General features: G+C 66.6%; 56 protein-coding genes (2 of these 56 running past the window's edge). 23 read left to right on the top strand and 33 right to left on the bottom strand.

Features of this window, described 5'->3' with window-relative positions; translation table 11 throughout:
- Positions 1-569: the 5' end (the start) of a YhgE/Pip domain-containing protein gene (locus AC59JP_RS21620; RefSeq protein WP_497327887.1), read on the bottom strand. It extends 730 nt beyond the left edge of the window; only the first 569 of its 1,299 coding nucleotides appear in the window; the start codon lies at positions 567-569; the stop codon falls past the left edge of the window.
- Between the two features lie 18 nt (positions 570-587).
- Entirely contained in the window at positions 588-2,174 is a 1,587-nt protein-coding gene (locus AC59JP_RS21615; RefSeq protein ID WP_497327886.1) for an MFS transporter, read from the bottom strand.
- Between the two features lie 68 nt (positions 2,175-2,242).
- On the opposite strand from AC59JP_RS21615, the gene AC59JP_RS21610 reads away from it, so the two are divergent.
- Both AC59JP_RS21610 and AC59JP_RS21605 read left to right on the top strand, forming a co-directional pair.
- The gene (locus AC59JP_RS21610) at positions 2,243-2,794 is read left to right on the top strand and encodes a TetR/AcrR family transcriptional regulator (protein WP_497327885.1); all 552 of its coding nucleotides are present in this window, start codon (positions 2,243-2,245) and stop codon (positions 2,792-2,794) included.
- On the top strand, positions 2,791-3,168 hold the full coding sequence (locus AC59JP_RS21605) for a YchJ family protein (RefSeq protein WP_497327884.1): 378 nt from the start codon (positions 2,791-2,793) through the stop codon (positions 3,166-3,168). The genes AC59JP_RS21610 and AC59JP_RS21605 overlap by 4 nt, the downstream gene beginning before the upstream one ends.
- On the opposite strand, the gene AC59JP_RS21600 is transcribed toward AC59JP_RS21605, so the two are convergent.
- From AC59JP_RS21600 to AC59JP_RS21590, 3 genes are read right to left on the bottom strand one after another with little or no spacing between them, the layout of a single operon-like run.
- Positions 3,156-4,049 carry an alpha/beta fold hydrolase gene (locus AC59JP_RS21600; RefSeq protein ID WP_497327883.1) on the bottom strand — a complete coding sequence of 298 codons (894 nt, stop codon included), beginning with the start codon at positions 4,047-4,049 and terminating at the stop codon, positions 3,156-3,158. The two genes, AC59JP_RS21605 and AC59JP_RS21600, sit on opposite strands and share 13 nt — an antisense overlap.
- 29 nt (positions 4,050-4,078) lie before the next feature.
- Complete coding sequence (locus AC59JP_RS21595; protein ID WP_497327882.1) at positions 4,079-5,146, bottom strand: PDR/VanB family oxidoreductase; 1,068 nt, start codon at positions 5,144-5,146, stop codon at positions 4,079-4,081.
- Positions 5,143-6,027, bottom strand: coding sequence for a metal-dependent hydrolase (locus tag AC59JP_RS21590; protein ID WP_497327881.1), 885 nt, complete (start codon positions 6,025-6,027; stop codon positions 5,143-5,145). Before AC59JP_RS21590 ends, AC59JP_RS21595 begins: the two co-directional genes overlap by 4 nt.
- A gap of 201 nt (positions 6,028-6,228) precedes the next feature.
- Between AC59JP_RS21590 and AC59JP_RS21585 the strand changes: the two genes are divergently transcribed.
- Positions 6,229-6,804, top strand: coding sequence for an Rv1733c family protein (locus AC59JP_RS21585; protein ID WP_497327880.1), 576 nt, complete (start codon positions 6,229-6,231; stop codon positions 6,802-6,804).
- Between the two features lie 28 nt (positions 6,805-6,832).
- On the opposite strand, the gene AC59JP_RS21580 is transcribed toward AC59JP_RS21585, so the two are convergent.
- A complete protein-coding gene (locus AC59JP_RS21580) occupies positions 6,833-7,276 on the bottom strand; it encodes a 2-isopropylmalate synthase (protein ID WP_497327879.1) in 444 nt (147 codons plus the stop codon).
- A gap of 286 nt (positions 7,277-7,562) precedes the next feature.
- Between AC59JP_RS21580 and AC59JP_RS21575 the strand changes: the two genes are divergently transcribed.
- Positions 7,563-8,750, top strand: coding sequence for a DUF8462 domain-containing protein (locus tag AC59JP_RS21575; RefSeq protein WP_497327878.1), 1,188 nt, complete (start codon positions 7,563-7,565; stop codon positions 8,748-8,750).
- Between the two features lie 12 nt (positions 8,751-8,762).
- Here AC59JP_RS21575 and AC59JP_RS21570 read toward each other — a convergent pair whose 3' ends face one another.
- The 6 genes from AC59JP_RS21570 to AC59JP_RS21545 form a co-directional block, all read right to left on the bottom strand.
- Positions 8,763-9,485, bottom strand: coding sequence for an SIMPL domain-containing protein (locus AC59JP_RS21570; protein WP_497327877.1), 723 nt, complete (start codon positions 9,483-9,485; stop codon positions 8,763-8,765).
- Positions 9,486-9,531: 46 nt separating this feature from the next.
- The gene (locus AC59JP_RS21565) at positions 9,532-10,428 is read right to left on the bottom strand and encodes a ferredoxin family protein (protein ID WP_497327876.1); all 897 of its coding nucleotides are present in this window, start codon (positions 10,426-10,428) and stop codon (positions 9,532-9,534) included.
- A complete protein-coding gene (locus AC59JP_RS21560) occupies positions 10,425-11,648 on the bottom strand; it encodes a cupin domain-containing protein (RefSeq protein WP_497327933.1) in 1,224 nt (407 codons plus the stop codon). The genes AC59JP_RS21565 and AC59JP_RS21560 overlap by 4 nt, the downstream gene beginning before the upstream one ends.
- 32 nt (positions 11,649-11,680) lie before the next feature.
- On the bottom strand, positions 11,681-11,932 hold the full coding sequence (locus AC59JP_RS21555; protein WP_188542923.1) for a BatC protein: 252 nt from the start codon (positions 11,930-11,932) through the stop codon (positions 11,681-11,683).
- Between the two features lie 168 nt (positions 11,933-12,100).
- Positions 12,101-13,285 carry an acetyl-CoA C-acetyltransferase gene (locus AC59JP_RS21550; protein ID WP_497327875.1) on the bottom strand — a complete coding sequence of 395 codons (1,185 nt, stop codon included), beginning with the start codon at positions 13,283-13,285 and terminating at the stop codon, positions 12,101-12,103.
- Positions 13,282-13,947, bottom strand: coding sequence for an SACE_7040 family transcriptional regulator (locus AC59JP_RS21545; protein ID WP_497327874.1), 666 nt, complete (start codon positions 13,945-13,947; stop codon positions 13,282-13,284). The genes AC59JP_RS21550 and AC59JP_RS21545 overlap by 4 nt, the downstream gene beginning before the upstream one ends.
- A 273-nt stretch (positions 13,948-14,220) precedes the next feature.
- On the opposite strand from AC59JP_RS21545, the gene AC59JP_RS21540 reads away from it, so the two are divergent.
- The 4 genes from AC59JP_RS21540 to AC59JP_RS21525 all read left to right on the top strand — a co-directional run bounded on the left by AC59JP_RS21540 (position 14,221) and on the right by AC59JP_RS21525 (position 18,740).
- A complete protein-coding gene (locus tag AC59JP_RS21540) occupies positions 14,221-16,458 on the top strand; it encodes a putative bifunctional diguanylate cyclase/phosphodiesterase (protein ID WP_497327873.1) in 2,238 nt (745 codons plus the stop codon).
- A 134-nt stretch (positions 16,459-16,592) separates the two neighbouring features.
- On the top strand, positions 16,593-17,561 hold the full coding sequence (locus AC59JP_RS21535; protein ID WP_497327872.1) for an NADPH:quinone oxidoreductase family protein: 969 nt from the start codon (positions 16,593-16,595) through the stop codon (positions 17,559-17,561).
- On the top strand, positions 17,558-17,941 hold the full coding sequence (locus AC59JP_RS21530) for a carboxymuconolactone decarboxylase family protein (RefSeq protein WP_497327871.1): 384 nt from the start codon (positions 17,558-17,560) through the stop codon (positions 17,939-17,941). Before AC59JP_RS21535 ends, AC59JP_RS21530 begins: the two co-directional genes overlap by 4 nt.
- 34 nt (positions 17,942-17,975) lie before the next feature.
- The gene (locus AC59JP_RS21525; protein WP_497327870.1) at positions 17,976-18,740 is read left to right on the top strand and encodes a deoxyribonuclease IV; all 765 of its coding nucleotides are present in this window, start codon (positions 17,976-17,978) and stop codon (positions 18,738-18,740) included.
- A 78-nt stretch (positions 18,741-18,818) separates the two neighbouring features.
- Here the strand turns inward: AC59JP_RS21525 and msrB are convergent, their stop codons facing one another.
- From msrB to AC59JP_RS21495, 6 genes are all read right to left on the bottom strand, one after another.
- Complete coding sequence (gene msrB / locus AC59JP_RS21520) at positions 18,819-19,268, bottom strand: peptide-methionine (R)-S-oxide reductase MsrB (RefSeq protein ID WP_497327869.1); 450 nt, start codon at positions 19,266-19,268, stop codon at positions 18,819-18,821.
- On the bottom strand, positions 19,240-20,508 hold the full coding sequence (locus tag AC59JP_RS21515; RefSeq protein WP_497327868.1) for a multidrug effflux MFS transporter: 1,269 nt from the start codon (positions 20,506-20,508) through the stop codon (positions 19,240-19,242). The genes msrB and AC59JP_RS21515 overlap by 29 nt, the downstream gene beginning before the upstream one ends.
- A 115-nt stretch (positions 20,509-20,623) precedes the next feature.
- Positions 20,624-21,088 carry a DUF309 domain-containing protein gene (locus AC59JP_RS21510; RefSeq protein WP_497327932.1) on the bottom strand — a complete coding sequence of 155 codons (465 nt, stop codon included), beginning with the start codon at positions 21,086-21,088 and terminating at the stop codon, positions 20,624-20,626.
- A gap of 2 nt (positions 21,089-21,090) precedes the next feature.
- A complete protein-coding gene (locus AC59JP_RS21505; RefSeq protein ID WP_497327867.1) occupies positions 21,091-22,038 on the bottom strand; it encodes an aldo/keto reductase in 948 nt (315 codons plus the stop codon).
- Between the two features lie 69 nt (positions 22,039-22,107).
- Positions 22,108-23,010, bottom strand: coding sequence for a DNA-3-methyladenine glycosylase family protein (locus tag AC59JP_RS21500; RefSeq protein WP_497327866.1), 903 nt, complete (start codon positions 23,008-23,010; stop codon positions 22,108-22,110).
- Between the two features lie 9 nt (positions 23,011-23,019).
- Complete coding sequence (locus AC59JP_RS21495; protein WP_497327865.1) at positions 23,020-24,024, bottom strand: oxidoreductase; 1,005 nt, start codon at positions 24,022-24,024, stop codon at positions 23,020-23,022.
- Positions 24,025-24,104: 80 nt separating this feature from the next.
- On the opposite strand from AC59JP_RS21495, the gene AC59JP_RS21490 reads away from it, so the two are divergent.
- Positions 24,105-24,587 (top strand): ribonuclease H family protein, encoded by a 483-nt coding sequence (locus AC59JP_RS21490; RefSeq protein WP_497327864.1) that lies wholly within the window; start codon positions 24,105-24,107, stop codon positions 24,585-24,587.
- Here the strand turns inward: AC59JP_RS21490 and AC59JP_RS21485 are convergent.
- Positions 24,574-24,876 (bottom strand): autophagy-related protein 2, encoded by a 303-nt coding sequence (locus tag AC59JP_RS21485; protein ID WP_497327862.1) that lies wholly within the window; start codon positions 24,874-24,876, stop codon positions 24,574-24,576. The genes AC59JP_RS21490 and AC59JP_RS21485 overlap by 14 nt on opposite strands.
- A 59-nt stretch (positions 24,877-24,935) precedes the next feature.
- Here AC59JP_RS21485 and AC59JP_RS21480 point away from each other — a divergent pair, with 59 nt between their 5' ends.
- A complete protein-coding gene (locus AC59JP_RS21480; RefSeq protein ID WP_497327861.1) occupies positions 24,936-25,400 on the top strand; it encodes an SRPBCC family protein in 465 nt (154 codons plus the stop codon).
- On the opposite strand, the gene AC59JP_RS21475 is transcribed toward AC59JP_RS21480, so the two are convergent.
- From AC59JP_RS21475 to AC59JP_RS21465, 3 genes are all read right to left on the bottom strand, one after another.
- A complete protein-coding gene (locus tag AC59JP_RS21475; RefSeq protein ID WP_497327860.1) occupies positions 25,397-26,374 on the bottom strand; it encodes a pirin family protein in 978 nt (325 codons plus the stop codon). The two genes, AC59JP_RS21480 and AC59JP_RS21475, sit on opposite strands and share 4 nt — an antisense overlap.
- Positions 26,375-26,386: 12 nt before the next feature.
- Complete coding sequence (locus AC59JP_RS21470) at positions 26,387-26,875, bottom strand: winged helix-turn-helix transcriptional regulator (RefSeq protein WP_497327859.1); 489 nt, start codon at positions 26,873-26,875, stop codon at positions 26,387-26,389.
- A 127-nt stretch (positions 26,876-27,002) separates the two neighbouring features.
- A complete protein-coding gene (locus AC59JP_RS21465) occupies positions 27,003-27,551 on the bottom strand; it encodes a DUF4190 domain-containing protein (protein WP_497327858.1) in 549 nt (182 codons plus the stop codon).
- A 164-nt stretch (positions 27,552-27,715) separates the two neighbouring features.
- Between AC59JP_RS21465 and AC59JP_RS21460 the strand changes: the two genes are divergently transcribed.
- The 4 genes from AC59JP_RS21460 (at position 27,716) to AC59JP_RS21445 (ending at position 34,097) form a co-directional block, all read left to right on the top strand.
- Complete coding sequence (locus tag AC59JP_RS21460; RefSeq protein WP_497327857.1) at positions 27,716-28,900, top strand: acetyl-CoA C-acyltransferase; 1,185 nt, start codon at positions 27,716-27,718, stop codon at positions 28,898-28,900.
- Positions 28,901-29,000: 100 nt separating this feature from the next.
- Positions 29,001-31,331, top strand: coding sequence for an endopeptidase La (gene lon, locus AC59JP_RS21455; RefSeq protein ID WP_497327856.1), 2,331 nt, complete (start codon positions 29,001-29,003; stop codon positions 31,329-31,331).
- A 28-nt stretch (positions 31,332-31,359) separates the two neighbouring features.
- Positions 31,360-32,223, top strand: coding sequence for an SDR family oxidoreductase (locus AC59JP_RS21450; RefSeq protein WP_497327855.1), 864 nt, complete (start codon positions 31,360-31,362; stop codon positions 32,221-32,223).
- A complete protein-coding gene (locus tag AC59JP_RS21445; protein WP_497327854.1) occupies positions 32,220-34,097 on the top strand; it encodes an ABC transporter ATP-binding protein in 1,878 nt (625 codons plus the stop codon). Before AC59JP_RS21450 ends, AC59JP_RS21445 begins: the two co-directional genes overlap by 4 nt.
- A gap of 259 nt (positions 34,098-34,356) precedes the next feature.
- On the opposite strand, the gene AC59JP_RS21440 is transcribed toward AC59JP_RS21445, so the two are convergent.
- Both AC59JP_RS21440 and AC59JP_RS21435 read right to left on the bottom strand, forming a co-directional pair.
- Entirely contained in the window at positions 34,357-35,559 is a 1,203-nt protein-coding gene (locus AC59JP_RS21440; protein ID WP_497327931.1) for a lipase family protein, read from the bottom strand.
- A 240-nt stretch (positions 35,560-35,799) separates the two neighbouring features.
- Positions 35,800-38,082: an ATP-dependent DNA ligase gene (locus AC59JP_RS21435; RefSeq protein ID WP_497327853.1), complete on the bottom strand. Its 2,283-nt coding sequence runs from the start codon at positions 38,080-38,082 to the stop codon at positions 35,800-35,802.
- A 71-nt stretch (positions 38,083-38,153) separates the two neighbouring features.
- Here AC59JP_RS21435 and AC59JP_RS21430 point away from each other — a divergent pair, with 71 nt between their 5' ends.
- Entirely contained in the window at positions 38,154-38,582 is a 429-nt protein-coding gene (locus AC59JP_RS21430; protein ID WP_497327852.1) for a type II toxin-antitoxin system Rv0910 family toxin, read from the top strand.
- Between the two features lie 124 nt (positions 38,583-38,706).
- On the opposite strand, the gene AC59JP_RS21425 is transcribed toward AC59JP_RS21430, so the two are convergent.
- Positions 38,707-39,120 (bottom strand): hypothetical protein, encoded by a 414-nt coding sequence (locus AC59JP_RS21425; protein WP_497327851.1) that lies wholly within the window; start codon positions 39,118-39,120, stop codon positions 38,707-38,709.
- Positions 39,113-39,493, bottom strand: coding sequence for a hypothetical protein (locus AC59JP_RS21420; protein WP_497327850.1), 381 nt, complete (start codon positions 39,491-39,493; stop codon positions 39,113-39,115). Before AC59JP_RS21420 ends, AC59JP_RS21425 begins: the two co-directional genes overlap by 8 nt.
- 160 nt (positions 39,494-39,653) lie before the next feature.
- Here AC59JP_RS21420 and AC59JP_RS21415 point away from each other — a divergent pair, with 160 nt between their 5' ends.
- The 6 genes from AC59JP_RS21415 to AC59JP_RS21390 are packed head-to-tail and all read left to right on the top strand — an operon-like array spanning position 39,654 to position 44,875.
- Positions 39,654-40,178, top strand: coding sequence for an MSMEG_0572/Sll0783 family nitrogen starvation response protein (locus tag AC59JP_RS21415; RefSeq protein WP_497327849.1), 525 nt, complete (start codon positions 39,654-39,656; stop codon positions 40,176-40,178).
- 10 nt (positions 40,179-40,188) lie between these two features.
- Positions 40,189-41,244, top strand: a complete 1,056-nt coding sequence (locus AC59JP_RS21410; protein ID WP_497327848.1) for an MSMEG_0568 family radical SAM protein — start codon at positions 40,189-40,191, stop codon at positions 41,242-41,244.
- Between the two features lie 5 nt (positions 41,245-41,249).
- On the top strand, positions 41,250-42,650 hold the full coding sequence (locus AC59JP_RS21405; protein ID WP_497327847.1) for an MSMEG_0567/sll0787 family protein: 1,401 nt from the start codon (positions 41,250-41,252) through the stop codon (positions 42,648-42,650).
- Between the two features lie 7 nt (positions 42,651-42,657).
- The gene (locus tag AC59JP_RS21400) at positions 42,658-42,951 is read left to right on the top strand and encodes an MSMEG_0570 family nitrogen starvation response protein (RefSeq protein ID WP_497327846.1); all 294 of its coding nucleotides are present in this window, start codon (positions 42,658-42,660) and stop codon (positions 42,949-42,951) included.
- Between the two features lie 9 nt (positions 42,952-42,960).
- Positions 42,961-43,800 carry a carbon-nitrogen hydrolase family protein gene (locus AC59JP_RS21395; RefSeq protein WP_497327845.1) on the top strand — a complete coding sequence of 280 codons (840 nt, stop codon included), beginning with the start codon at positions 42,961-42,963 and terminating at the stop codon, positions 43,798-43,800.
- A 4-nt stretch (positions 43,801-43,804) separates the two neighbouring features.
- Positions 43,805-44,875, top strand: coding sequence for an MSMEG_0565 family glycosyltransferase (locus tag AC59JP_RS21390; protein WP_497327844.1), 1,071 nt, complete (start codon positions 43,805-43,807; stop codon positions 44,873-44,875).
- Here AC59JP_RS21390 and AC59JP_RS21385 read toward each other — a convergent pair.
- Positions 44,872-45,483, bottom strand: a complete 612-nt coding sequence (locus tag AC59JP_RS21385) for a lipocalin family protein (protein ID WP_497327843.1) — start codon at positions 45,481-45,483, stop codon at positions 44,872-44,874. The two genes, AC59JP_RS21390 and AC59JP_RS21385, sit on opposite strands and share 4 nt — an antisense overlap.
- Entirely contained in the window at positions 45,483-47,600 is a 2,118-nt protein-coding gene (locus tag AC59JP_RS21380; RefSeq protein WP_497327842.1) for an MMPL family transporter, read from the bottom strand. The genes AC59JP_RS21385 and AC59JP_RS21380 overlap by 1 nt, the downstream gene beginning before the upstream one ends.
- Before the next feature lie 66 nt (positions 47,601-47,666).
- Here AC59JP_RS21380 and AC59JP_RS21375 point away from each other — a divergent pair, with 66 nt between their 5' ends.
- Positions 47,667-48,164: a MarR family winged helix-turn-helix transcriptional regulator gene (locus AC59JP_RS21375; protein WP_497327841.1), complete on the top strand. Its 498-nt coding sequence runs from the start codon at positions 47,667-47,669 to the stop codon at positions 48,162-48,164.
- Here the strand turns inward: AC59JP_RS21375 and AC59JP_RS21370 are convergent.
- The 5 genes from AC59JP_RS21370 to AC59JP_RS21350 all read right to left on the bottom strand — a co-directional run bounded on the left by AC59JP_RS21370 (position 48,148) and on the right by AC59JP_RS21350 (position 54,579).
- Entirely contained in the window at positions 48,148-49,329 is a 1,182-nt protein-coding gene (locus AC59JP_RS21370; protein ID WP_497327840.1) for a lipase family protein, read from the bottom strand. The genes AC59JP_RS21375 and AC59JP_RS21370 overlap by 17 nt on opposite strands.
- A gap of 135 nt (positions 49,330-49,464) precedes the next feature.
- A complete protein-coding gene (locus AC59JP_RS21365; RefSeq protein WP_497327839.1) occupies positions 49,465-49,761 on the bottom strand; it encodes a chorismate mutase family protein in 297 nt (98 codons plus the stop codon).
- Between the two features lie 57 nt (positions 49,762-49,818).
- Positions 49,819-50,871, bottom strand: coding sequence for an adenylate/guanylate cyclase domain-containing protein (locus tag AC59JP_RS21360; RefSeq protein WP_497327838.1), 1,053 nt, complete (start codon positions 50,869-50,871; stop codon positions 49,819-49,821).
- Positions 50,864-52,294: an HAD-IB family hydrolase gene (locus tag AC59JP_RS21355; RefSeq protein WP_497327837.1), complete on the bottom strand. Its 1,431-nt coding sequence runs from the start codon at positions 52,292-52,294 to the stop codon at positions 50,864-50,866. Before AC59JP_RS21355 ends, AC59JP_RS21360 begins: the two co-directional genes overlap by 8 nt.
- Positions 52,291-54,579 (bottom strand): glycerol-3-phosphate 1-O-acyltransferase, encoded by a 2,289-nt coding sequence (locus AC59JP_RS21350; protein ID WP_497327836.1) that lies wholly within the window; start codon positions 54,577-54,579, stop codon positions 52,291-52,293. Before AC59JP_RS21350 ends, AC59JP_RS21355 begins: the two co-directional genes overlap by 4 nt.
- A gap of 411 nt (positions 54,580-54,990) precedes the next feature.
- Between AC59JP_RS21350 and AC59JP_RS21345 the strand changes: the two genes are divergently transcribed.
- A protein-coding gene (locus tag AC59JP_RS21345) for a DUF6319 family protein (protein ID WP_497327835.1) crosses the window boundary here: on the top strand, positions 54,991-55,563 show its 5' portion. The gene runs 135 nt beyond the window's last position; the window shows 573 of its 708 coding nt (coding positions 1-573); its start codon is at positions 54,991-54,993; the stop codon falls past the right edge of the window.

Here is a 55,563-nt window from a genome sequence, read left to right as displayed (position 1 = left end):
TCGAGGAACGGAAGGAACTGTTCGACTCCCCCGAGGAGCTGCTCACCCTGTGCGCTCGCGCCCTTGGTGGCGGCGGACAGCAGCTGGGCCGGCAGGACTGCCTGCGACAGTTGCGCTTTCGCGCGTGCGGTCTGGGTGAGAAGACCTTGCACACCGGTGGATGCGGTTCCGGCGGATGCGGCGTCCACGAGCGCGACGAGGGTGGGTGACGCGGATCCGTCGACATTCAGTTGTGCCTGCTCCGGCGCCGTTCCCGTGGTCGAGTTCAGTGCCGCGGAGAACCCGTCGGGCACGGTGACAGTCGCGTCGAACTCGCCGGAGGGCCGCTCGCCCGACGCCACGGTCCAGTCGAACGCATCCGATTCGGTGAGGCGGTCGGCGAAGTCCCGGCCTGCTTGAACGGTGGTGGCACCGACGGCGACGCCCGCGTCGTTGTTCAGGACGAGGACCCGCTGCTGTCGGTCGGCGCCGCCGACGGCCGAGAACGCCGCCGCCCCGATCACGACGAGAACGGCGATCAGGGCGACGACGACGGGCCAGCGCCGACGCGCCGGGTGACTGTGGACCATGCAGTCCACGGTAGGCGGTCAGCCCATGTGCACCGGGGTGTCGCCGGCCGGGAGGTCGCTCTTCTTCGCGCGCACGAGGAACAGCACGATCGGGGTGATGATGACGACCATGACGGCGGCCGCCGCGAATGCATGTGCGTAGCCGGACACTTCGGCCGAGAACATGTAGTCGATGGTGGCGTTCACGAAGTTGCGGATGGGCTCGGGAAGCGCAGCCAGGGCCTCGTCGGACGGCAGGGTCTGCGACGCGAGCGCCTCGGGCGGAACCCCGGCCGGAGCGACCGGCGCAGCGTTCGAGCTGAGGTAGGCGGACTTGGCCGAGGTGTAGATGGTGGTGAAGACGGCGGTACCGAGTGCGCCACCGATCTGCAGTGCGGCGTTGACCAGGGCGCTGGCGGCACCGGCGTCGTGATCGGCGACGCCGATGAGTGCGACGTTCTGCATCGGAACCATCAGCAGGCCCAGTCCCAGTCCGAGCAGTAGGACACCGGGCAGGACGTGCGTCCAGTAGGACGTGTCGACGCCGATCTGGGTCAACAGGACCAGGCCGATGGCGGACACGACGGGACCGGCCGCCATCAGGGGCTTCGGTCCGACGCGGGGCATGAGGGCGGACGCCACACCGGCGGTCACCAGGATTCCTGCGGTCATGGGCAGCGACGCGACGCCGGCGACGACGGGGCTGAATCCGAGAACGATCTGGAAGTAGAACGTCAGGTACAGCGTGCCGCCGAGGAGTGCGGCGCCGATGATGGCGGAGCCCAGGTACGCGGACCCGCGGTTGCGGTCCAGCATGACGCCGAGCGGGAGGAGGGGGTGGTCGGACTTGGACTCGACGACGACGAATGCGGCCAGCAGGACGATGCCGATTGCGATGAAGCTCAGTGTGGACACATTGGACCAGCCGTCCTCCGCCTTCGTGAAGCCGTAGACGAGCGATCCGAGGCCGAGCGCGACGAGGACTGCGCCGGGCACGTCGTACTTGGTGTTGCCCTCGGCCTTGCTCTCCTTTACGAGCGGGATGGCCGCGGCCGCGGCGATGATCGCGACGGGCACGTTGACCAGCAGGCACCAACGCCAGTTGGCGTACTCGGTGAGCACGCCGCCGAGGAGCAGGCCGACGGCGGCGCCGCCACCGGCGATCGCACCGAAGACGCCGAACGCCTTGGCGCGTTCCTTCTCGTCGGTGAAGGTGGTGGTGAGGATGGCGAGCGCGGCGGGCGCGAGCAGCGCGGCGAAGACGCCCTGTCCGGCACGGGCGATGAAGAGCTGGTACCCCTCCTGCGCGAGGCCGCCGATCGCGGACGCGATGGCGAAGCCGGCCATGCCGACGAGGAACGAGCGCTTGCGGCCCCAGTAGTCGGCGATGCGTCCGCCGAGAAGGAGCAGCGCGCCGAACGACAGTGCGTACGCCGTGATGACCCACGCGCGGCTGCCGTCGCTGATGCCGAGATCTTCCTGGGCCTGCGGGAGCGCGATGTTGACGATGGTCGCGTCCAACACGATGGTGAGCTGGGTGATCGCGACGATGCAGAGCACCAGCCAGCGGCGTTCGTAGTTCGGATTCGCGTGCGACACGTCGGTCGCGTGGGTCGGGGAAGTCACCGGGAAAATTTACCGAGCACCTCCGACACGGGTCAAACGAACTAGTTGGTTGGAGTAGGATTTCGGCTGTGAAATCGGACACCCGAGACCGGATATTGGACGCAGCTCGCACCGAGTTCTCCCATTACGGGCTGGCCGGCGCCCGCGTGGACCGCATCGCGGTCGCCGCGAAGGCGAGCAAGGAACGGCTCTATGCCTATTTCGGAGACAAGGACAAGCTCTTCGAAGCGGTGCTCGAGACCGGCTTCGCGCGATTCGTCGACGCGGTGCCGTTCACCCCACGAGACCTGACCGAGTACGCCCTCGCGAGCTTCGCCCACCTGTCGACGACGGACGGCGACCTTCGCATGCTGCTGTGGGCTCAACTGCAGGGCGACGGCAAGCTCGTCGCGTCGGCCGAGCGGACCATGAACGAACGCATCGAGCTCGTCGAGAAGGCTCAGGCGGACGGCGTGGTCGACTCGTCGTGGCGGGCAGACGATCTTCTCACCATGATCTTCGGCGTGGTGTTCAGCTGGGCCACCATGCCTCACACCGAGGCCGACGCAGACGACCGGGAAATCGAGCGTCGCCGAGCGGTGATCGGCGACGCAGTCCGCCGGCTGGTCGAACCCCGATGATCTGCCCATGCGGAGCCGGGCCCGAGTACGACGCGTGCTGCGGGCCCCTGCTCGCCGGGACACTGCTCGACGGGACACAGTCGGCGCCCACCGCTGAGCGTCTGATGCGCTCGCGATTCACCGCCTTCGCGCGGGGCGATCGCGACTACCTGCTGCGCACCTGGCACCCGTCGACGCGGCCGACGCGTCTCGAGTTGGACGACGACCAGGTGTGGACCCGCCTCGAGGTCCTCGGCTCCACCGGTGGCGGAATGCTGCACACCGAGGGAACCGTGGACTTCGTGGCGCATTACCGGACAGGCCGAACCGCCGGAAAGATGGAGCAGCACAGCAGGTTCACCCGTGTCGACGGGTTGTGGTTCTACCTGGATTGAGTGGCCCGCGCTTCGACCGATTCGACGAACTCCGTCGTCAACCGTGCCAGGTCCTCCGGGTGCGAGAGCGGCGACCAGTGCCCGGCGTCGATGTCGGTGCGGCGCAGGTCTTTCACCCACAGTCCGGTGTCGTCATAGTGGAACGGACGCACGGCCACGTCGCGGGTGTTCACGATCAGTTGGACCGGGATGTCGACGTAGCGTTCGCGCGGACGCGTCAGTCGCGGAATCAGATTGGCGCGGTAGAGGGCGCCGCCGTTGAGCGCGTCCGCGAGGAGGGTGGGCGACATCTCGACGCGCGAGGGGTCGACGTCGGAGAAGGTCTGCAGGAAGTTGGCCCAGCCCTTGCGGAAGTAGCGTTTCGCGCGCCACCGGGCGAGGGGCGGGATGTGGAAGGTCACGGTGTACCAGGACGCCCGAACCTGCGCGAACACCTGCGCGAGGTTGTGCGGCGTCGGCCGCTTCAGGCGTGCGCGCGACCATTTGCCGAGGTGGTCCAGGTTCGGTCCGCTGACCGAGGTGTAGGACCGAATACGCTGCACCGCTCGAGGTTCCGCAGCGGCCTCCCATACCTCGACGCCGCCCCAGTCGTGCGCCAGAACGTGAACGGGGTCGTCCGGGCTGACGGCGTCGACGACGGCGTAGAAGTCGGCGGCCAGTTTGTCGAGGGTGAAGTCCGATCGCCGCGGAGGAGTCGTGCTCTGCCCGGCGCCGCGCGAGTCGTAGCTGACGATGCGAAACTTGTCTTCCAGCAACGGAACCACGTGCATCCACAGTGCGTGGGTGTCGGGCCATCCGTGGACGAGGACCAGTGTGGGGCCCTCTGGATTTCCGGTCTCGAACACGGCGAGGTCGACGTTCTGGCTTCGTACGGTGATCAACGTGGTCCTTAGGCTGGTTCGAGAGGTGGCTAGAGGTCGAGAACGAGTCGCGCCTGATCGGCGCGCGAGACGCAGATCAGCATGTGGTCGGCTCGCTCGTCGTCGGTGAGTCGTTTCTCACGGTGATCCGGAACCCCCGACAGCACACGCACTTTGCAGGTACCGCAGAAACCCTGACGGCACGAATAGCCGACGTTCGGTAGCTGCTCCTGGATCACCGACAGCGCGGAGCGATCGGCCGGTACGTCTAGAACCTGACCCGTGGAAACGAGTTGAACCTGAAAGGCTCGCCCGTCGACGATGGGTGCGGGTCCGAAGCGCTCGAAATGCAATGCGGTGGCGGGGCTTCGAGCGAATCCCGACCGCACTGCGGCGAGCATCGGGGCCGGTCCGCAGCAGTAGACCGCCCCGCCGTCCGGAGCGTCGCCGAGGAGGTCGTCGGTGGTGGGGATTCCGTCGTCGACATCGGTGTGGATGCGGACACGGGCGGATTCCCACGATGCGATTTCGTCGAGGAACGGCATCGACTCACGTGATCGTCCGGCGTAGACCAGCTTCCAGTCGAGTCCGCGGGTGCGAGCGGCACGCACCATGGGGAGGATGGGTGTGATGCCGATTCCGCCGGCGACGAACAACACGCGGGGCTCGGCTGCGAACGGGAAGGCGTTGCGCGGTCCGCGGACCGTGACCGTCGACCCGGGCTGCAGTCCGTGCATGAAACCGGAGCCGAAGCCCGACGGGATACGCCGCACTCCGACGCGGAAGCGGCTGCGATCGCCCGGATCCCCACACAGCGAATACTGGCGTCGAACGCCGCCACCGAGATGAATGTCGATGTGGGAGCCCGGTTTCCAGGCGGGGAGCTCGGATCCGGACGGATCCACGAGTTCGATGACGGCGACGTCGCCGTCGGCTGTTCCGGGGCGCACGGAGTCCACGGTCAGGTGGAGCGCCGACGAGCGGTCCAGTCCCGCGAGGGACTCGTCGTAGGCGAATCGCGACACGGCACCGAGGTAGTTGTTCACCACGAGACCGATCGCGGACAGAATGCGATCGGGTCGGGGCCGGCCGCGGAGATCGCGCGGCCCGTCGATCATCGCGTGGCCGCCTGCGCGGCAGGCGATGTCGCGAGGTAGGCCACTGCCTGCTCCGTCGATCCCTCGTGGCTCGGGTGGTAGTCGCGATGGAAGTAGTGCGAGAACCGGACGGTCAGCTCGATCGCGGACGGCAAGGTGCCTTTCTTCGCGGCGCGCCACCACTTGACCGGTGTCGGCCGGCGACGCTTCGCGGAATCACCCTGCAGCTCCGGGTCGTTGGCCATAAGGAAGCGGGTGCCGCGCATCCACATGTAGACCATCATCGGTCCGGCGATCAGAGAGGTGCGCACCCGGCGGACTTCACGCTTGTCGAAGTAGCGCAGCGTGTCGTAGGCGACGGATCGGTGTTCGACCTCTTCCGAGCCGTGCCAGCGCAGAAGGTCGAGCATCGTGGGGTGAACGTGTGCGCGGTCGAGGCCGTCCGCGTTCAGAACCCAGTCGCCGAGGAACGCGGTGACGTGCTCGATCGCGGCGATCAGCGCCAGTCGCTCGACGAGGTAGTTCTTCGACCGTGCGCTGGTGACCGGACGCGGCCCGATGACCTTGAAGAAGATCCAGTTCATCTGCTCGGTGAACGGCGTGGGGTCGAGGCCGCTCTTCTTCAGATGTTCGAGGACACCCGCGTGGGCGTTCGAGTGCATGGCTTCCTGGCCGATGAAGCCCACGACGTCGTCGCGCAGCTTTTCGTCGTCGATGAACGGCAGAGCCTGCTTGAAGGTTTCGACGAACCATTCTTCGCCCGCGGGGAGCAGGAGGTGCAGAACGTTGAGCACGTGCGTGGAGAACGGATCGTTCGGGATCCAGTGCATCGGCAATTCGTCCCATTCGAAGTGCACGTCGCGTGCCTGCAGGACGAGGTCGTCCGTTTCGGTGCCAGTCATGGGTGCCTCTCGTCGTACCGTGTGCTGTGTGCCAAGTTACTATGACGGAGCGTAACGGTAAAGGCTTCGGGCCGAAGAAACGTGCTGGTCACCACATGTGATGCTGGTCAAGAAGCCTTGCTTCGTGTAAGCGCTGCGCAGATTCTTGACTGAAGGTAACGACATCGTCGCGGGGATGACATCGATCGAGGTAATCAGCGCATGGACAAGTTCAGCAGCCTGACCGGACGAGATCTGGCACGGGACGCAGAGAGCCCGCTTCTGCGACCGGTCGACCGCATCGAGCGCACTGCGCACCGCATCATCGTGGCTCTGATTGCAGCAGCCGTCCCGCTCGCCCTGTGGTTCGGAATGACGACGTACAGCCAGCAGGAACAGCTGGCGCAGCAGGTGGCGGCGTCCACCAGATCCGTCGAAGCGACGACGACCGCCGACGCACCGAAGTTCACGACGGTGACGTCCGACTACGCCACCGCGCCCACGACGTCCGTGCCCGCGCAGTGGACCGTCGACGGTCGCACCCACGACGGCCACGTCACCGTAGCCGCCGGGGCGCCGGCCGGCACCAAGACCGACCTGACCGTCGACCAGGCGGGCCTGCCCTCGCAGGCCGCGGCCAGCAGCACCGACATCGCTGTCGTCTCGATCTTCGCCGCGATCATCTCCGCGGTCATGGTCGTCAGCATGCTCACGCTCGTGGGCTGGGCCATTCGTCGGCAGCTGGACCGACGACGGGACGCCATGTGGGACGACGCGCTGTATCGCTTCTTCGCCTGACGCTCACACGGTCCGAAGCTCACACGGTTCAGAACAGCCGATTCGCCCCGGCGACGATGGCGCGCGCGGTGGATTCGAACGCGCCGTCCGATGTGCCTATTGCCCAGGCCTGACGATCACCGCGGCTCAGCAGCGCCAACGTCATGATTCCGGCGTCGGTCGGTTGCTGGTGGAACGACATGATTTCGATGTGGATGCCGGCGTCGTGGAGCATCGACGTAATGGCTTCGGCAGGGCCGTAGGCGGAGAAAGTCGCGCTGTGAATGGTGTCGCCGAGCGCGAACGTGGCGGCGAACTCGTACCGTCCGCAGTTGCGGGGCGAGGATTCCCACGACCCGAGTCGGAGGGGCCCCGCTGTCGGCGAATAGGTTGCGCGAAAGTTGCTGGGCGACATGCCGTTCGCCTCCATGCTCAGTGCACGGGGCAACGCGAAGGGTGTGTAGGAATCAGAGAATGCGTGTGAAGTAGTCATTTTGGGGTTCTTCCGGTGACGAGGAAGGACCGACTGGTAGCGAACGACCCGCAGCGAGGGGTCGGTCCGAATCAGACCCCGCTACGGTGACGTACTACGAGTACACGCGACATGCAGACACAGTAACTCGGCACCGCGGAGTGGGGCAACCCCCGCGTGATCATCGATATATTCGACTTTCTAGCGATCTGTGAATACACCGGTAGAGGGATGTGTAGCCGATTCGTGTCTAGGACACGCGCTAGAGAGCCGCAGAATCGGATAGCGATCTTGCTAGCGTCGCGCCATGGATCCCGTGCGCAATCCGTATGCCCCCGGAGCCGGACAGCGTCCGCCCGAGCTGGCCGGCCGTACCAAGCAGCTCGACGCGTTCGACATCGTGCTCGAGCGCATCGCCCGTGGCCGGCCGGAGCGCAGTGTGGTGCTGACCGGTCTGCGCGGCGTGGGCAAGACCGTACTCCTGAATCACCTACGCTCGGCGGCGATTTCGCGTCGATGGGGAACCGGCAAGATCGAAGCGCGGCCGGATCAGGACCTGCGCCGGCCGCTCTCGTCCGCGTTGCACATGGCCGTGCGCGAGATCGCCGCATCGCACCGCGACCCCGATCGGGTCGACGAGTTCCTGGGCGTGCTGAAGTCCTTCGCTCTGAAAGCGTCGGCGGACAAGGGCATGCGCGACAAATGGCAGCCCGGCATCGATGCGCCGGCGCTCAAGGGCCGCGCCGACACCGGCGACATCGAGATCGATCTGGTCGAACTGCTTCTCGACGCCGCGTCTCTGGCGCGGGACGTCGGTGTCGGTATCGCCATCTTCATCGACGAGATGCAGGATCTCGCCGCCGAGGACGTCTCCGCGATCTGCGGTGCGTGCCACGAACTCAGCCAGGATGCGGCGCCGCTGATCGTGGTCGGCGCCGGACTTCCACATCTGCCGGCGGTGTTGTCGGCGTCGAAGAGCTACTCGGAGCGGCTGTTCAGCTACCACCGCATCGACCGACTCGACCGCGCGTCGGCCGATCAGGCGCTGATCGCGCCCGCCGAGCGTGAAGACGTCGAATTCACGCCCGAAGCTCTCGACGCCCTGTATGCCGCGGCGGACGGCTATCCGTACTTCGTGCAGGCGTACGGCAAGGCGACGTGGGATCTCGCCGCCGCATCGCCCATCACGGAGGCGGACGTTCGGGTAGCGGCCCCCACCGCGGAAGACGAACTGGCCGTTGGCTTCTTCGGCTCTCGCTACGAGCGAGCCACGCCCGCCGAGCGGGAGTACATGCGTGCGATGGCCGATCTGTCCGGCGACGACGGGCCGGTGGCGACCGCGAAGATCGCGTCGGAACTCGGGCGACGGCCGGCGTCGCTCTCCCCGGCGCGCGACGGTCTGATCAAGAAGGGCCTGATCTACTCGGCGGAGCGCGGATCCATCGGGTTCACCGTTCCCCACTTCGGCCGGTATCTCCGCGGCCACGCGGACTAGGTTTCAGCGGTTTCAGCGGTTCAGGGCCCACACGACGGCCACCGTCACCCCGACGGTCTGCTGTCCGGGCTCGATCGGAACTGCCGTGCTCGCCGCACTGCTGCGATCGGTCAGCGGCATCGGCTGGTCCTGCCCGCTGATGTTCTCGGAAATGGTCAGCGGGTCACCGAGCTGACCACCCGAGAGCGACGCGTACTGCTCGGCTCGCTCCCGTGCGTCGGCGAAGGCGCGGGATCGGGCGTCGGCGATCAACGTCGAATTGTCGTCGATCCGAAACGACACCCCGGAGATGCGGGTGGCATTGCCGCCGGCCGCCGTCGCGTCGCCCAGGACGGACGACGCCTTGGACAGGTCGCGCACGGTCACCCGCAGCGAGTTGGTCGCCTGATACCCGCTGATGTCGGAACTGCCGCCCGAGAACCCGCCGGAGTACTGCGGATTGATGGACACCTGCTGAGTTTGGACGTCACTTCGATCGACCCCCGCGGCCACGATCGCGTCGGTCACCGACGAGACCGCGGTGTTCGCCTGATCGATCGCAGCAGTCACGTCGCTGGCCACGGCCTCCACGCCGATCTGGGCGGTGAGCGTGTCGGGAGTGCCCTGCACTTCGCCGAGGCCGCTCACCGAGATGCTGGGAGGTCCGTCACCGGACCCGGTCGGTGGGTTGCTGTTTCCGCAAGCCGTGGTCAGAGCTGCGGTGAGGACGATTGCGGCCGCCAGTGTGCGCTTCACCGCCCGTATTGTTCATCCTCGGTGACCGGATGGAAAGGCCCGGCGTTCAGCGTTCGATGCTGCGCAGGGTGAACGTGCGGACCGGACCGGGGATGGTCGCGTCGCAGGTGCTCAGGATGGGCGTCGACCACCCCTGTTCCAGGGTCACGGTGACGTCGCTGCCCCCGTCGTGTTCCAGCACGATCGTCCACACGTCGTCGTCGACGGATTCCGACAGGGGTGCGAGTGTGTCGATCCTGTTGTCCTGCAGCATCAGTCGCGCATGGTGTTGCGCCGCCTGCACCGGGTTGGAGAGCGAACTGCGCCCGCGGACGAAACGCGTGTCCACCGTGCCCTGTGTGTACTGGTGAAAGAGTTCGCTCGTGTCGGTCAGATCGGCACGCCCGAAGTAGAACCCGTGCGGGAACATCACCATCGTGGCGGCGAAACGGTCTCCGCCGAGGTGCGAGCACTCCCACATCTGGTCGGGATGCGTCGCGTCGAGAGCTTGTGCCGCGCGGCGTCCGTGCACGGCGCAACACTGATCGTGGCGCCCGTGCGTGCAGACGACCACGAGCGGATCGGTGGACGGAGTGCCGGTCGACCCGTCGAGCGGGACGTCGAGCAGGTCGCGCGGAGTGTCGACCCGACCCCATCGGATCGTCTCGTGTCCGGGCCTCGAGTCGACGAAGGCCCATCGCCACACATCGGTCTCCGCGCGCCGGCCGGTTCTGCGAATGGCCAACGGCCGCATACCCGCTCGCTCGATGCGGCGGACGATCTCCCGGCCCAACGTCGGATCGATCGCGCTGGGTGAATTGACGAACGCCGAATGTCCCCAGGAACCCGAGAGTTCGATCAGGAACCATTGCAGTCCGCGTGAACCGGTGCCTTCGAGGTTGTCGCCGCGCTCGAGAGCGCAGTCGCTGCAGGGTCGCCAGTTCGGGTCCGAGCGTGCTGTCATCTCTTCCGACCGGGCACGAGGATTCCCTCGCGCAGCAATCTTCTGACGACGACCTTGGAATCGTCCGCATCGAGGCCGTCGAGTTCGCCTGCGCGAGCGGGCTTTCCCTCGTACAGCCGGTGTACTGCGGCCGAGCAGACGACGGGGAGGGTCACGGCCTTGTCGGGTAGGACGATGGAGACTCCGCGGGCGTCGTCGACGATGCGCGCGCTCGATCCGTGTCGCCAGAGCACCTCGTCCGCGTCGGTCAGGCCGGCCATCGCCGCGACGGTGCTCAACGGGCGCACCGGTTCGGGGCGGGTGGTGTCGAGGAACCGCGAGCGCAGACGGTCGGCGACCGCTCGGGAGTCGGTGTCGACGGCGCCGATCGCGTCGAGGGTGGAAAGAACATGCGGCGCAACCGCATCGACGTCGGCGAGGTCGATGCCGAGCGGCAACGGTGTGCGCATGGCCGGGTCGTCGGCCCACGTCTTCAGCATCTGCAGGGCGACGTCGTAGCGCGTGAACGCGGCCATGCCCACGGTGAGATGGATGGACGTCTCTCCCAGCGCAGTGGCCGAATGGATCCATCCCTTCGGGATGTAGAGCGAATCACCCTCGCGCAGAACGACATCGAGCGTGGGCTCGGTGGTGGCCGCGCGCTCGACGTCGGAGCGGTGATCGGTCCAGGGCTGGTTCGACAGGGGATGCAGGTGCACGGGCGGGTGGACCAGCCAACGCTTCTCGCCGCTGACCTGCAGCACGAACACGTCGTGCACGTCGTAGTGGGGATCGAAACCGCGGTTCGACGACGGCGTCACGTACGCGTTGATCTGAACCGGGTGGCCGACGTCGTCGACCAAATCCCGAGAGAAGCGAATCAGCGGCGGCCACAAGCGATGCAGACCCTGCAGCACCATCGTGGCGCCGGCGGCGAACTCGGACAGTGCCTTCGCCGAGTCGATCTGGTCGGGCATCTCGGCGCCGAATCCGCCGGAGGACGTGTAGGAGTCGCGCGGCAGCACCGAACCCTCGCGAGCCATGCGCATGAACGGTGCACGCACGCCGCGCTCGGCGACGAGCTCGTCGACCGCGTCGACGGACAACAGGTCGGTGAACGGCTGCGGCAACTCGTCGGCGCGGCTGAGCAGCGGTGCGCGGCCCCAGAATTCGTCTGCGAACCGCTTGGTGTCGTGTGAGATGCAACGAGAAAGCGCGGACCGGTTCTCCGGCCCGCGCATCCCGTCACGCAGTGTGGTCAATGGACGCAGAGTTACGCGGTGCCGTCGGCTCCGCCGTCGTGGCCGTCCGGGTTCGAGCCGCCGTCGGCCGTGCCCTCGCCTGCGCTGCCGTCGGCTCCGCCGTCGTGACCGTCCGGGTTCGAACCGCCGTCAGCAGTGCCCTCGCCGGGTGCTGCGCTGCCGTCGGCTCCGCCGTCGTGACCGCCGGGGTTGGATCCGCCGTCGGCGGGACCCTCTCCGCCTGCAGCTCCGGAAGTGGTGATGTCGTCGTCGTTGATGCTCATCGAATTCCTCTCGTTGCCATCCATACCTGCGCTACAGGCATGCCTCAGTGTTGACCGGGCGGGGTCAATTCAAACAGGCTAGGTACCCCCGCTGTGCGCGATTTCCGTCCCTGGGGGGCCGGAAATCGCGCACAGGGGCGGCGCCCCGGTGTCACAGGGGCGGAGCCCCTAGACCCGGATGATCAGCGCATCGCCCTGCCCGCCGCCGCCGCAGAGAGCGGCCGCACCCACACCGCCGCCGCGACGCTTCAGCTCGAGCGCCAGGTGCAGTGCGATACGGGCACCGGACATACCCAGCGGGTGGCCGATGGAGATGGCGCCGCCGTTGACGTTGACCTTGGCGGGATCGAGCCCGAGTTCGCGGGTGGATTCGATTCCGACGGCCGCAAAGGCTTCGTTGATCTCGACGAGGTCGAGGTCGGTGGGCTTGATGCCTTCCTTCTCGCATGCCTTGGCGATGGCGCGGGCCGGCTGCTGCTGCAGGGTCGAGTCGGGGCCGGCGACCACGCCGTGGGCTCCGATCTCGGCGAGCCACTCGATGCCGAGTTCCTCTGCCTTGGCCTTGCTCATCACGACCACGGCCGCGGCGCCGTCGTTGATCGTCGAGGCGTTGCCCGCGGTGATCGAACCGGTCTTGGAGAAGGCCGGGCGAAGCTTGGACAGCGTGTCGGTGGTGGTGTCGGCGCGCACACCCTCGTCCTCGGCGAACACGATCGGATCGCCCTTGCGCTGCGGAATGGACACCGGCACGACCTCGTCGTCGAAGAGTCCGTTCTTCCACGCCGCGGCCGCGCGCTGGTGTGACTGTGCGGCGAACTCGTCCTGCTCCTCGCGCGTCAAGGGGGTCGACCCGTCGGCGTTGTAGGACTCGGTCAGCGATCCCATCGCCTGGTCGGTGAAGATGTCGTAGAGGCCGTCGTACGCGAGGTGGTCCTTCATGGTCACGTCGCCGTACTTGAAGCCGGCGCGCGACTTCTCGAGCATGTGCGGAGCCTGCGTCATGGACTCCTGGCCGCCGGCCACCACGATGTCGAACTCGCCCGCGCGGATGAGCTGATCCGCGAGTGCGATGGCGTCGACTCCGGACAGGCACACCTTGTTGACGGTCAGCGCCGGAACCGACATCGGGATTCCGCCGGCCACGGCGGCCTGGCGAGCGGGCATCTGCCCGGCTCCGGCGGTGAGGACCTGACCCATGATCACGTACTCCACCTGGTCACCGGAGATCCCGGCCTTCTCGAGCGCACCCTTGATCGCGATGCCGCCGAGGTCCGACCCCGAGAAGTCCCGGAGCGAACCCATGAGTTTTCCGACGGGTGTCCGTGCGCCCGCGACGATGACCGATGTGCTCATATCGTTTCCCTACTGTCGTTGGTTTGCTGCTCGATGTTCAAGGCGGACAGGGCCATACGCGAAAGTACGGCTTTCATCGCTGCATCCGGTACGCGGCCGGTGGAGTGCGGTGTGGAGTTCAGCAGGCCGAAGGCGGCGTGCGCCCGCACACGAGCAGTCTCGTCCGTCAGCGCCGTGTCGTCGTTCAGTGCAGTGTCGACATCGCGAAGCGCCTGCACCCAGCACTCGACGTACGAACGCTGCAGCCGCCTGACCCGACCTTGCTCGGTGGGCGGGAGGTTGGCCAGGTCGCGTCCCTGGACGCTGATCAGGCCGGGTGAGGTGATGGCGAAGTCGAGATGGAAGTCGACGAGGCCGCGCACCGCATCGACGGGAGAGGCGGCGGTGCGCACCACCTCCTCGCCTCCCGACTGCAGGTGTTCGGAGATTCCGACGAGCAACTCGACCAGCACTGCTTCCTTGTTGGAGAAGTGGCGATATACCGCGGGGCCGCTGATACCGACCGCTGCACCGAGGTCTTCGAGTCGGACGCCGTGAAATCCCCGCTCGGCGACGAGGTGCGCGGCGGCGGCGAGCAGTTGGCCGCGGCGGTCGGCCTTGAGTTGGGAGCGGCGGGTCTGCGGCGGCGCCACCGACTCCCCTGCCGACCCCGTACCGCCCATTGCCGAGCCCCACGCTTTCCGTCGAGTGTGCGAAAACCGGATTCTACCGGGTTGGGTTAGTCGCTGTTCACTCGATCGAAGATCGGTTCCAATCCGGTGTGACGAGTGCCACGAATAAACAGGCACAAGGACAGGCACAAAGCACCCAAAACGGGTGGTTCGTCCTCCCCACGCCGTTGTTCGTCAAATAGATTCAGAGTTTTGGTAATGGCGAGTCCGCTTGGTTCGATAATGGTCGTCAGGGGCGACTACAGGAGAGGGTCAGTGCCGACGATGACGTGGACACGGGTGCTCGCGCTGGGTGTTCTCGGCGTGGTCGCGTACCTCGCTGTGCCCACGGTGTGGGGGCAGTCTCTCGTGTATTACGTGGTCGCCGTCCTGTCGGTCGTGGGAATTGCCCTCGGCACCCGCGCGAACTGGCCCAACAACGTGCCCGCCGGGCGACTCTTCACCGTCGGCGTGGCGTCCTGGGTGGCCGGCGACATCGCGGTCGGATTTCTGATCGACCCGAACGCTCCGATGTCGATCGCCGATCCGCTCTACGTCGCGGGGTACGTCTTCATCATCTGCGCGCTGGCCACCGTCACGGTCGCGGGCCGCCGCGTGGTCCGTACGGCGGAACTGCTCGAGAGCGCCATCGTCGCGGTGGGAATCGGGCTGGCCTCGTGGACCCTGGTCGTGGTCGATCGGTCGTCGCAGATCGGCGCGAACACGTGGGCCGCGGTCGTCTACACCAATCTCGACGTCTTTCTCATCGCCATTCTGGGCTATTTCCTCATGTCGCGACGTTCCCGGACCGCGACGCTCGGGCTGACGGCGGCCGCACTCGTTCTGATGGCGATCACGGACTACACGTCGTACGTCCTGCTCGATCCGCTGGGGCGGTACAGCGAGGCCGCGACGAACGCGGCGTGGCTGCTCTCGTACGTCCTGATGGCCGCGGCAGTGCTGAATCCACTCCCGCGCGTCGACTCCGAGCGAGCCCAGCGTGTTCGTGCGGAGCCGTCCCTGCCGGCGTGGCGCCTGCTCCTGCTGACGTTCGCCGTCAGTATCGCGCCGGTCGTGATGTTCATCGAATTGTGGCGCGGCCTGCCCGTCGAACGGTGGGGTTGGGTGGTGGTCCTCTCCTCCGCGGTGCTGACCCTGTTGGCGTCGACCCGCGCCTACGTCATCCTGCGGGACCTTCGCCACTACGCACGCAAGGTGCACGACTCCGCACGCACCGACCTGCTCACCGGTCTCGCGAACAGACTGTCGCTCACGGAGCGGACCGAAGAGCTCCTCGACCTTCACGACCACGAGGGCGTCGCGCTGGTCGTCGTCGACCTCGATCGGTTCTCGCACATCAACGAGACGTTCGGTTACGGCACCGGCGATCGCGTGCTGACCGAGGTGGGGGCACGCATCGAGTCGACCGTCGGGTCGAACGGCGTGGTCGGTCGCCTCGGCGGCGACGAATTCGTCGTCGTGTTGGCGCCCGCCGCGCGCCACGAGACCGCGACGGCGATGGCGCGCGCCATTCGGCAGGTCGTCGGTGAGGAACTGCGGGTCGGTGACATGGCGCTCGGCATCGAGGTCACCGTCGGAATCGCCCTGTCCTCCAGCGTCCTTCGCCCCGGCGCCGAGGTGTTGTTCCAGCGAGCTCACTTGGCGATGACCGAAGCCAAGCGTCGTCAGCCGCGACTGGCGGTCTACAACCGATCGATGGACATCGATCGGCATCGGCAGCTCCGGCTCATGAGCGAGATTCCCCGAGCCATCGCCGAGCAGGAGCTGAGGCTGTTCTATCAACCGCTGCTGGACCTGCGCACCGGCCGAGTCACCGGGGTGGAAACGCTGCTGCGGTGGCAGCACCCCGTCGACGGTCTCCTCTCGCCCGGAGATTTCCTTCCCAGCGCCGAACAGACCGGAATGCTTCCGGCCATCACCACTTTCGTTCTCGGAGAGGCATTCTCGCAATCTCGACGCTGGCGCGACGACGGACGACAGCTGTCTGTCGCGGTCAACCTGTCGGTGCGCAACCTCGTCGATTCGACTCTGCCCGAACAGATTCGCGCCCAGCTGTCCCGGTTCGGTCTGCCTGGCTCGGCCGTGTCGTTCGAGGTGACGGAATCGGACGCGATGACCGACCCCACCAAGTCCATCGAGACCCTTCTGGCTCTGCGCGCCCTGGGGTCGTCGATCTCCGTCGACGACTACGGGACGGGTCACAGTTCGCTCGCCTACCTGAGTTCGCTTCCGGTGCAACAACTCAAGATCGATCGTTCGTTCGTCACGACGATGACGACGGACCCGGCCAATGCCGCGATCGTGCGGTCGACGGTCGAGCTGGCTCGGAGCCTAGGCGTCGGCGTTCTTGCCGAGGGGGTGGAGGACGAAGCGACTCTGCTCGCCCTCCGATCGCTCGGCTGCGACGCCGCCCAGGGTTTCCACATCGCCCGTCCCATGCCGGCCCGTTCCGTGCTCGCCTCCGTGTCCTCGATCGAGGGGAAATCCGACGTACTAGCCTGAGCGCGAGAAGCATCGAACCCATCGAACCCATCGGCGGGCAGGCCGGAGGCCGGTCGGAACAACGGGCAGGCCGGAGGCCGGTCGGAACAACGGGCAGGCCGGAGGCCGGTCGGAAAAAGGAGAAAGGCGTCGACATGCGCGCAGTTCAGGTCACCACCCTCGACGGCCCGGACGCCGTGACCGTCGCGGACATCGACGAACCGACGGGGGACGGAGTCGTGGTCGACGTCCGCGCCGCCGGAGTCGCCTTCCCGGACGCACTTCTGACGCGCGGGCTCTACCAGATGAAGCCCGAGCTGCCCTTCGTCGCCGGGAGTGAGGTCGCCGGTGTGGTGCGGTCCGCGCCCGAGGGCTCGGGAGTGGCGCCGGGTGACCGCGTGGCCGGGCTCACCGGCTTCAGCGGGGGGATGGCGGAAGTGGCCGTCCTGCACCCCGATCTGACGTTCCGGCTTCCCGATTCGGTGTCCTTCACCGCCGGCGCGGGCGTGTTGTTCAACGACCTGACCGTGCACTTCGCGCTGCGTGAACGTGGCCGGCTGACCGAGGGCGAGTCGGTGCTGGTGCACGGCGCTGCAGGCGGCATCGGGACGTCGGCGCTGCGGTTGGCCCCGCTCTTCGGAGCCGCTCGCACGATCGCCGTGGTCAGTACCGAGGAGAAGGCCGACGTCGCACGCGCGGCAGGCGCGACGGACGTCGTGTTCGTCGACGGGTGGCGCGACAGCGTGAAGGAGCTGACGGGCGGCAAAGGCGTCGACGTGATCGTCGACCCCGTGGGTGGTGACCGATTCACCGACAGCCTCCGATCGCTCGCCCCGTCGGGCCGACTGCTCGTGCTGGGATTCACCGGCGGCGAAATCCCCACGGTGAAGGTGAACAGGTTGCTGCTGAACAACATCGAGGTCGTCGGCGTCGGATGGGGAGCCTGGTGGACGGCGCGGCCCGGGTACACCGCGACGCAGTGGGCCGAACTGGAGCCGCTGTTCGCGTCCGGCAAGCTGAGCGCACCGCAACCGGTCGTCTACCCCGTCGACCGGGCTGCGGAGGCGATCGCCTCCCTCGAAAACCGCACTGCCGTCGGCAAAGTCGTGGTCGAGTTCCAATGAGCTACGACGACGGCCTCGCCGTTCGCCGCGAGGTGATGGGCGACGACTTCGTCGACCGCGCCTTGTCGAACGCGGCGGGAACGGATTCGGAAGAACTGCAGACGCACATCACCGAGCACGTGTGGGGAGCGGTGTGGACCCGGCCGGGTCTGGACCGACGCAGCCGAAGCCTGCTGAACCTGGGCATGCTCATCGCGTTGCGCGCAGACGACGAACTCGCCGGACACGTGCGGGGAGCTCTCACGAACGGACTCACGCGGGACGAAATCGTCGAGTCCGTGATCCACGCGAGCGGGTACGTCGGAGCACCCGCGGCCCTGGCGGCGATGCGGGTGGTGAGGAAGGCGCTCGTCGACGAGCTCGGTGAGTTGTCCGAGTAACCGAGCTGTCCGAGCCGCGCAGTATCGTGAGGGCATGCGCATCGGAGCCCATGTCCGTAACTCGGAGAACCCACTCGACGAGGCCGAGGCCCTGGACGTCGACCTCGTTCAGCTCTTCGTCACCGATCCGCAGAAGTGGAAGAAGCCCGTCGTCGGCGAGGGACTCGAGCGCATCCGAGACAGCGCTGTCGACGTGGTGGTGCACTCGTCGTACGTCATCAATGTGGCCAGTCTGAACAACCGGATTCGCATCCCGTCCCGCAAGTCCGTCACCGAGCAGGCGACGGTGGCGTCCGAGGTCGGCGCTCTCGGTCTGGTGGTCCACGGTGGGCACGTCCGCGACGGCGAGGATCCCGACGAGGGAATTGCCAACTGGCGCAAGCTCTTCGAGCGTCAGGCAGAATCGGGTGGATTTGCGGTCCCCATCTGGATCGAGAACACCGCCGGTGGCGACTTCGCCATGGCGCGTCATTTCGACGCGATCGCCAAGCTCTGGGACGCGGTCGGCGATTTCGGCGCCGGGTTCTGCCTGGACACGTGCCACGCCTGGGCGGGTGGCGAGGACCTGGTGGGCGTCGTAGAGCGCATCAAGGCCATCACCGGCCGCATCGACCTTGTGCACTTGAACAACTCCCGCGACGAGTTCGACTCGGCGCGGGACCGCCACGCCAACCTCGAGGAGGGCACCATCGAGCCGGAGGTCCTCGTCGAGGTCGCCCGTGCGTCCGGTGCGCCCGTCATGCTCGAAACTCCGGCGGAAGGTATCGCCGCCGACGTGGCGTACCTGCGCTCGTTGTAGTTCCCTTTTCAGCGACTCAGGGGCACCCTCGTGCCGATGGATCGACCGAATGTGCCCCTGAGTCGGGAAAAGTGAGCGCTACTTCGTGAACCGCTCCACGTACTCCCCGTATCCCTCGGCGTCGAGGTCGGCGACGGGGATGAACCGCATCGCAGCGGAGTTCATGCAGTAGCGCAGCCCGCCCTCCGCTTTCGGTCCGTCCTTGAACAGGTGGCCGAGGTGGCTGTCGCCGTGGGCGGAGCGCACCTCGGTGCGGATCATGAGATGGCTGAAGTCGCGCTTCTCGACGACGTTCTCAGGCTCGATCGGCCGGGTGAAACTGGGCCAGCCCGAACCACTTTCGTACTTGTCGAGCGAGGAGAACAGCGGCTCGCCGGACACCACGTCGACGTAGAGGCCGGGCTCGTGGTTGTCCCAGGTCTCGCCCGTGAATGCGGGCTCTGTGCCGTTCTTCTGGGTCACCCGATACTGCTCGGGTGTCAGTGCGGCAACGGCCTTGTCATCTTTGCGGTACTGCTGCGTCGACATCGACGTCCTTTCCTTCGTACACGACGACACTCTCGGTGTCGGTCGCGCTTGTGCGTACTGCGAACAACGCGAGAAGCGCGACGAGCGCTCCCGCCGTCATGGTGATGGCGATCGCGGGGCCGTCGTTTCCGAGGACACCCACGAGCGGTGCAACCAGCGCACCCAGGCCGAACTGCGCTGCTCCGAGGACCGCCGCGGCGGTACCGGCTGCTTCGCCGTGTCGGGACAGGGCCAGCGCCGGCGAGTTGGGGATCACGAATCCGGCGGCACCGAGCACGAACCACACGGGGATCAGGAAGCCCCACATTCCGCCGGTGCTCAACTCGGTCGTCACGATCAGCACGGCGCCGGCCACGGTCGAGACCATCAGGGCCGCGATCACGATCTGCTTGGGGTTGAAACGTTGCAGCAGAACCACGTTGAGCTGAGACGCGCCGATCAGGGCGATCGCGCCGACTGCGAAGACCAGCGAGAACTGCTCCTGGCCGAGACCGTACTGATCCTGCAGGACGAACGACGACCCGGAGATGTAGGCGAACAGCGCAGCCATACCCAGCGCGGCGACGATCACCAGCACGACGAACTGGCGGTCGCGGAACAGCGATCCGTACGTCCGAAGTACCGGCCGGACCTCGAGCTGGCGCCGATTCTGCTCCGGCAGAGTCTCTTTCAGCAGGAACACCGCAACCGCCATCAAGCCCAGGCCGAGAACGGCGAGCATCGCGAACACGCCGCGCCACGATCCGTGCACCAGAATGATGCTTCCGAGACTGGGGGCCACGATGGGTGCGACGCCCATGACGAGCATCAGCCGCGACATGACCGTCGCGGCGGCGTTGCCGTCGAACAGGTCTCGCACCACGGCCAACGCGATGACCATCGCCGCTGCGGCACCGAAGCCCTGAACGGCGCGGAGCGCACCGAGCACGGCGACGTTCGGTGCGACGACACAGAGAATCGAAGCGACGACGTGAATGATCGTTCCGGCGATCAGCGGTCGGCGTCGACCCAGGGCGTCGGACAGGGGCCCGACGACCAACTGCCCGATGGCGAGGCCGATCAGCGTGCCGGTGAGGGTGAACTGAACCGCCGCATCGGTGGACCCGAGATCGTCGGTGATCGCGGGGAGGGCGGGCAGGTAGGTGTCGATCGTCAGCGGCCCCAGCGCGACGAGGGCACCGAGGACGAGGATCGTGCGCACGCGTGACGCGGGCGCGGCGTTCTGGAGACTGTTCTCCATGTGTGGATCTCCCTGCACGTTCTGTATTCGTAGGCTTACCCGGGTTGCAGCACTCGAAGGCTCCGTTCTGTTCCCGAAATACATTGCCGCCGGGTTAACGGTCAGGGGTCGGGACTCAGGCTCGCAAGCGCGGAACGGTCGGCGTCGGGACCTGACCGCGCTCGAGCGCGTCCACGAGCCCGTCGGCCCAGGCGATCAACCCGTCGACGTCGACGCCGTGCGGGGGGTCGACGTGGTACGGCCAGATGCGGTTGCGACCCTGGGTGAGCAGCGACTGGGCGCCGCGTTCGTTACCTCGTAGAAGGTGCGTCATGCCCACGGCGAGCTGTGCGAGGCCTTGCCACAGCGCTCGTTCGTCGGGCACCGAGATCTTCCAGGTGCCCTCCAGAATTTCGTGGGCGTGGAAGGGCATCCCGTCGTCGAGAAGACGTTGCGCCTCGGTCAGCGACTCGTCCGGTGGAAGCTGGACGTCGTCGGGAATGCGCGGAACACCGGCCGACCCGCGTGGCAACGGCCGGCCCAACTCGTCGCGGGGACGTGAGTTGAGTGGCCGGCCGTCGGCGTCGCGCTCGCGGGCGATGGTTACTCGCCGACCTTGTCGGAGACGGCCGTCAGGAGGTCGAGCTCCTGAGCGGTGAGCGTGAGGGAGGTGGAGTCGAGCAGGCCCTGCACCTGCTCGATGCGGCTTGCACTGGCAATGGGCGCCACGATGCCCGGACGCGAGAGCAGCCAGGCGAGGGCGACGGTCGCAAGCGAGGTGCCGTGCGCGGTGGCGACGGAGTCCAGGGCGTCGACGACCTCGAGGCCGGCGTCGCTGAAGTATCCCTGCGTCAGACGTTCGCGCGGAGTGTCGGCCAGGTCCTCACGGGTTCGGTACTTACCGGTCAGGAAGCCGGATGCGAGAGCGAAGTAGGGGAAGACACCGAGGTCGTTCGCTTCGGCGATGTCGCGGATCCGCGGCTCGTACGACCGGCGGTGCACCAGGTTGTAGTGCGGCTGGATGGCGATCGGGAGATCGAAGCCCTCGGCTCGCGCGATGGACAGCCATTCCTCGATGCGCTCCGGCGTGTAGTTGGAGATGGCGACGTAGCGAACCTTGCCGTCCTTGATCAACCCGTCGAAGGCGGCCAGAGATTCTGCGAGCGGCGTCTTCTCGTCGTCGTAGTGCGCGTAGTAGACGTCGATGTGATCGGTCTTCAAGCGCGACAGCGACGCGTCGGCCGCGGCCCGGATGTTGTCCGGCGCCAGTCCCTTGAAGTCGGGGTGCTGGCTGACCTTGGTGGCGAGGACCACCTCGTCACGATTTCCGCGTGCGGTGAACCACGATCCGAGGACGCTCTCCGACTCGCCGCCGGAGTTGCCGGGCGCGAAGGCCGAGTACGAATCCGCGGTGTCGACGAAGTTGCCGCCACCGGCGACGAACGCGTCGAGAATCGCGTGCGAATCCTTCTCGTCGCTGGTCCAGCCGAACGTGTTGGCGCCCAGGGCGAGTGGATGGACATCGAGGTCAGAGGTGCCGATCGTGGTCATGTGTAGTGCAACCTCCTGTGCGCCGTGGCTATTTCACGTGGTTTCACCTTGTGTCAGTGCCATCGAAGTTCAGTGCCATCGGTGGTCCGCGATCTGCGTGCGGGGTCCGAACCGCGGCCGGAGCGCGGTGCCGCTGATCTCGAGGAGGCGGACCGCGCGGTAGCGATGCGGGCGCAGAGGCTCCATGTACGCGACCATCTCGTCGTCGCTCATCGGTGTTCCCGTCAGCGATCTGCCGACGACCGTGGCGAGGTGATAGTCACCCACCGAGAGTGCGTCGGAATCGCCGAGCGCCCGTTGGGTGACCTCCGCGGCGGTCCACAGGCCTACGCCGGGCACCAGTCGCAGACGACGCTCCGCATCCTCCCGGTTCATTGTGGTGACGGCCTCGAGTTTGTCGGCGTACTGGGCCGCCAAGACGATGGTCTTCGACCGTTTCGGATCGACGTTGGCCCGGTGGAACTCCCACGAAGGGACACGCCGCCACACCTCGGCCGACGGCGGCACGCGCATTCCGTCGGGGGCGGGTCCGGGGGCCGGCTCGCCGAATTTGCGCAGCAGGTATCGCCAGGCCGAGAACGCCGACGCACCGTGAACTTTCTGTTCGAGGATGGCGGGCACCATCGCTTCCATCACCCGATCGGTCCTGCCGATCCGGAAGTGTGGGAAGCGTCGATGGGCTTCCTTCAGGATCGGGTGGTCGGGGGCGAAGCCGATCGGGTCGTCGTGTGCGCCGACGATGCCTGGCACCGATTCGAGAAGTTGCGCCGCGCCCGGACCCCAGGCTTCGCAGTGGGCGTCGTCGCCGGCTTTCGTCAGGCGGTAGGTGACCGGACCCGACGGCATCAGAGAACACCGCCAGACAGATCCGTCGGCAACCTGACGGTGCGCAGGGTCGCCGGGCCCGCGGCGGTGCGGAGACAGCGTGCGAGACAGGCCGACCGGATGCCCGACGCTGACGGTGACCTCCACCGGGAACCGTCAGAAACCGCCGGCGACCCGCACCAGCGCGCGGCCCGTGTAGCCACCGTCACGGATCGAGTCGATGACCGACACGACCTCCTCGACGTCCACCTCACGTGTGATCGACGCCAGGTGACGCGGCGCCAGATCGGTGACGATTCTCGTCCACAGTGCGCGCCGCTCGGCGATCGGCAACTGCACCGAATCGATACCGAGCAGGTCGACGCCGCGAAGGATGAACGGAAGCACGGTGGTCGGTAGCGACGATCCGCCGGTGAGCCCGCTGGCGGCCACGGCGCCGCGGTACTTCAGGGTGCTCAGCACATGCGCGAGGGTCTTGCCGCCGACGCAGTCCACCGCTGCCGCCCATTGCGACTTGCCGAGCGGTCGAGGCCTGGCGTCCGGATCCTCGGGCAAACGGCCGATGACCGTCGATGCACCGAGCTCGGTGAGGAAGTCGTGGGCGTCCGCCTTCCCGCTGGACGCGACCACCTCGAAACCGGCGGCCGCCAGCAGGTCGACGCTGACGGAGCCGACGCCTCCGGAGGCCCCGGTGACGAGAACCGGACCGTCGTCGGGCGTCAGTCCGCGATCGAGCAGAGCGGCGACGCTCATCGCGGCCGTGAAGCCCGCGGTGCCGATGGTTGCTGCGTCGGCCGGGGACAACCCGTCCGTCAACTTCACGACCCATTCGGCGGGAACTCGCGCCCGCTCGGCGTATCCACCGTGGCGGGCGGTGCCGATGTCGTACCCGTGCGCGACGACGAGGTCACCCGGCGCGAAATCGGCGCTGTCGGACGAGAGAACCTCACCGGCCAGGTCGATACCGGGAACGATCGGATATTCGCGAACCACACCACCTTTGGGGGTGACGGCGAGAGCGTCCTTGTAGTTCACGCTGGAGTAGTGCACCGCGATGGTGACCTCTCCCGGTGGCAGGAAGGAGTCGTCGACGGTCTCGGGCGCGAAGTCGATCTTGCCGTCGTTCTCACGTGCGACCCAGGCCTGAAAGGAGCTGCTCATGCATCCGACTTTAGGGGTCGGCACCGACAGCGCGGCGCGGGACCGACGGTTTGTCGGTGGCCCGTCGTAGGGTGCGCAGCGTGATCATCGTGAGTACCGACGGCTCGTGCCTCAAGAATCCCGGAGGCGCCATCGGCTGGGCGTGGGTCAACCACCTCGGGCCGCAGGCCTCGGGAGGATCGGCGTCGGGTACCAATCAGATCGCCGAACTACGGGCCCTGCTCGAGGCGATTCGCGCGCACGGCGGAGACGAACCGCTGCTCATCGAGTCCGACTCCCAGTACGCCATCAAATGCGCGTCCGAGTGGTTGCCCGGATGGAAACGCAAGGGATGGCGCACGGCGGGCGGCACACCGGTGAAGAACATCGACCTCGTGCAGGCCATCGACAGGGCGATCACCGAACGCGAGGGGCCGGTGCGGTTCCGGTGGGTCCGCGGGCACGTCGGAAACGAGTTCAACGAGATGGCGGACCAACTCGCCGGCGCCGCCGCCCGCGCCGTGCTGGCCGGCGGGGAGACGTCACCGGACGTCAGACGAGCAGAGCCCGTCACTCTGTTCTAGAGGTCGCCTTCGCGGTTTTGTCGGACTCGGGATCGGAGCCGCTCGTCGGATGCGGGGCGGGCAGCGTCTTGCCGTCGTCGCGGGCGTTCCCGTCGTGCTCTGCCTCGCTGCCGTCGAGGGTGGTCGGGCCCTCGTCGTCCGAATGATCGTCGAACTCGCGGACCGCTTCGGCGCGCTCGCCGGGGCTCTGCGCGTCGTCCGCGCCGAGGCCCTTGCTGTGCGCTGCCGGGTCGTCGGTGGCGTCCAGTGTGTTTGCTGCGCTGTCGGTGTTCTCTGTGCTGTCGGTCATGTCCCACGGGATGCCCAGTACGGTCGAGCACGAACCGTCCGACTCGATGAGGAGAAGGTATGTCCGAGGAACTCGTAGTGCGCCGAGTGATCGAAGCCACCGCAGCCACGGTGTTCGAAGCACTCAGCGACCCGAATGTCCAGGCCGAGATCGACGGGTCGGGAATGCTGAAGGGTGCGGTGGATCCCAAGCCCCTCACGCAGGTCGGCGATGTGTTCACGATGAAGATGCACCAGCCGGAGCTCGGTGACTACGTCATGGAGAACACGGTGTTCCTGTTCGAGAAGGACGTGCGAATCGGGTGGGAGCCGCAGCGGCAAGGACAGCCGCCGCGCGGCTCACGGTGGTCGTGGGAACTGGACGTGGTCGACTCCGAACGATCAGGTCTGACGCAGATCTACGACTGGTCGGCCGTCACGGACCCCGAGTTCAAGAAGGTGTTCCCGCGGGTGACGGAGAAGCAGATCGTCGCGACGATGCAGCGGTTGGCCGACCACCTCGGTGTGCTGCTCGAAGACAGCTAACCGCGGGACTTCAGACGCGAAGTGGGCATGGCGGGGGCGTGGAGCCACGCCCCGTCGTACCCCTCCACCGTCCCGAATCGTGTTGCGGGCCGGACGTGGTCGACTTCCGCGTTCCACTGTTCGCGATAGTCCACGATCTCGTCGTGGGTGCGGCCCATGAAGTTCCACCACATGATGACCTGCTCGCCGAACGGTGTCCCGCCGAGAAGTAGGACGCGTGCAGAGTCCCTGCCGCGGTTGCGAATGCGGACCGTCCGGGCGCTCGGTGCGAGGTATCCCATCGCGCCGTTCTGTACGGGCGTACCTTCGACGAGCACGTCGCCGGAGTCGACCAGCACACCGTGCTCGAAGGTCTCGTCGACGGTGAATGTCTCCTCGCTCTCGGCCGGCAGCGTGATCTCCGCGCCGAGCAGAGGGCTGAAGGTCGTGACGGGCGACGTCTCCCCCTCGAGTGATCCAAGGAAGACTCGAACGGTCGCGGCTCCGTGGGCGACGGCGTCGGGTACGTGATGGGCGAAACCGGCTGCCGTATCACGGCTTTCGTTCGGAAGCGCAACCCAGAGCTGGGCGCCGTGCAGGATCGTGGTGGCGGATGTCGACACCTCGGAGTGCGCGATACCCGATCCCGCGGTCATGATGTTCAGCTCGCCGGGGCGCACCATGGCGTGGGCGCCCGTGGAGTCCCGGTGCTCGATCTCCCCGCTGAAAAGCCAACTGACCGTTTGTAATCCGGTGTGCGGGTGCGGAGGGACGTTCATGCCTCCGCTGATCGCGACGTCCTCGGGGCCGAAATGGTCGGCGAAGCACCACGCCCCGATGAGCGTGCGCTCCCGCGAGGGGAGAGTGCGCCGGACCGTCATCGCGCGCGGACCGCCCAGCGGTACCTCGCGAGCGCCGATCACCTCGACGTCGCTGCGCGTGCGGACCGACGGCGAGCAGACCGTCTCGGTCGGAGCTTGTTCCAGATTGCTCATGTTCTCTCCCACTCAGGGTGTGGTGTTCGCGCCTGCAACTCGTATGCGCAACTGGTCCAGTTCTACGCGTCGACCGTCCGGGGTGCGAACGTCGGCGGTCACCGCCGATCCGGTCGCGTCGTCGACGACGTCGAGCGGCTTTCCGCGCGTCCCTTGCAGGTATCGGTCGCCCCACTGCATGAGTCCGATGATCACGGGCACCAGATCGCGCCCCATCTCGGTCAGGACGTACTCGTACCGTGTTCGCGATCCGGGGATCTTGTAGGGCCGACGCTCGAAGATCCCCGCCGCCGTCAACTCCTTCAGGCGGGCGGCAGTAACGGCCTCGGTGATACCGACGCGGTTGGCGAAATCGTCGAAGCGGGTGGTGCCGTAGATCGCTTCGCGAAGGATGAGCATGGCGGATCGGGTGCCCACGACATCGAGTGCCTTCGCGATGGAGCAGTGCCGCGCCTGCCACCAATCCCTGTCCGCGAGAATGCCGTCGAGCCGTGCCGCCATCGGTTCAGGTTACGTGACTCGCGTCGTCCATAGTCAGCGCTTCGCTTAGTTCTGTTTTACGACTGAGGGGCACCCTCACGTCACTGGGCGAGGTGAAGGTGCCCCCGAGTCGATGCGGGGCTCGGGCCTACGGCGTCGGCAGCGGGGTGATCGTGACGCTGAACTGGTCCTGAATGTTGTTCGTGAACTGCTCATTGCACGACGCGATGGCTTGTTCGTTGCTGCCGGCGTCGCTGATGCACGACGTGTAGTCGGTGAATCCGACCTTGTCGGCCGCCCAGACCACGACCCAGAGGAACGCGATTCCGGCGATCACTCCGATGATGCCGAGAACAATTCCGGTGAGGGCAACTCCGCCGTTCGTCGCGATGCGCTTCTTGACCCTGGACCGTCCCAGAAATCCGAACAGGATCGCGAGGAGTCCGAGGACGATGCCGAAACCGAAACTCCAGAACGCCAGGATCGAGAGAATGCCGAGGATCAGTGCCGCGAGGCCGAATCCGTTCTTGGGCGAGGCGGGCGGCTGGTCGTAGCCGGGCTGGTTGTAATGACCCGGCTGGTTGTACTGGGGCTGGCCGTACTGGGGCTGGTTGTACTGGGGCTGGCCGTACTGGCCGGGTTGGTTGTACGGCTGTTGTGGATCGCCGCTGGGGTAGGGATCGGTGGGACCGGTCATTGCTGACTCCATTGTTCGGCGAGGATTACCTGGACCGACTGTAAAGGACAAACCGCTCTCGGCCACCGAGAATTCTGGCCGACTATGGAATATCCGAGCCTGCTCTGCAATTGTTGACTAGGTAGAACCATAGTCAGCTTCATCAGACTCGGAAGGTGAGTTCCATGGCCCAGTCATTCGGTCGCGACGCCGTCATCGTCGGCGCAGTCCGCACACCCGTCGGGAAGGGAAAAGCGAGCGGAGCACTCCACGGCGTACACCCGGCCGACCTGCTCGCACACAGTCTTCGTGCTCTCGTCGACCGCGCGGGTATCGATCCCGCGCTGATCGACGACGTCATCACCGGTGCTGTCACGCAAGCCGACGAGCAGGCGTTCAACATCGCGCGCACGGCCCTGCTGGCCGCCGGCTATCCGGAGTCGGTTCCCGGGACCACCGTCGACCGTCAGTGTGGAAGCAGTCAGCAGGCCGTTCACTTCGCCGCGCAAGGCGTGATGTCCGGTGCGTACGACGTGGTGGTGGCCGCTGGTATCGAGTCGATGGGTCGGGTACCGATGGGATCGAACATCCGGCCGGGATTCGATCCCCGCGGAGACGGCTTGGTTGCCCGGTACCCGGACGGGCTCGTCGGCCAGGGCCACAGTGCAGAGTTGATTTCGGCCAAGTGGGGATTCACGCGAACCCAGCTCGACGAGTTTGCCGTCGGCAGTCACGAGAAAGCCGCCGCCGCAACGAAAGAGGGCCGGTTCGCGAACGAACTCGCGCCGATCGCAGGACTCGAGAGCGACGAGAACATTCGACCGGGCTCGACCGTAGAGACGCTGGCGGGCCTGAAGCCGGCGTACTACGACGAGGCCATCGGGCGACGCTTTCCGCAGATCGAGTGGAACATCACCGCCGGCAACGCGAGCCCGCTCAGCGACGGCAGTGCAGCCGTTCTGATCACGACGACCGAGGTAGCGGCACGCCTCGGTCTTACCCCGTTGGCGCGTATTCACAGTGTGGCAGTGGTGGGTTCGGATCCGCTGTACATGCTGACCGGGGTCATCCCCGCGACGAAGAAGGTGCTCGACCGGGCCGGACTGACCATCGACGACATCGACCTGTTCGAGGTCAACGAAGCGTTCTCGCCAGTCGTCCTGGCCTGGGCTCACGACACCGGGGCCGACCTCGCCAAGACGAACGTCAACGGCGGCGCCATCGCCATCGGGCACCCGCTCGGAGCCAGCGGGGCGCGCATCATGACCACCATGGTGAACGCGCTCGAGCAGACGGGCGGCCGGTACGCGCTGCAGACGATGTGCGAGGCGGGCGGGTTGGCGAACGCGACCATTATCGAGCGGCTGTAGGGCCCCGTTCCCTCCGCTGTCGGCGAACAGTGCTCACGGAAGGGAACAGAACCCCCACCCCCGAAGTTGAGCAGGTCACGCTTAACTTTTGGAGGACCTCATGACCGACTCGACACGACTCCCCGTCCTGTTCCTGACCGACCCCGTGGTGCTTCCCGGCATGGTCGTGCCGGTGGAGCTCGACGAACCCGCTCGCGCCGCCATCGACGCCGCACGCAGCACGACGGACGGGAAGCTGCTGGTCGCACCCCGTCTCGACGACCGCTACCCGGCCTACGGCGTCGTCTCGTCCATCGTCCAGATGGGCCGCCTCGCCACCGGTGAGCAGGCCGCCGTCATCAAGGGCGAGGGCCGCGCGCACATCGGTTCCGGGGTGAGCGGACCCGGCGCAGCTCTGTGGGTGGAAGCGGAACCGGTCGATCAGACCGAGATCACCGACGACACCCGCGCCCTGGCCGCTGAGTACAAGAAACTCGTGCTGGCGATGTTGCAGCGGCGCGATGCCTGGCAGGTGATCGACTCGGTGAACAAGCTGACCGACCCGTCCGCCCTCGCCGACACCGCCGGGTACGCGTCGTACCTGGCGGATGTCCAGAAGCGTCAGCTGCTCGAAACTCCGGACGTGGCAGAGCGTTTGACCGCTCTGATCGCGTGGACCAAGGACCACCTCGCCGAGGTGGAAGTCAACGACAAGATCGCCGGCGACGTCCGCGACGGCATGGAGAAGACGCAGAAGGAGTTCCTTCTGCGGCAGCAACTCGCTGCGATCCGCAAGGAACTCGGCGAGGACGAACCCGACGGCGCCGACGATTACCGCACCCGCGTGGAGTCGGCGGTACTCCCGGACAACGTGCGCGAGGCCGCGATGCGTGAGGTCGGCCGCCTCGAGCGGTCGAGTGATCAGAGCCCCGAAAGTGGTTGGATCAGAACCTGGTTGGACACCGTCCTGGATCTGCCGTGGAACGAGCGGACCGAGGATTCGACGGACATCGCCGCTGCGCGTGCGGTTCTCGACGCCGATCACCACGGACTGGGCGACGTGAAGGATCGCATCGTCGAGTACCTCGCGGTGCGTGCGCGTCGTGCCGACCGCGGTCTGCAGGTGGTCGGCGGTCGCGGATCCGGCGCCGTGATGGTGCTGGCCGGCCCGCCCGGGGTGGGCAAGACGTCGCTCGGTGAGTCGATTGCTCGCGCCCTGGGCCGCAAGTTCGTGCGCGTCGCCCTCGGCGGCGTCCGCGACGAGGCGGAGATCCGCGGACACCGTCGCACCTACGTCGGCGCTTTGCCGGGTCGTATCGTGCGTGCCATCGGCGAAGCAGGATCGATGAATCCCGTTGTGCTGCTGGACGAGATCGACAAGGTCGGATCCGATTACCGCGGCGATCCGAGCGCGGCGTTGCTCGAGGTGCTCGACCCGGCGCAGAACCACACGTTCCGCGACCACTACCTCGATCTGGACCTCGACCTGTCGGACGTGGTGTTCCTGGCCACCGCCAACGTGATCGAGCAGATCCCGGCGGCGTTGATCGACCGCATGGAACTGATCACGATCGACGGGTACACCGAGGACGACAAGGTGGCCATCGCACGTGACTACCTTCTGCCTCGGCAGGCCGAGCGTGCGGCGCTGACGGCCGACGAAGTGACCGTCACCGACGCTGCTCTGCACAAGATCGCAGCCGACTACACCCGGGAACCGGGCGTTCGGCAGTTCGAGCGGTTGCTGGCGAAGGCACTGCGCAAGGCGGCCACCGCACTGGCGCAGTCGAGCGAGGCCATCGTGATCGACGAACCGGACCTCGTCGGCTACCTGGGTCGACCCCGGTTCACCCCGGAGGCACACGAGCGCACCGAAGTACCCGGTGTGGCAACCGGTTTGGCCGTGACCGGACTCGGCGGCGACGTGCTGTTCATCGAGGCTGGGTCGAACGAGGGCAAGACCGGACTTGCTCTGACCGGTCAACTCGGCGACGTCATGAAGGAGTCCGCACAGATCGCACTGTCCTACGTGCGCGCACACGCGGTCGAGTTCGGCATCGAACCGTCGGCTTTGGATCGCAGCATCCACGTGCACGTTCCCGCGGGTGCGGTGCAGAAGGACGGGCCGTCGGCAGGCGTGACCATGGTGACCGCGCTGGTGTCTATGGCGACAGGTCGGCCCGTGCGCTCGGACGTGGGCATGACCGGCGAGGTCACGCTGAACGGACGGGTGTTGCCGATCGGCGGCGTGAAGCAGAAGCTCCTCGCGGCGCAGCGGGCCGGGCTGAAGACAGTGTTCATCCCTGCACGCAACGAGCCCGACCTCGACGACGTTCCGCAGGAAGTCAAGGACGCGCTCGACATTCGTCCGAGGACCGATGTGGCCGAGATCGTCGCGTTGGCGCTCGAGGACGGTAAGGGCTCCCGGGCGACGACGGAGCATGCCGCTTGATCCCCGGGCGCAGGGGATACTCGAAGGCATGAAGACAGTTCTGGTGACCGGCGCCGCACGCGGCATCGGCAAGGTGACCGCTCTCGAGCTGGCCGACGCGGGGTGGCAAGTATTCGCCGGAGTACGCAGCGACTCCGACGGGGCCGACCTGGCGGCGGCCACCTCGGGTTCGGTGACGCCGGTTCTGCTGGACGTCACCGACGACGAGCACATCCTTGCTCTCGACGGTGTGCTTCCCGAGCGGCTCGACGCGGTGGTCAACAACGCGGGCATCGTCGTCGACGGACCGGTCGAGTCGCTCTCCGCCGACGCGTTGCAGAAGCAGTTCGACGTCAACGTGTTCGGGGCGATGGCGGTGACGCGCGCGGTCCTGCCGCGGATCCGCCGGGCGCAGGGCCGCATCGTGTTCGTGTCGTCGGTGAGCGGCCGGGTCTCGACGCCCTGGATGGGCGCGTACTGCGCATCCAAGTTCGCGTTGGAAGGCTTGGTAGACGCGCTCCGAATGGAGTTGCGGCCGTGGAAGATCGGCGTGAGTCTCGTCGAACCGGGCGCCACCGCCACCGACATCTGGGGTGGGGTGAACGAACAGGTCGACGCCACCGTCTCGGGTCTGGACGAGAACCAGAAATCGCTCTACGCGAGACACATCACGGGTATTCGCCGCGTGATGCCTGTGATGCAGAAGCAGGCCGTGTCGGCGCACAAGGTCAGTGCGGTCATCTCGACCGCGTTGACCGCGCGTCGACCCAAGGCGCGGTACCCCGTCGGCGCGTCCTCGACACTGCAGATCGCTCTGACCACGCTCACACCTACCCGGTTGACGGACCTCGCCCTGGCCACGGCCATGGGGATACCTCGTCGCCCACCCGCAGCCGAAAGAGATCGAACATGAGTATGGAATCGGTTGCCTACAGCCAGATGTATCGGTCGGCCAGTGCGCCCGACACGTCGAGGCCCTTCTCACGGGTCACGTTGCGCCGCATCATGGTGTTCGCGCGTCCGCTGCGCCGCCTGCTCGTCGGGTTTCTGATTCTCAGCGTGTTCTCCGCTGCCCTCGCGGTCGCGACGCCGGTGCTCGCCGGGCGCGTGGTCGACGCCATCGTGCGGGGCAGCGAGTACCGGACGGTGTTGATCCTGGCCCTGATCATCGCGTTGGTGGCGCTTCTGGACGCGGCGAGCGGATTGATGAACCGGTGGCTCTCGTCCCGCATCGGTGAGGACTTGATCTTCTCCCTGCGCACCAAGGTCTTCGATCACGTGCAGAAGATGCCCATCGCGTTCTTCACCCGCACCCGCACCGGCGCGCTCGTGAGCCGGCTGAACAACGACGTGATCGGGGCGCAGCGCGCGTTCAGCGGCACCCTCTCCGGTGTGGTCAGCAACCTGGTCACCTTGCTGCTCACGCTGGTGGTCATGCTCGGAATCTCATGGCAGATCACGGTTCTCGCTCTGGTTCTGCTCCCGATCTTCGTGATCCCGGCGCGCAACATGGGCAACCGCTTGGCGCGACTGTCCCGCGAGGCGGCGGGTCACAACGCCACCATGTCCACACAGATGACCGAGCGCTTCTCCGCGCCGGGCGCCACCCTGATCAAGCTCTTCGGCCGGCCCGACCACGAGTCGAAGGAATTCGCGACGCGCGCAGATCGGGTGCGCGACATCGGTGTTCGCACCGCCATGGTGCAGACGGTGTTCGTCACCGCGCTCACCCTGGTGTCCGCGCTGGCACTCGCGCTCGTCTACGGATTGGGCGGCTTCTACGCTATGCGTGGTCAGCTCGACGCGGGTTCGGTTGTGACACTGTCGCTTCTGCTCACCCGCCTGTACGCACCGCTGACGGCCCTGGCGAGCGCACGAGTCGACGTGATGAGTGCCATCGTCAGTTTCGAACGCGTCTTCGAGATTCTCGACGTAGAGCCGTTGATCGTCGACAAGCCGGACGCACGAACGCTTCCCGAGGGACCCGTGGCCGTCGAATTCGACGACGTCCGCTTCGCCTACCCGTCGGCGGACAAGGTGTCTCTTGCCTCGCTCGAAGACGTTGCGGTACTGGACACCCGAGGCGGAGAAGAAGTCCTGCACGGTATCTCGTTCCGAGCCGAACCCGGCCACATGGTCGCACTGGTGGGATCGTCCGGCGCGGGCAAGTCGACCATCGCACAGCTCGTCTCGCGTCTGTACGACGTCGACTCGGGTGCGGTCCGATTGGCGGACAACGACGTTCGTGACCTGACCGCCGAGTCCATTCGCGGCGGCGTCGGGATGGTCACCCAGGACGGTCATCTCTTCCACGAAACGTTGCGATCCAACCTCACCCTCGCGCGTCCGGACGCGTCGGAGGACGAGGTGTGGGACGCGCTGCGCCGCGCGCGCCTCGCCGACCTCGTCTCCTCGCTGCCCGACGGACTCGACACCGTCGTCGGCGAACGCGGATACCGATTCTCCGGCGGCGAGCGGCAACGCGTGACGATCGCCCGTCTGCTGCTCTCGCAACCCCGTGTCGTGGTGCTCGACGAAGCGACGGCGTCCCTGGACTCGACCTCCGAGGTCGCCGTTCAGGAAGCTCTTGCCGAGGCGCTGGACGGTCGAACGTCGATCGTCATCGCCCACCGGCTCTCGACGGTCCGAGCCGCCGACACGATCCTCGTCATCGAAGCGGGAACGATCGCCGAGCAGGGGACACACGCGGAACTGCTCGCCCTGGGCGGGCGCTACGCGGAGCTGTATCGAACGCAGTTCGACGAGCCGGCCGTCGCGGGCCGGTGACTTCTCTTTCGCGAACGGCAGACAACGGTCCGGCGGGTACGCGGAAATCAAAGGCGTAATGGCATTGGACCGGGCTGCCGCCGGAGAATGCCGATCCAATCTCGTGCGCTCCAGGGCTCGGTCCTACACATGACTGACCCTCTACATGACCGAGCCCTCTACATGACTGAGCCCTCTACATGACTCAGGGGCACCCTCACGTCGATGGATCGACGTGAGGGTGCCCCTGACTGAAAACTGAGGACTCAGGCAGTGAGCGTCAGCAGTTGCTGGGAGCCGGGATCCCGTTGAACCGATCCTGCAGCCAGGACAGTGCAACCGGGAGACCGATCACTGCGGCCGAAAGGTGGTCCGGGCTCGGGGTCAACAGCGTCTCGACCCGAGTGCCTGCGTTGCAGTAGCGACGCAGAGTGTTGTCGATCGAGTCGACCGGGATGAGGGCGTCGGTAGGGCTGTGCCAATCGAAGATCGGTGTCTTCGGAACGCCGGGGTACTCCTCGAGGCTGTTCTCGAGGACGACCTTGCGGCCTTCCACGTCGTCGAAGATCGACTTGTTGTTTGTCAGCTCGTTGGCGCTGTGGTTCGTGCCGATGCGCAGAATGTCGTTGGTGCACGAGTTCGCCATCTGGTTCATCAGATCGGTTCCGAACGGCGTCAGGTTCTCGCTGACCGGCATCTGCTGGGGGTACTCGCGACCGAAGCCGATCGCCGCTGCGAACGCGAGGCCGAACACCGGGTGCGGTTTGTCGGCGCCGAGCATCATGGCCATCTTGAGCAGGTTCATGGGTACGCCGCCTTGCGCGCTTCCGACGATGTTCAGCTCCGGCGCGTAGGACGGGGCGAGCGCCGCGGCCCAGGCACTGGCCATTCCGCCACCGGAGTATCCGGCGATGGCGACGGGGCTGTTGCGGACCTGCAGCGGATCGAAGCGCTGGGCCGCGCGGATGCCGTCGAGGACGATGGTGCCGCCGAGCTTGGCGACGCCGTACGCGCTGTTCGGTCCGAGATGGTCGGGCATCGCGACCGTCCAGCCACGCGCGAACACGGCGTTGAGCGCGGCCGCGTCACGGATGACGACGTCGGGATCGGTGGAGTACAGAGCCTGCGACGGTGCGCACTTGAGGCCCAGGGCATTCACGATCTGCTGGTAGGACAGCAGGGGACCGTCGGGAGCCTTCCCGATCGGCGCGAAGACGGTGGTCACGGCGACGATCGGGTTGCCCAGCGAGTTCGTCGAGCGGAACGCCAACTGCCAGGTGGTGACGTTGAAGAAGTTCGGCGGATTCGGCATGGGCCGACTGCGCACGACGTCGCCGGGCGCGAAGTTCGCGATGTCCGGGGGCGACGAGTAGAAGGGATCCGGAAGCGGAGCGATCGGAACTGCCGACGCTTGCGCGGTCGCTGGGAGGGACAAGGCCATCATCGACGCCGCAATCAACGCGACGGACGCCTTCTTCCACATCCGCGCTGTGTTCGAAATTCGCACTTTAGAGTTCCCGCCTTCATCCTCCGTCGACGTACACGGCCGACTTTCGCCGCGTGCACCTCGAACGGGTCTTGCCCGAATGTCGATACAACAGAATCCCCCGATCCTGAGACGAAACCGTAACCAGACATCCGAAGCCAGGCAACCGATCCGGCAGAACGCTGTGACATTCACTCGAGTGCCGGCGATTCACCGCATTCTGTGACTACTAGCGCCTCAGGATTCGACGGTCACGGATTCCGGTGACTTGTCCGGTCGCAGACCACGCCAACTGGGGTGTCGCAGCGAACCGGCGTCCGTCCACTCGAAGAATCGGACCTCCCCGACGTATCGGGGTTCCACCCATGTGGCGTCTCTGCGGTCGGCCGCGGGAAGGGAAGCGCCGAAGGGGCTCTCGTCCACGACGACGGGCGAGAGCAGAGCCCTGATCTCGGTGAGTTGCTTCTCGCTGAAGCCCGTGCCGACGCGGCCGATGTAGCGCAGGCCGTGCTCGTCGGGGATGCCGAGCAACAGCGATCCGATCCCGCCGCCGCGCGCGCCCTTGCCGGCCCGCCACCCGCCGATGACCACTTCCTGTGTCCGCCAATTCTTCACTTTCATCCACGACGTGCTCCGGCGTCCGACCTCGTAGGTCGAATTCTTCTTCTTGGCTACGATGCCTTCCCACCCGCGGCGTTCGCTTTCCGCCAGTGCGTCGTCGGCGCTACCGGAAAGAATGGTCGACACGACAACGGAGGGCGTTGTTTCGGCCAGCAGTTCCAACAATTTCCGGCGGTCCGTGAACTTCTTTCCGGTGAGGTCGGTGCCGTCGAGGAACAGAAGGTCGAAGGCGATGAAGCGAACGTCCTTCGGCCGCGCGTCCTGGAGCAGACCGAAACTGGTGACGCCGCGCGAGTTCCAGACGACGGCTTCCCCGTCCAGAACGACGTCGTGGTCACCGAGCTCGGCGGCCAACGGTGCGATACCCGTGTAGCGCTCGGTGAGGTTCTGCCCGGTTCGGCTCTCGAGTCGCAGTTCTCCGCCGTCGACGGTCGCGACCACACGCACGCCGTCCCACTTGCCCTCGAAGACCCACTCGTCTTCGGAGAGTCCGGCCGGCTCGCCCGCGGTGGCGAGCATCGGCCGAAGCGACTTCGGAGTCGGTGACTTCGGAGTAGGTAAATTTGCCGCGCTTGCTTGATCTTTCATGAGATGCGCCAGCCACTGGTCACCCTTGGTGCGGATGAGGGCGTAGCGACCGCGGGCACGACTGCCGGCGAGACGCACGATCACTTCGTCGTCCCGCCACTTCTCGGTCTCGTAGGTGCCGTGGTCCCACACGGTGACCGAACCGCCGCCGTACTCCCCGCTCGGAATGGTGCCTTCGAACGTCGCGTACTCGAGCGGGTGGTCCTCGGTGTGTACGGCCAGCCGATTGGACCCGACCTCGGTGGGCAGGTTCTTCGGGATCGCCCACGAGACCAGGACACCGTCTCGCTCGAGGCGGAAGTCGTAGTGCAGCCGCCGCGCGTGATGTTCCTGGATGACGAAGATCGGTTCGTCGTTCGGCGTCGAGGGTGTGGTCGGTACGGGCTCCGGAGTCTTTGTACTGCTGCGTTTTCCGCGATACGGGCCGAGTTTGTCGCCGACGGTCGTGGGCGCGTCGACGTCGAGGCCCGCCAGTAGGTCGCCACTCTCGGCGAATCGGTCGAGCACCTCGGTGAACGTCAGCTGCGCCAGGCCGCCGCCCTCGATCTCCTCCCACGTCCGGGGCGCTGCGACGGTGGGATGTGAGCGCCCGCGCATCGAGTACGGTGCGATCGTGGTCTTGTTGCCGTTGTTCTGACTCCAGTCGAGGAAGATCTTCCCCGGCCGTTCCGCCTTCGACATCGAGGACGTCACGAGATCCGGCATGGACGATTCCAGCAGTGTGGCAACGCGTTTGGCGATCGTGGAGGCACCGGAGGTGGTGAGCTCCTTGTCCAGCGGCACGTAGAGATGGATTCCCTTGCTGCCGCTGGTGAGCGGGTAGGCGGTCATGCCGATTCCGGCGATCATGTCCCGGACGGCGACGGCCACCTCGGCGCACTGATCGAGCACGACGTCGTCACCGGGATCGAGGTCGAACACCACCCGCGTGGCCTTTCCGGGAACGTCACCGTCGAAACGCCATTGCGGCACATGGGCTTCGAGCGCAGCCTGTTGACCCAGCCACGCGAGTTCTGCCACCGAGTGGAACACCGGATAGACCACCACACGGTCCGAGTGCTGAATTCTGCGACGATCGAGCCAGTCGGGCGCCGATGCGGCCAGGTTCTTCTCGAAGAACGATCCCTGCGCGGTTCCGTTGGGCCATCTCTTGCGGGTGACGGGGCGGCCGGCGATGTGGGGGAGCATGGCGGGTGCGATGACCGTGTAGTAGTCGATGACCTCGCCCTTGGTGGTCCCCGTCTCGGGGTACAGCACCTTGTCCAGATTGGTCACCGTGATTGTTCGACCAGCGTGCTCGCGCGTCGCCATGAAGGTCAGCCTAGATTGCCGTCTCGGCGTTCTGGGTATCGTTGACAGTAATCACCTTCGAGAGGATTTCAGTGGCAGGCGTGAACGTGACGGTCGAGTCGACTATGACACCCGACGAGGCATGGGCCCGCGCTGCGGATCTGGCGTCGTTCGGTGACTGGATGACGATTTTCGGCGGCTGGCGTAGTGAGATCCCCACCACACTGGGCGAAGGCACTCAGGTGGATTCGCTGATCAAGGTCAAGGGTTTTCGCAACGTGATCTCCTGGACCATCACCCAGTACGACAAGCCTCACGAGATCTCGTTGCTCGGAAAAGGCAAGGGCGGCATCAGGATCAGCCTCGACATGAAGGTCGGCGAGCACGAGAGTGGATCGCGGTTCTCGTTGGCCGCGGATTTCCACGGCGGCCTGCTGTCGGGGCCCATCGGGTCCGTTGTCGCGAAGGTGCTCGAGGGCGACGTCGAACGCTCGGTGACGAACCTCGCGAAGTTGGGGTAGCTGCCCCTGCGATCGGCGGTGCCCCAGCTTCAGGCACCTCGGTTCAGGTCGGACACCGGCGATCGGCGGTGCCTGCAGCCAACCGGGGTGCCCGAACGCCGAGCACCTGCAATCGGCGGTGCCCCTATGCCGACGTCTCCGCCGGCTTCGTCTTCCGCAGCCACCACAGCGCGGCGATCGGCAGTACGACGGGGATGAACACGTAACCGGATCCGAAGTGCGACCACACCGTGGCGTCGGGGAACTCCTGCGGAACCACGTAGCTGGCGATACTCACGGCGATGACGCCGACGAGTTCGACCACGCACGAGATGGTGGCCACCCGCCGGGACACGACCGACGCCTTGACCAGGCACACGGTGCCGACGATGTAGACCAGCGCGGCGAACGCCGACAACAGGTATGCCGTCGGGGCGACGGAGAACTGGGTTCCGATCTGCACGGCGGACCGCGACACGGCGGCGAGCGAGAAGATCGCGTACACCGCGATGAGGATCCGGCCGGGGCCCGATCTCGTGGTCTGCTTCAGATCAGGCATACCCGTCCCAGATGTTCGTCAGCCGCAGCACCATCGCTGCGAGCGTGAGGTTGGCGACGATCAGCACGCCGGTGCCGCCGCGGCTTCGATCGCCCAGTGCCCACCACGTTCCCACGGGGAGGATGAAGAGCAAACCGACGAGGTAGGCGCCGAACGTCAGCCGGTGGATGTCGCGGTCGCTGGTGAACATCGCCGCGAACCCGATGATCGCCTGCGCCACCACCACGATCTCGGTGACGACGACGAGCCGGAACAGCCACTGATCCGACGTGGTCTTCAGCAGGAACGGCTTGTTGGCGACCAGCTTGACCAGCGCCCACACCGCTGCGATCAGGGTGAGTGCGTAGAGAGCGACGGTGACGGGGGTGAACATCGCTTCCAGCCTATCGGGTGTTGCCGGGACGTTACGGCGGTGAGGTTTACGAAACGCGGCATTGTTCCGGTGGTGACCATTCGGTCATCGGCTCCGCATGTACTTGGTGCACACCGGAAGCGAGGCGACCGGAAGAACCAGCCCACAGCAGGAGGAACCCGTGTCCGAGTTCGACCAGACCATTGCCGACAATATCAAGACATCACTCGGCGAGATCCCGCATCCCTCGCTTCCCAAGGGATCGAACATCTACGGCGGCACGAAGATCTTTCCGGACTACAAGGCCGAGAACGGTGAGTCGTACTTCACTCTGGTCCACGGCATCGCGCACGAGTCCTCGGTGTCCTTCGTCGCGGTGCTGCAGGCAACCCGCGCGTTGCGCAAGGGTTTCGAGTCCGCAATGTACTTCTACGGCCCCGGCGCCATCAATTGCCTTGCCACTCGCGGGTTTCCGACCACCGGCGATTCGGGCTTTCCCGGCGAACAGAACATCAACGACTCCCTGGCGACGTTCATCTCCGAGGGTGGCACGGTGTTCTGCTGCCGCTTCGGGCTCGCGCTGCACGGCGGCCGTGAGGAAGACCTGATCGAGGGCGTCATTCCCGCCCATCCTCTCGACGTCCAGGACGCGCTGATCCATTACGCACGCAAGGGCGCGATCATCAACTCCACCTACATGGTCTAGGGCGCGCACCGTGTCTGTCACCACTCGCGTCGACCTGGCCCTGCTCGGAGTTCGAGGGACACCGCCGGTCAACCGAACGGGCGGCGCCGGGCCCAGTGACGACGGGCACCTCACCATCGACGGTATCGGCGCTGCTGTCCCGCGAAACCCGTTGAGTCCGTATGTACTCGACGGCAACAGAGTGCTCTTCGACGGTGAGGACACGGGTCTGGACATCGCGGCCATCGATCGGCCGAGGTTCTACGACCTGCGGACCAGCGACGGCGTGCCGTACGAGAAGATCGCAAAGTTGCACGGCCGCAACGTGCTTGCCACCACGGTGGTGCAGACGTGTATCCGGTACGACGAGTCGCAGCGGTGCCGCTTCTGCTCCATCGAGGAGTCGCTGCGAGCCGGAGCCACGGTGGCGGTCAAGCGGCCGGCGCAACTGGCCGAAGTCGCCGAGGCGGCCGTCCGGCTCGACGGTGTCACGCACATGGTGATGACCACCGGTACGTCGGCGGCCAAGGACCGGGGAGCGACGCATCTCGTCCGGTGCGTGCGGGCCGTGCGCAGCGCGGTTCCCGATCTGCCCATCCAGGTTCAGTGCGAGCCTCCGGGAGATCTCGCCACCATCACCGAATTGTTCGAGGCCGGTGCCGCGTCCATCGGAATCCACGTCGAATCGCTGGACGACGACGTCCGCCGGCGATGGATGCCGGGGAAGGCCTCGGTGTCGATGGACGAGTACCGCGCCGCCTGGGCCGAAGCGGTGCGTGTCTTCGGTCGCAACCAGGTGTCGACGTATCTGCTGGTCGGTCTGGGCGAGGACCCCGACGAACTGGTCGAGGGCGCCCGCGAGCTCATCGAGATGGGCGTGTACCCGTTCGTCGTTCCGTTCCGGCCGCACGCCGGAACTCTGGCAGTGGACGTCGACGGTGCGCAGCCTCCCCGTGCGGACGTGCTCGAAGACGTCACGCGCCGGGTGGCGGAGGAACTTCGGACGGCCGGCATGTTCGGCGCCGATCAGAAAGCAGGGTGCGCCGCGTGCGGGGCGTGCAGCGTGCTCCAGAACGCAGGAGGCTGACAGCAGTGCGTACCGATCTGTCCATCCTCACCGGTCACCGCGCCGACGTCGGCGCACCACCGTTTCTCGTCCATCCGGTCGACGGCACCAGCGAACTGGCCGACTACCGGTTGCTTCGGCACGAGGCGTTCGTCTCCGAACAGGGCCTGTTCGCAGGCTCCGACCGCGACGACATCGACGACGACCCGCGGGCGGTGATTCTCGTCGCCACCGCGAACGACGGTACGGTCCTCGGCGGTGTTCGATTGGCGCCGTGCACATCCGACGACCTGGGATGGTGGGCCGGAAGCCGGCTCGTCGTCGCGGCCGACGGAAGGTCGCACGGCGTGGGGCCCGCTCTCGTGCGTGCTGCGTGTGCCTACGCCGAGACGCACGGTGTGCTGCGGTTCGAGGCCACCGTGCAAACTCGGTACGAGCGCATGTTCGCCGCGCTGGGGTGGCAGCGCACCGGAGACACCGTGGTCGCCGGTACGCCGCACATCGCGATGAGGTGGCCGATGGACCGCATCGAGAAGCTCGTCGGCGCCACCAAGGCGATGCTCGCCGACGTCCTGGCGCCACTGCGCGCGCAGCCCCTGGGATTGGGAGCCAAAGGTTTTCGCGGCGACGATGGAGTTCCCGTGCCGGGCAGCGACCTGATCGCCGCGTGCGACGCGATCGTCCCGTCGATGGTCGAGCGCGATCCGGAGTGGGCGGGCTGGTGCGCGGTGCTGGTGAACCTGAACGACCTGTCCGCGATGGGCGCGACCGCCGTCGGCATGCTCGACGCGGTCGGTGCGCCGACCACCTCGCAGCTCACTCGCATCGTGCGCGGACTGGCCAGGGCGAGCGAGGCTTGGGGCGTTCCCGTCCTCGGCGGACACACACAGACGGGTGTGCCCTCGTCGCTGTCCGTAACCGCGCTGGGCCGCACCGACACCCCCGTGCGAGCCGGGGGCGGATCCGTCGGCGACACCTTGACCCTGACCGCGGACCTCGAGGGGTCGTGGAGGGCGGGATACCATGGGCAACAGTGGGATTCGACGTCCCGTCGCACGTCGACGGAACTGACGACGATGAGTTCGTTCGTCGCCCGCGCGCAGCCCACGGCCGCGAAGGACGTCAGCATGGCGGGGTTCGTCGGCACGACGGGCATGCTCGCCGAGGCGAGCGGTACGGGCGCCGAGATTTCCGTCGTGGACATTCCCCGTCCTGCCGGAGTCGGTGTGGGCGAGTGGATCACCTGCTTCCCCGGCTTCGCCATGATCACCACCGATTCCCCGGATCGTCGGCTCCCGGACGCCGGACCCGCGACGTCGGCGGCGTGCGGGACCCTGACGAGGGAACCCGGGGTCACCTTGCGGTGGCCGGATGGCGTGGTGACCCGAGCGGTACGTGCCGGCGTCACCGGACTGGGCGAGGCGTGAGCAGCCGATGCCCGAGATGACGTTCACGGTTCGTTGGCCGGACGGGTCGACTCAGCGTTGCTACTCGCCGTCGCTGGTGATGCACGACTACCTGACACCCGGATCGGACTACACGATACCGGATTTCGTGGAACGCAGTCGAGCGGCCCTGACCGAGGCGAGCGACCGCGTACGCGCCAAGTACGGCTTCGCCTGCAGCTCCGCCGCGGCCACGCTTCACGAGATCGAGAGTGCAGCAAAGAAGTTCGTCTCGCCGGGATCGGAGTCGGTATCGGTGACCGTGACGGAGATGACCGGTTAGGCTGACGCAATGGCGCCCATCCGAGTAGCCGCACTCGCAGCCCACTTCGGGAGAGACGTCGACCGGGCGGTGGCGAAGATCGTCGGCATCATCGAGGGTGCGCACCGCGACGGTATCGACCTGTTGGTGCTGCCGGACGCGTCGCTGGGCGGATACATCGGCGATCTCCGTGCGCCCGACAAGTACGAGCTTCCGCCCGCGATCGATCCGGACGGTCCCGAGATCGGCGCCGTCATCGCTGCGGCAGGGTCGATGACGGTGTGCGTCGGATACACCGAGGCGGCCTCCAACGGGCTGCATTTCAACTCCGCGGTGTGCGTGACGGGTGACGGAGTGCTCGGGCGCCACCGCAAGGTGCACCAACCGGCCGGGGAGTCTCTCGCCTACGCGGCGGGTGACACGTTCGACGCGTTCGACACTCCGGTGGGTCGGATGGGCATGCTGATCGACTACGACAAGACGTTTCCCGAGGCCGCGCGCACGTTGGCGCTGGACGGTGCCCGAGTGATCGCCGCGCTGTCGGCGTGGCCGGCGAGCGTCACCGACCGGGCGTCCCGACTGCCGAACGATCGCCAGTCGCGGTTGTTCGATCTGTACGACGCGGCTCGCGCGGCGGAGAACCAGGTGGTGCTGGTCTCCTCCAACCAGACCGGCGTGATGGGATCGCTTCGGTTCCTCGGCCAGGCCAAGGTGGTGGGGCCGGGCGGGGACGTGCTGTCCAAGACCTGGGCCAAGGGCGGACTTGCCGTGTGCGACATCGACATCGACGCCGAAGTGGACCGCGCGCGGCGGGTGCTGCGTCATCTCGAGGAGATGCGAACCGACTCGTATCGCATCGGAAGGAACTGAGTCCGTGCGTGTTTCGCTGTTGACCTACTCCACCAAGCCGCGCGGCGGCGTCGTGCACACCGTCGAACTCGCCGAAGCGCTCGCGCGCGCCGGATGCGAGGTGACGCTGTGGTCGTTGGCCCGCGGTGGAGACGAAGGTTTCTATCGGCCGGTCGATCCCGCGGTCACGGTTCGGCTCGTTTCGTTTCCCGCGATCGACGACGAGTCGGTGAGCGATCGAATTCTGAGGTCCATCGCAACGATGGCGGCGGCGTTCGATCGGTCCGGGGCCGACATCGTGCACGCTCAGGACTGCATCTCGGCCAACGCTGTCGGACAGTGCGTTCGGACCATCCACCATCTCGAGCAGTTCACCACGCCCGCGCTCGCCGCGTGCCACGAGAAGGCGATCGTCGAACCGTTCGCCCGGATCTGCGTCTCACGTGCCGTCGCCGACGAGGTGCACGCGGGCTGGGGGTACGAACCGACGGTGATACCGAACGGTGTGGACGCACAGAGGTTTTCGACCGTGCCGGGCGTGGACGTCGAGCGGTGGCGTGAGCGATTCGGAACCTACGTTCTCGCCGTCGGCGGTATCGAACCACGCAAGGGGAGCCTCGATCTCCTGGAATCCTATGCGCTGCTGCAGAAACGGATGCCCGACGTCTCGCTCGTGTTCGCGGGAGGGGAGACGTTGTTCGACTACCGCGGCTACCGAGCCGAGTTCGATGCCCGACTGTCCGAGTTGGCGGTCACGCCCGAGGTTCTCGGGCCCGTGGACAACGACGAACTGCCGTCTCTGGTCGCGGCCGCGTCGGTGTTCGCGTTCCTCTCGACGAAGGAAGGTTTCGGGCTGGCGGCCATGGAGGCCCTGGCGGCGGGAACACCCGTCGTCACCCGTGATCTACCGGTCTTCCACGAGGTGTTCGGAGACACGGTTCAGTATGCGTCGACTCACCAGGAGACAGCCGACCGCCTGGCCGACGCGATAGCCGATCCGAACGAGCGTCGATCCGCGGGTGTCGCGCTGGCGTCGTCCCTGAGCTGGGACGACGCCGCGGCGCGACACCTCGACTTCTACGCCGGTCTGCTCTAGACCGTGCACAGCGGACGGATGTCCGGGGATCCGGCTGTGGTCGGCGACGTGAGCACCAGGCACGCGTTGTAACCACGCTGCTCGACGACGCGTCGAATCTCGCGCCACTGATCGGGTGTGGCCTGCGGGGAGCGCGACAGCACGAATCCGGAGGTGCGGAACGGATCTCCGACGAGTGCCCACGAGTAGTCGTCGGCAATGTAGGTGACGATGTAGTTGGTGGGACCCTCCGGGTTGTCCTGCGTGGGAACGCTGGGGAAGCTCACGTGCAGCGCGGCCGTGGTGACGGGGTCGTTGACCCGGGCGTTGCCGACGATGAGGTTCTGCCCACCCGACCACGTGGTGCAGGTGTTCTGCACGCGAACGTTGGTCGCGTCGATGCGCTGGTAGTTGGCCTTGGTGTCCTTGGCGCAGTTGAGGTTGAACGGCTGCGGAACGGCTGCGAGCTGCCACCAGTCGCCCTGGTAACGGTCGACGTCGAGCTTCTGGATCGGCGCCAGGGGCTCCCACAACGGGGCGGCGCCGGCCGGTGCGACGGAGCCGAACACGGCGCCCGCCATGATCGCTCCGGCGATCGCGACGCGAGAGGTGATGGAACGCAGGGACATCAGTGATTCTCCTTGAGTGGTAGTTCTTCGGTGGCAGGGGCTGTTTCGATGGCAAGGGGTCCGGGCCGCCAGACTCGGGGGCCGATCAGGGTGAACAGAGCGGGGATGACCACGGTTCGGACGACGAACGTGTCGAGCAGGATGCCCAGGCACACGATGATGCCGAGCTGGGTCAGGGTGATCAGCGGAAGGACTCCGAGCACGCAGAACACCGCCGCCAGTACGACACCTGCACTGGTGATCACGCCGCCCGTCGCCCCCACCGCTCGAACGATACCGGCGCGGGTTCCGTGTGCGGGCGTCTCTTCGCGTGCTCGGGTGATCAGGAAGATCGTGTAGTCCACGCCGAGTGCCACCAGGAAGAGGAACGCGAAGAGTGGCACGTTGTCGTCCAGCGCGGGGAATCCGAACAGGTGCTCGCTGACCCAGCTGCCGACGCCCAGCGCGGCGAGGGCGCTCAGCACCGTGGCAGCGATCAGAACCAGCGGCGCCACAACGGCTCTCAGCAGGACCAGCAGGACCGCGAGGACGATGACGAGCACGATCGGGATCAGCAGGAGACGGTCACGAGCGGCGGCGGTACTGATGTCGTACGCCTGCGCGTCGCTGCCGCCCACGAGCGCGTTCGCGGCCGGAACCCCCTGGACCGCCGTCCGCAGCGAGGCGATCGTGTCGAACGCAGCCTCGGAGCCCGGACTGGACGTCAGGACCACCGACCAGCGGGTCAGTCCGGAGTCGGACCGGGCCACCTCCGTCGACGAATCGACGCCGGCGGTCCCGTCGATCGCACGGGTGATCGCGTCGGCGTCGGCGCTGCGTGCGACGACCACCGTCGGGTCGGACGATCCGGCCGGAAAGTGTTGGGCCAGTGCGTCGAATCCGTCCACCGATTCGGCGCTGACCCGGAACTGATCGGTCTGAGAGAGGCCGATGCCGGTCCCGAGGACGCCGACGGCGCAGACCACCAGGACGCCCACCGAGATCACCGCGACTCGACCCGGGGTGCGGGCCACTGCAGCTGCGATGCGATACCAGACGCCGCGGTGGTCGACGTCGCTGCGGGTGACCGTGGGGACGAACGGCCAGAACACCTTTCGGCCACACAGTGCGAGCGCTGGGGGAAGAACGAGAAGCACGAACACGGCCGCGACGATCAGTCCGGCGGCGGCCAGGGCTCCCAGGCTGCGAGTGCTGGGCAGAATGCCGAGCACCAGCGAGAGCAACGCGAGAACCACGGTGACGTTGCTCGCCAGAATGGCTGGACCCGACTGCCGCACAGCGTGTCTCAGAGCCAGGCGGTGGTCGGACTCCTTGGTGAGCTCCTCGCGGTAGCGCGATATGAGCAGGAGCGCGTAGTTGGTGCCGGCACCGAAGACGAGAACGCTGGTGATGCCCGAGGTGGAGCCGTCGAACGTCAGGCCGGTGAGCTCCGCGACACCGGTTCCGACCGAACTGGCGACGCGGTCGGCGAATCCGACCACGAGCAGCGGGACCAGCCAGAGTATGGGCGAGCGGTAGGTGACGATCAACAGCAGCGCCACCACGGCCGCGGTCACGGCGAGCAGCCGGAAGTCGGCCCCGGCAAAGGAATTGGCGATGTCCGCGCCGAACGCCGGACCGCCGGTGACCTGCGCGACGAGGCCGGAGGGCAGGCCGTCGGCTGCGGCGGTGCGTAGCGAGGCCACGGTGTCGTTCAGGTCGAAGCCGGACAGGGAGGAATCGATCTGCACGGGAACGATGGCGGCGAGACCGTCGGGTGACGGCACCGCCGGTACGACGGTGGGGGGAGCGGCCGGCGCATCGACTGTCGACGCCATCCGGGCACCAGCCTGTGCGGTCGCGTCGAGGTCGGCCGGTGACAGCGGTGCGCCGTCGTCTCGGGTCACGACCAGGATGACCGGCGCAGTGTCCGAGTCGGGAAATTCACCGAGAATCGACTGCACGGCAGCCGATTCCGACGACGGGGGAAGGGATGTGGGCGACTGGCCGGCGGAGTCGTTGCTGCCGACGAGGCCCATCAGTGCGGCGGACAGTACGAGTACCGCCACGGCGATCGCCCACGAGCGGCGTCCGGTGACGAGAGCGGCCACACCGTCCCAACGCGAGGTCTCGTTCATGAGGACTATAATTTCAGATACTTAATCATTAAGCAACTGAGAGATTGATGGAGTACCCTTCGAGCCATGTCGGAAGGTCAGCAGCGTCGTGAACTGGAGTCGCAGATGGCTTCGGACATACGTGCGCTGTCCGCGGCGTCGGACAAGATCTCGCGGATCTTCGCTCAGCAGCACAGCCTCGGGCCCAACGACTTTCGAGCTCTGCTGCACATCATGGTCAGCGACATGTCCGGGCGCCCGTCGACTCCCGGCGAGCTCGGGCAGGCACTCGGCCTCTCGTCCGCGGCGATGACCTACCTCGTGGAACGCATGATCACCTCCGGGCACATCAAGCGTGAACCCGACGAGTCGGATCGTCGACGCGTCATCCTGCGCTACGACGATCCGGGCATGGAAGTGGCTCGCGAGTTCTTCACTCCACTCGGCGTGCACACCCGCGAGGCCATGGCCGACCTACCGGACAGCGACCTCGCGGCGGCGCACCGAGTGTTCGCCGCGATGATCGGCGCCATGGAGACCTACCACGGCGAACTCGGTGGCAGGCGCCCTAACGCGAGCCGTTGACGGCGAATTGTCTTGCGGTCCAGCGCATCACGAAGGGCAGCCCGGTCAGCGCGCCGATGAAGTGATCGCCGACGACCGGTTCGTAGTGCACATCCGCACCGAGAGCCCGCCACTGGTCGATCAGGGTGGTCACGCCCGCTTCGGGAATGAAGCGATCACCGATCAGTTTGCTGGCCGAGCCGTGGAAGAACGCCACGGGTGCTTCCGGAGCCGCGGCGCCGGGCCGGTTGGCCTCGATGACGCGGCGGGCGATGTCGGTTTCGAACGGGTTCGGCTCGTTCGTCAGGTCCTCGAGTCGCATCCGCAACAAGCCGCCGAGGGCCAGCGGGACGACGGACATGTCCTTCACCCACGACGCCAACAGCAACGCCTTCGGCCCGAACAACTCCACCATCTCCGGATGCTCGCGTGCGAGGCCCATGCTGGCCGCGCCCAGCAGACCGGCGGCGATGGTGCCGTTCATCGTCTCGAGGAGCAGGGAGAAGTCGGTGGGAGTGCCGCCGCAGACGGCACCCGCCAGCGTGACGTCGGGGGCGTACGTCGGCTGCAGCTGGGCGGTCCAGGTGGTCGCGATGGCGCCACCGCTGTATCCGTAGGCCACCATCGGACTGTCCGCGAGTTCTGGCGCCACGACCTTCATCCCGCGGATCGCGTCGAGGACGGCGTGCCCGGCCATCGTCCCTTCGGCGTACGACATGCGGGGACCTTGATGATCGGGGACCAACACGGCGTATCCCCGGGCCAGCCACACCGGCATGACCGGCGGTAGATCGGCGCCCACGCCGTGCACGAGACGGTACGACGGAGTGCTGGTGGCCCCGAGAGAATCGATGGCCACGTTGTGCACGACGACGGGCCGCTGCCCGGAGCCGGTCCACGGCCGCTTCGGAATCAGGAGCGATGCGGTGACCCCGGCGGGGAGTCCGCGTGCGTCGATCGACCGCACCATGAACTGGTGCAACAGCGTCCGTGGTCGGGGAATCAGGCCGTGCGTGATGCGTCGGCGAATGACGTCGCCGGGCGCGAGATCGTCGATTCCGGGAGGCGTGAGGAAGAAGTCGTCGTCGGATATCGGGGTGGGGAGGATCGACTCGTAGGGGTTGTCCGGTGGACTCACGGGCACCCGGCCGGCCAGCAGACGGTCCAGCACTGCGAACAAAGTCATCTCTACCCCCCGGCGGTCACTCTAGGTCAACGGAGCGGGGACACCGGAGCGGGGACACGACAAAGGGGACGCCCCAGTGGGACGTCCCCTTCGTCGTGAAGTAACTGCTGTCGAGAGGTTACGGCGGGAGGGGGCTTACTTGCCCTGGCGGCCGCGGCCGATGCGGAGCATCAGCATTCCGAGGGTGCGGCCTTCCTGGCCGAGCTCGGAGAAGTGGTCGAGAACTTCGAGTTCACGGGTCGACGAGGCCTGCGTGCGGCCGATGCGAGCGACCAGCTCGGTCCGGCGCTGGACTGCAGCCTGGATGTCCGCGTCGATGTTCTCGATCTCGGTCTGAAGCGCGTCGAGTTCGGCTTCGGTGGTCGGCAACTCTGCTTCCGCCGGTGCGGTGGTGACCTTCGACGGTGCCGTCGTGTGCATCAGAAGACTCATATTCACTCCTCGTGTCACAAGGCATGTCGCTGCTGCGTTGCGGAGTGTTACTGGTCGTTACGACTTTTTCTGGGAGACGGATCTCACGTCGCCGTCGTCGTCGTTTCCGTGTACTTTCTGCCACCGCAACGAGTAGGGCCGAAGCCTGCGGTAGCCCCGAACACGGAACGGTCGGACCGATTTCAGGCGGAACGAGTCGTCGTCGGCCAGGGCGTCGGCCATCTCGGAGTCGATCAGCACCGTCCCCGGATGCGCGACGCTGGTCAGGCGGGCCGCGATGTTGACCACCGAGCCGTACACGTCGCCGAAGCGCGCGAGAACCGGGCCCAGCGCGATGCCCACGCGCAGATCGGGAACGTCCTCCCGCTCGCTGAAGGCCTCGTGCAGCTGCAGCGCGATGCGGGCGGCGTCCGCCGGCGACGACGTCTGGAACATCACCTCGTCGCCCACGTTCTTGATCACCGATCCGTGCCCCCGCGCGATGACGTCGGTGGTGACGCTCTCGAACTCCTCGAGCAGCGACGTCAGCTCGTCGACCCCGAGCCGGCGAGTGAGGCTGGTGTAGCCGACCATGTCGGCGAATCCGACGCACGTGACCGAGCTCGGCTCGCCCTCGCTGTCGGTTGCCAGCGCACGTCCGGCGACGGCGGCGAGGTGTCGACGCCACGCGTAGTTCTGGAGCGACTCGATGGTGGGCACCGTCTTCGCGGCCAGTTCGCGCGCATCTCTGCGGATGGCGTCCGCGTCCGTCGAGGACGGCATCTCCTCGAGTTGCTTGGCCACGTAGTTGTTGACGACGCCGATCTGCCATTCCGCCAGGCGCGACATCGACTGACCGAGGGTGCGCGCGATCGCAACTTCCATGGCCGGCTCGATGATGCCGGCGTCGACGAGTCCGGTGATCGACTTCAGCGCGTCGATGTCGGCGTCGGTGAACATGACCGCGTTCTGGTCGGGGTTGATCGGGAAGCCCATGGCCACCCACAGTTGCTGCGCCCGCGCGAGGTCGATTCCGACCGCCTCGGCGACCTGCGTGCGGGTGTACCGGACGTCGCCGCCGAGAAGCTTGGCGTCGATCTCGGATCGAGCCAGTTCGGCGAACTCAGACATTGCCCAGCGTTCTGTCGAAGAAGGAGCGGACGTCGTCGACGTACTCGTCGAGCTTTGCCGGATCCCAGTCGGCCGTGGGGATGGGTTCGCCGACGGTCACCCGGACGCTGCCGGAATGGGCGGTGAAGGAGGACTTCCACATCACCGCGCCGGTGTCGTGCAGAACGATCGGAACGATGGGAACCTTGGCCTCCATGGCGAGGTGGAAGCCGCCCTTCTTGAACTTGCCGAGACGAGCCGTCGGCATCCGGGTGCCCTCCGGGGCGATCGCGACGGACACACCGCTGTGCAGCTTGTCGATGGCCGGCTGCATCGCCTGCCGGGCGGCCTTGCTGTTCGACCGGTCCACGTAGGCCACGTCGAACACCGCACCCAGCAGCGCGAACCGAGGATCGCGGCTCAATTCCTTCTTGGCGATCGCGGTGACGTCGCGCCTGATGATGCCCGAGACCACGATGGCGTCCATCGTGCTCTGGTGGTTGAACATGAACACGGCGGGGCGGTGGGTCCAGAGGTTCTCCTCGCCCTCCACCTCGACCTTGATACCCATGATGGCCAGTGCGAGCGCAGGTGCCATCGCATTGGTCACGTTGGCCCCGGTGCGCCGGTTGCGACCCAGGATGCCCAGTGCGGCACCGACTCCCGCGCTGGCCATCACCGAACCCAGGGCCGTCATCGTGCGTACGGTCGACACCACGTCGGCTCCGCGTTGAGGCTTGGTGAGGTGCAACGTCGGCCAACGGCGTTCGCGCGCTTCGCGTTCGAGGTCGTTGTCGGGATTGAGCGCGATCGGTGTTCCGACCGTCTCGAGCATCGGTACGTCCTCGAAACCGTTGGAGTAACCGAAGCACCCGTCGATGTCGACGTCGTGGTCGTCGGCCCAGTCCATGATCGCTTGCGCCTTGCGCGGGCCCCACAGGGACGAGCCGTCGAGCTCGCCGGTCAGCACGCCCGACGCGTCGACCGTCGGGATCGTGCAGATCAGATCGTCGAACCCGAGGTCCTCGCACACCGGGACGGCTTGATACGGAGTGGCCGACGTCGACATGACGACGCGGTGACCGGCTTCCTTGTGCGCGTGGATGATCGACCGAATCTGCGGGAAGATCATCGCCGCGATCTCCGAGCGGAACAGCATCTGGGCCTGCTCGAGCAACTCCTCGTGCGTCTTGCCCTCGAGCGCGCGTACGGCCTTGTCCATCAGGTTGTCGACGGTCGAGTTGCGTATGCGCATCTCGAGGACGGCGCTCGTGATGTCCCACAGTTCGACGACGTTGACGTCGAGCCGGCGCAGGCGCTCCTTGAAGATCGCACCGGCCGAGAAACCGTCGATGACGGTTCCGTCGAAGTCGAAGAATGCCACGGTGCCGGGTCCCTGCGGAGCGTCTGCGATCTGCTCCAGGAGTGCGGGCAACGTGATCATGAATTCTCCCCTCGTCGACGAGCCACGTCGGCGTCGACCTTGTCCAGTGCCATGTGTGCCATCACGCGAATCTGTCCCGACACGCGCGCCCACGACGCTATCTCGGCCGCGAAATCGCGCCTACGCAAGGTCACGCCCGCGGAGTCGGAGTCGAGAAGATCTCGGTTGTCGGCCAATTGCAGTGCCGTGTCGAACAATTCGTTCGAGATGGCGTCACTGTGTTCGAGCTGCTGCCGCAATCGCTTGGCCTGCGCCGCTCCCAGGCACTCGTTCAGGAACGCCGGCTTGTCGAACTCGCGTCCCGGTACGAGCATCAGAAGCTGTTCGGCCACAACCTGATAGGCCTCGAAGATCGGCTGCAGGACGCGATGAGCCAGATGGAACGGCTGACTCTCTAGCGACTTGACCGCGTACGTCGGCTCGGAGATGGCCGTGCGCCACTGCGGATCGATCAGGTCCACCTCGGCCTCGAGGCGCTGACCGAACTCGTGCTTGTCCCCGAAGAAGAACTCGAACTTGAGGAGGTCGCGAAGCTCGAGAGCGGACTTCCACAGATCCTCCGCCGCGACCACACCGGTGGGGCAATCCTTCGTGCGCAGCACCACCAGTTCGCCGATCGCGCGCATCACGAAGAAGTGAATCGCGTTGTTGCGGAAGAACGCCAGCACCAGGTGCTTGTCCTGAGCCAGGTGGAACAGCGGTTCCGGACCCAGGTCGAAACGCTTGACCACACCGGCCGCCACCTGAGCCCGGATCGCGGTGGTCATCACGTCGACGTCCTGCAGGTCGATGCCGCCCGCCGTCGGAAGTCCACGATCGCGAATGTATTTCGCGAGCGGCGCGATGATCGACCACATTTCGTTGACGTTGAGCGCCCGGTCCTCGATACCCAGCATGGCCATCGCCACGAGCGCCGCGGGAGTCACCGGCGTGGCTTCGTTGATCGAGTGCGAGACGGCGAGGGCGGCCTTCTGCACCGCCACGCGCTTGTCCTCGTTGGCGTCGAGGAACGAACGCACCGACATCGGGGTACCGAAGGAGAGGTACACCGTGCCGCGGATCTTGCCCTGCGCGCGGATGTATCCGATGGCCATACGGATGCCCTCGGCCTGCTTCTGCGCTCCGTGCATCTCCTCGGCCATGGTCGAGACCTCGTGCAGCCGGTCGTACGTGATGGAGGTGGGCACCAGGTACGCGTCGGACGCGGCGCTGTGCTCGAGCGCGTCGAAGAGGTAGGTCAGCAGACCGAACCGGGGAGGGCGCAGCTTGCCGGTCCGGGAACGGCCACCCTCGATGTACCACTCGAGGTTGAACTTCTTGCTCAGCAGGAAGCTCATGTACTGGCGCAGAGTCCACTTGTAGATCTCGTCGGAGAACTTGCGCTGAATCAGCACGACACCACTGCGCTTGGCGAGGGGTCCGATCGGCCAGAAGCCGACATTGATCCCTCCCATCACGTGGTTCATCGGAAAGCCCTCCTTGAGGAGAGCCGGCCGCAGCACCAACGGGTCCAGGTAGGACCGGTGGTTGGGCAGGAACACCAGCGGATGCGTCTTGTTCAGGTCCCGCACGGCCTGCAGACCGGACTTGTCGACCTCGACGTTGTACGCACGCGAGAAGTACTTGCCCAGCTGCCCCCACAGGTCGACGGCCCGGTGGTTCTCCGTCGCGACCATCTCGTCGAGGATCTCGTGGACGCGTTTCTCCACGTCGTCGACTGGCTGCTCGGCGGACTTCGCCAGCTCGGCGAGGTCGGTGCGGAACGACGCCCGGTCGGTCATCTCTTCGACGACGAACCGCGGCACCTTGTACTCGGAGCCGATGACCTCGCGCTCGGCGCGGTCCAGAGCCAGGCTCGCCTGCCGCGCGATGAAGGAGGGCAGCGAGCGACCGCCGGTGTCGTCGAACCGTTCGCGAAGATCGGACAGGGTGGCCGGTTCGCCGACGACGATGGTCCACGAATCGGCGTCCTGCGCGGGAGCCCAGCGAAGCACCGACTTGCTCAGCCGGGACACGACGCGCCGGCTCAGTGCCAGCTGCTGGTTCGGAGATCGATGCGAGACGCGCAGCGGAACCACGAGCGGGTCGGCGTCTGCGGCGGCGTCGGCGAATTCGGCAAGCCCGTCGGTGGACATCACGACCGACTTCGGGCGGTGCTCGGAGTCTTCGGTCTGATCGTCGATCCACTGGTTGGCGGCCTGGACGTCGAGGTCCGACACCGCGTCGATCAGATAGACCCGGGAGCCGCTCCCCGTCGAGGCGCGGCGTGAATCGAGTTGAGACATGGATGTGTCGCTTTCCGCCGGGACTGGTGGCGGCAACGCTACGCCCGGGACCTGTACCTCGGTGCCACTTTCCGAGCACCGGTCGATCCAGGGGTTGGGCGTCGTCACTGCAATCATTCGAATGAATTAAGGCAGTAACACATAGACGGTGGGCGACGACTCCATGATCGGATCCGTGTCGCGTTCGCCTAGCCCCCCGACCGGGCGGCGCGACGCGGGTCCCCTGAACTTCCAGCGGCTCGGCTGGGTGGCGCGACTGGGTGGGGCGACCGGGTGGGGCGACCGGGCGGCGCGACTGGGCACCTTCCCGCAATCCACACCGGTTGCAACGTGTGAGCACTGCCGCAACGTGACCAGTCGATCGACGGCCGGGTCACACGATGTGTCGCACACATGTGCGAAGCTGGGGCCATGACCGCACCGTCCCGCGCGCGCAGATCTCGACCCACCGCCGACGTCCTCACCGTCGACGACCTGAACTCCATCACCGCGGCCCTCGCCGAAGGTCGTCGGGCAACGGTCTACCTGCGCGAGCCGACGCCCTCACTCGGACTCGAGGCCGGCGCGTCCGCGCGGGTGGTCTCGGTGGACGGCACGACGCTGACGGTGCGGCCCAAGGGTGTGGACGATCAGCTGCCGTTCAAAGCGGACGAACTACGGCTGACCAGGATGGCTGCGCCGACGGAAGCTGCCGTGAAGAAGCCTGCAGCGACGAAACGCGTCACGCCTGCAGCCCCGAAACTCACCGCGGTGGTGTCCACTCCCGCCGCGGTGGAGGATGCTTCGGTCGAACCCCCTGCGGTTCGACCGAAGCCCACACGTCGTCCCACACGTCGCCCCGCGGCGCAGCCCACAGCCGTGAGCGTCACCATCGCGTCCGGTGCCGACAACACTTGGACGGTGGCGGTGTCGAGCGGGGCGAAGCGGCAGGGAAAGCCTGCGGAGGTCGCCGCCGAGCTGGTCGCGCGCGCGATGAAGGAGCTG

This window comes from Rhodococcus sp. 320_ES (assembly GCF_059691855.1).
The sequence above is the reverse complement of the archived record's forward strand: the minus strand, read 5'-3'. Positions and strand labels throughout refer to the sequence as shown.

Excerpts from the sequence above, each read along its gene's own strand:
- AC59JP_RS21450 (WP_497327855.1), top strand. The coding sequence starts at position 31,360 with ATGAAGACAGTTCTGGTGACCGGCGCCGCACGCGGCATCGGCAAGGTG.
- AC59JP_RS21515 (WP_497327868.1), bottom strand. The coding sequence starts at position 20,508 with ATGGAGAACAGTCTCCAGAACGCCGCGCCCGCGTCACGCGTGCGCACG.
- AC59JP_RS21590 (WP_497327881.1), bottom strand. The coding sequence starts at position 6,027 with ATGACTGGCACCGAAACGGACGACCTCGTCCTGCAGGCACGCGACGTG.
- AC59JP_RS21445 (WP_497327854.1), top strand. The coding sequence starts at position 32,220 with ATGAGTATGGAATCGGTTGCCTACAGCCAGATGTATCGGTCGGCCAGT.
- AC59JP_RS21460 (WP_497327857.1), top strand. The coding sequence starts at position 27,716 with ATGGCCCAGTCATTCGGTCGCGACGCCGTCATCGTCGGCGCAGTCCGC.
- AC59JP_RS21475 (WP_497327860.1), bottom strand. The coding sequence starts at position 26,374 with ATGAGCAATCTGGAACAAGCTCCGACCGAGACGGTCTGCTCGCCGTCG.
- AC59JP_RS21545 (WP_497327874.1), bottom strand. The coding sequence starts at position 13,947 with ATGGGCGGTACGGGGTCGGCAGGGGAGTCGGTGGCGCCGCCGCAGACC.
- AC59JP_RS21585 (WP_497327880.1), top strand. The coding sequence starts at position 6,229 with ATGGACAAGTTCAGCAGCCTGACCGGACGAGATCTGGCACGGGACGCA.
- AC59JP_RS21395 (WP_497327845.1), top strand. The coding sequence starts at position 42,961 with ATGGCGCCCATCCGAGTAGCCGCACTCGCAGCCCACTTCGGGAGAGAC.
- AC59JP_RS21580 (WP_497327879.1), bottom strand. The coding sequence starts at position 7,276 with ATGACTACTTCACACGCATTCTCTGATTCCTACACACCCTTCGCGTTG.
- AC59JP_RS21400 (WP_497327846.1), top strand. The coding sequence starts at position 42,658 with ATGCCCGAGATGACGTTCACGGTTCGTTGGCCGGACGGGTCGACTCAG.
- AC59JP_RS21480 (WP_497327861.1), top strand. The coding sequence starts at position 24,936 with ATGTCCGAGGAACTCGTAGTGCGCCGAGTGATCGAAGCCACCGCAGCC.
- AC59JP_RS21485 (WP_497327862.1), bottom strand. The coding sequence starts at position 24,876 with ATGACCGACAGCACAGAGAACACCGACAGCGCAGCAAACACACTGGAC.
- AC59JP_RS21555 (WP_188542923.1), bottom strand. The coding sequence starts at position 11,932 with ATGAGCATCAACGACGACGACATCACCACTTCCGGAGCTGCAGGCGGA.
- AC59JP_RS21605 (WP_497327884.1), top strand. The coding sequence starts at position 2,791 with ATGATCTGCCCATGCGGAGCCGGGCCCGAGTACGACGCGTGCTGCGGG.
- AC59JP_RS21525 (WP_497327870.1), top strand. The coding sequence starts at position 17,976 with ATGCGCATCGGAGCCCATGTCCGTAACTCGGAGAACCCACTCGACGAG.
- AC59JP_RS21425 (WP_497327851.1), bottom strand. The coding sequence starts at position 39,120 with ATGCCTGATCTGAAGCAGACCACGAGATCGGGCCCCGGCCGGATCCTC.
- AC59JP_RS21365 (WP_497327839.1), bottom strand. The coding sequence starts at position 49,761 with ATGAGTCTTCTGATGCACACGACGGCACCGTCGAAGGTCACCACCGCA.
- AC59JP_RS21385 (WP_497327843.1), bottom strand. The coding sequence starts at position 45,483 with ATGTCCCTGCGTTCCATCACCTCTCGCGTCGCGATCGCCGGAGCGATC.
- AC59JP_RS21420 (WP_497327850.1), bottom strand. The coding sequence starts at position 39,493 with ATGTTCACCCCCGTCACCGTCGCTCTCTACGCACTCACCCTGATCGCA.
- lon (WP_497327856.1), top strand. The coding sequence starts at position 29,001 with ATGACCGACTCGACACGACTCCCCGTCCTGTTCCTGACCGACCCCGTG.
- AC59JP_RS21560 (WP_497327933.1), bottom strand. The coding sequence starts at position 11,648 with ATGCGCGGGCCGGAGAACCGGTCCGCGCTTTCTCGTTGCATCTCACAC.
- AC59JP_RS21465 (WP_497327858.1), bottom strand. The coding sequence starts at position 27,551 with ATGACCGGTCCCACCGATCCCTACCCCAGCGGCGATCCACAACAGCCG.
- AC59JP_RS21530 (WP_497327871.1), top strand. The coding sequence starts at position 17,558 with ATGAGCTACGACGACGGCCTCGCCGTTCGCCGCGAGGTGATGGGCGAC.
- AC59JP_RS21540 (WP_497327873.1), top strand. The coding sequence starts at position 14,221 with ATGACGTGGACACGGGTGCTCGCGCTGGGTGTTCTCGGCGTGGTCGCG.
- AC59JP_RS21495 (WP_497327865.1), bottom strand. The coding sequence starts at position 24,024 with ATGAGCAGCTCCTTTCAGGCCTGGGTCGCACGTGAGAACGACGGCAAG.
- AC59JP_RS21370 (WP_497327840.1), bottom strand. The coding sequence starts at position 49,329 with ATGACTTTGTTCGCAGTGCTGGACCGTCTGCTGGCCGGCCGGGTGCCC.
- AC59JP_RS21355 (WP_497327837.1), bottom strand. The coding sequence starts at position 52,294 with ATGATCACGTTGCCCGCACTCCTGGAGCAGATCGCAGACGCTCCGCAG.
- AC59JP_RS21575 (WP_497327878.1), top strand. The coding sequence starts at position 7,563 with ATGGATCCCGTGCGCAATCCGTATGCCCCCGGAGCCGGACAGCGTCCG.
- msrB (WP_497327869.1), bottom strand. The coding sequence starts at position 19,268 with ATGTCGACGCAGCAGTACCGCAAAGATGACAAGGCCGTTGCCGCACTG.
- AC59JP_RS21595 (WP_497327882.1), bottom strand. The coding sequence starts at position 5,146 with ATGATCGACGGGCCGCGCGATCTCCGCGGCCGGCCCCGACCCGATCGC.
- AC59JP_RS21360 (WP_497327838.1), bottom strand. The coding sequence starts at position 50,871 with ATGTCTGAGTTCGCCGAACTGGCTCGATCCGAGATCGACGCCAAGCTT.
- AC59JP_RS21440 (WP_497327931.1), bottom strand. The coding sequence starts at position 35,559 with ATGTGGAAGAAGGCGTCCGTCGCGTTGATTGCGGCGTCGATGATGGCC.
- AC59JP_RS21470 (WP_497327859.1), bottom strand. The coding sequence starts at position 26,875 with ATGGCGGCACGGCTCGACGGCATTCTCGCGGACAGGGATTGGTGGCAG.
- AC59JP_RS21535 (WP_497327872.1), top strand. The coding sequence starts at position 16,593 with ATGCGCGCAGTTCAGGTCACCACCCTCGACGGCCCGGACGCCGTGACC.
- AC59JP_RS21550 (WP_497327875.1), bottom strand. The coding sequence starts at position 13,285 with ATGAGCACATCGGTCATCGTCGCGGGCGCACGGACACCCGTCGGAAAA.
- AC59JP_RS21435 (WP_497327853.1), bottom strand. The coding sequence starts at position 38,082 with ATGGCGACGCGCGAGCACGCTGGTCGAACAATCACGGTGACCAATCTG.
- AC59JP_RS21505 (WP_497327867.1), bottom strand. The coding sequence starts at position 22,038 with ATGACCACGATCGGCACCTCTGACCTCGATGTCCATCCACTCGCCCTG.
- AC59JP_RS21375 (WP_497327841.1), top strand. The coding sequence starts at position 47,667 with ATGTCGGAAGGTCAGCAGCGTCGTGAACTGGAGTCGCAGATGGCTTCG.
- AC59JP_RS21380 (WP_497327842.1), bottom strand. The coding sequence starts at position 47,600 with ATGAACGAGACCTCGCGTTGGGACGGTGTGGCCGCTCTCGTCACCGGA.
- AC59JP_RS21565 (WP_497327876.1), bottom strand. The coding sequence starts at position 10,428 with ATGACAGCACGCTCGGACCCGAACTGGCGACCCTGCAGCGACTGCGCT.
- AC59JP_RS21350 (WP_497327836.1), bottom strand. The coding sequence starts at position 54,579 with ATGTCTCAACTCGATTCACGCCGCGCCTCGACGGGGAGCGGCTCCCGG.